The organism is Inquilinus sp. KBS0705 (genome assembly GCA_005938025.2).
Taxonomy (GTDB): Bacteria; Bacteroidota; Bacteroidia; order Sphingobacteriales; family Sphingobacteriaceae; genus Mucilaginibacter.
The window spans coordinates 1-57,671 of record VCCI02000005.1 but is presented as its reverse complement, the minus strand read 5'-3'; the positions used below and the strand labels follow the sequence as shown (position 1 = coordinate 57,671).

The following is a 57,671-nucleotide window of genomic DNA, read 5'->3' as shown; positions in this document are numbered from 1 at the left end:
TTTACGCCAACCATCACAACAAGAGAGATGAGAGCAAAGGTGGACGACCAAACATTTGAATACCTGCTTTATTGCAACAAAATATGCGGTGGAGCCCATTATAACATGAAAAAAGTTGTGCGCGTTGTTACCGAAGCCGAATACCAGGCATGGTTATCACAGCAAAAACCTTATCTGACAGATCAACTTAAAAAGGATTTGAAATTTGCCGCTCAGAAAGGTACTACACAACAAAACAGGTTAGCGTTAAACAATTAATACAAAAAGATTAGCGAGTATGTCAACATTAGCAGTTCACGATCACGGAGTTTCACATCACGAAGAAGATCACGGACATCATAAAGCAACCTTCCTGAATACATACGTATTTAGCATGGATCATAAAATGATTGCCAAGCAATTCCTGGTAACAGGTATTACAATGGCTTTCATCGCGATGATATTATCAATATTATTCAGAATACAATTAGCCTACCCTGATAAAGCATTCCCTTTAATGGAAACTTTATTAGGTCGTTTTGCACCTGGTGGTCGTTTAGATTCAAACTTCTACCTGTCGTTGGTTACTATACATGGTACCATCATGGTGTTCTTTGTATTAACAGCCGGCTTAAGCGGCACTTTTGCTAACCTTTTAATTCCACTACAAGTGGGTGCTCGTGATATGGCTTCGCCATTCATGAACATGCTTTCGTACTGGTTCTTCTTAACAGCCAGTGTTATTATGCTATCGTCGTTCCTGGTACAGAAAGGCCCTGCAAGCGGTGGTTGGACAATTTATCCACCACTATCGGCTTTGCCTAAAGCTATGCCAGGCTCGGGTATGGGTATGACGCTTTGGCTTATAAGCATGGTATTCTTTATCGCTTCATCATTAATGGGTGGTATTAACTATGTAAGTACTGTATTAAACATGCGTACCAAAGGTATGGACCTTTGGAAAATGCCTTTAACAGTTTGGGCTTTGTTCCTTACTGCTGTATTAGGTGTATTAGCATTCCCAGTATTGGTAGCAGGTGTGGTTTTATTAATATTCGACCGTAGCTTCGGTACCAGCTTTTATCTTTCAGAAATTGTTTTAAATGGTTCGCAGGTACAACCTTACGAAGGTGGTAGCCCAATATTGTTCCAGCACTTATTCTGGTTCCTGGGCCACCCTGAGGTATATATCGTTATTATGCCTGCAATGGGTATATCATCCGAGGTAATGTCGGTAAACTCGCGCAAACCAATTTTTGGTTACCATGCGATGGTTTACTCGCTTATCGGTATCACCGTATTATCATTTATAGTATGGGGCCACCACATGTTTGTAACCGGTATGAACCCATTCCTTGGAGGAGTGTTCATGATTACCACATTGATCATCGCTGTACCGTCGGCAGTAAAAACATTTAACTGGCTGGCTACCTTGTGGCGTGGTAATATCCGTTTCACATCGGCTATGTTATTTGCTATTGGTATGGTATCATTCTTTATATCAGGTGGTTTAACCGGTATATTCCTTGGTAATGCGGCGCTTGATATCAACTTGCACGATACTTATTTTGTGGTAGCTCACTTCCACTTGGTGATGGGTTCGGCAGCAATATTCGGTATGCTTGCCGGTGTTTATCACTGGTTCCCTAAAATGTATGGCCGTTTAATGAACGAAAAATTAGGCTACCTGCACTTTTGGTTAACGTTTATAGGTGCTTACCTGGTGTTCTTCCCGATGCACTTTATGGGCTTAGATGGTGTGCCTCGTCGTTACTATGCATTCACCGAGTTTGAATCAATGAAACGCTGGTTATCGGTAAATACATTTATTACATGGGCAGCAATTATGTCGGCATTGGCACAAGTTGCTTTCCTTATAAACTTTGTATACTCGATATTTTGGGGTAAAAAGACAACTCAAAATCCTTGGCAAGCTAATACTCTTGAATGGACAGCACCTGTTGAGCATTTCCACGGCAACTGGGTAGGAGAGATACCTACAGTTTACCGTTGGCCATATGATTACAGTAAGCCGGGAGCAGAGGATGATTATATCCCACAAACAGTTCCTTTGTCGCAAACAATGAGTTCGAACCTTCCGCACGATTTTGAAGATAATCCGACAGGTTTAGAGGCACATAATAAATGGACCAGTACTCAAAAGGCTAACGAAGAAGTAAAATAATTTAACAATACTGATCTGATCTTTTAGGGTAGCTGTTAAGTATAGCGTTTAAAGCATTCAAGTCGTAGTTAAGGGCTTAATACTTTGAACTCAATACTACAAAACAGGTACCCTAATTTTTTAGAATAAATAGATGAGCATAAACGCACCCGGTAAAAGTTTTCTAAAAATAAACCTGATAACCATTATACTGCTATTTGTATTGATATTAGCAGGCGGTGTGGTGCGAAGTACCGGTTCGGGAATGGGCTGCCCTGATTGGCCTAAATGCTTTGGCAGATATATACCACCCACCAGCATTGCCGAATTACCTGTAAACTATAAGCAGGTTTATGCGGATAAGCGCCTGGCTAAGAATCAAAAATTTGCCAAAATGCTTGATGTTTTTGGATATAGCCAACTGGCAGTGCGTATACGTAACGACCGATCGATATTAATACCAGAGGAATTCAATGGCGCACGTACCTGGACAGAGTATATTAACCGGCTGATTGGCGTAATATCAGGCATTTTTTTACTGCTTACAGCGATTTACTCGTTTAGTTACCGTAAAACAAACAAGCCCATCATTTTTTTAAGCGTGCTGAATTTAATCTTGGTAGGCTTTCAAGGATGGTTAGGCTCAATAGTGGTATCAACCAATTTAGTGGCCTGGATAGTTACTGTACACATGTTATTAGCGCTGGCAATTTTAGCTATCAGTATTGCTACCTATCATATGGCAAAGGTACAAGAGCGGCATGTAATAAAAGTAAAACCATTGGTAGCTATAGTTACCCTGCTTGTTTTAGCATTAAGCGTTTTACAAATAACATTTGGTACCGAAGTGCGGGAAAAAATTGACGAAGTAGCCACCCATTTAGAAGGCAGCTACCGCGAAACATGGATAAGTAAAGCAGGTGATATATTTTCGCAACATAGGGATATGGCTGTAATTGTGCTGGTATTAAATGTTGTATTATATGCATTGATACGTAAGGGTTTTAGTCGTCATTCGGTACAGCAACAAATAATGAGCTTTTCGTTTTTAATGATCATGCTGCAAATAGTTACAGGTATACTATTATCGCATTTTGCTTTGCCTCCATATGCGCAGGCAAGCCACATTGTTTTGGCCAGCCTGGTATTTGGTGCGCAGTTTTACTTGTTATTGAATTTGTTTAAATCGGTTAACGTGCAGGGGGGCAGCAAATGAAGTGGAGCGATTTTTCTAAGCTAATTAAGTTGCGCCTAACCTTTCTGGTAGTTTTTTCAGCGTCTATATGTTTTTTAATAGGTAGTAAGGCTAACGGTGTAATTGTTTGGACTGATTGGGTAAAGCTGATTATTGGCGGTTTCCTGGTTACATCAGCAGCTAACGGCTTTAACGAGATAATTGAAAAGGACCTGGATAAGCTGATGAAGCGTACCATGGATAGGCCGATCCCATCAGGACATATGACGACAGGACAGGCTTTAGTGCTAAGCTTGTTTATGGGTATGGCAGGCACATATCTGTTAGGCAGCCTAAATATTTTAACGGGGCTATTATCGGTATTTTCGATATTACTATATGCATTTGCATATACACCGCTAAAGCGCAAATCGCCAATAGCGGTATTTGTAGGTGCTATACCCGGTGCTTTGCCGCCACTTATAGGTTATGTGGCAGCACACGAAAAAATTGACGAAATAGCCTTGATACTTTTCGGTATACAATTTATTTGGCAGTTTGTACACTTTTGGGCTATTGCCTGGGTGCTGGATGATGATTATAAGCTTGCAGGTTTCAGGCTATTGCCAACCGGCGAAAGAGACCGCGTAAGTGCAATTATTACCCTTATATTTGCTATTGTTATGATACCGGTGAGCCTTTTGCCAACCTTTTATGGTTATGGGGGGTATTATGTAGGTGGGGTATCATTAGTAATGAGCCTTGTGTTTTTATACCAGGCATTTAATTTATTACGCACGCTGCAAATTAAAGAAGCGCGTAAATTAATGTTTGGCTCGTTTTATTATTTGCCAATAGTGCAACTAATGTTTTTGTTTGATTTTATAGGAAAGGTGAAATGATGGCGCAGATACAACAACAAGAAGATAAGCTTAACCTTGCCCCCAAAAAATTCAACATGTGGATATTCATTTTCACATCGTTTATGTTTTTTGCGGCATTAACAAGTGGCTTTATAGTATATGCAGGCGGTAAAGGGCATGGCATGGGTATTAAACTGCCAGATGCATTTATGTATAGTACCGCTGCAATAATACTTAGTAGTATAACTATGTACATGGCTTCAAATGCAGCTAAAGGTTTACAGTTTGCAAAACAAAGGCTTTATTTATGGCTTACTATATTATTAGGCATCGTGTTTTTCATAGTACAAATGTATGCCTGGTACGTACTGGTAAACAAAATGGGTGTCTATTTTACTAACCCAAATGCTTCCCAGTCGTTTATATACGTGTTTACAGGAATGCACCTGTTGCACATTTTAGCCGGTTTATTCCTGTTAGCCAATACCCTATGGGGTAGCTATAAGAACATACCACAGGTTAAAAATTTATTTAGAATGCAGATGTCCTCTATTTTTTGGCATTTTGTCGATATTATATGGATTTATCTGTATGTTTTTTTACTTTTGAACCAATATTAAACAAACCACATTTAAGTACACAATGAGTACACAAGTATCACCAATTGATGAAGTAAAATCAACGCCATGGTCTGGAGGCAAATCGCCGTTTAATGTTGAGTATGGTAAAATGATGATGTGGTTTTTCCTCCTTTCGGATGCATTCACATTTTCATCATTACTTATCTCTTATGGCGCTTTACGTTTCAGCTCAAGCAGCTGGCCCGCGCCTGACAAAGTTTTCCAATCAATACCCGGCATAGTAGATAGCGGACAGCCGCTTGTGTTTGTGGGTTTAATGACGTTTATCCTGATCTTAAGTTCGGTTACGATGGTGTTAGCCGTAGAAGCAGGACATAGAATGGCCAAAAAAGAAGTTATTGGCTGGATGATAGCTACAGTTATAGGTGGCTTTATGTTTTTAGGCTGCCAGGCATTAGAGTGGAACCACTTGCACCATGAAGGTTTTTGGTGGGGACATATACCCGATGCCGAAGAACTAAAGCATTTGTTTACCGGCGGTAACGAAGGTACATATGGCACCTACGCCCAGCAGTTTGCAAACTTGTTTTTTACTATAACCGGTTTCCATGGTTTCCACGTATTTAGCGGTGTTATCATCAATATCATTATCACTGTTAATGTATTGTTAGGTACTTACGAAAAACGCGGAAGCTATTTAATGATCGAAAAAGTAGGCCTTTACTGGCACTTTGTAGATCTGGTTTGGGTATTCGTGTTTACCTTCTTTTATTTAGTTTAACAATTTAACTGATTATATATGTCATCAGAACCAACAGAAGTTCATCATGAAGATCATGGTGAAGGAATGAGCAAGAAAAGAATAGTTAAAGTTGCTTTAATACTATCGGCTATAACAGCGGTTGAGTTTTTTATAGCACTAATACTGGTTCCTAAAAATATTATACCTATACACTATGCTAACCCGGTTTATATTGTATTAACCCTGTTAAAAGCATTTTATATAGTTGCATTTTTTATGCACCTTAAATTCGAGAGAATAGGTTTGGCCCTGGCTATCATAGTACCTATACTATTTATTATTGGGTTGATATTAGTATTATCAAACGAAAGCCATTACTGGGTAGACCTGCGGGTATAATGCAAAAAGGTTACATCCTGAAAAAGATTATAATCCTGGTATTGATATTAGCACTACCGGGATTTTTATATTATTTGCTAACCGCAAAAGGGAAAAACAGGTATAAGCCACTGCCTTTTTACGGGCCTAAAGAGGTTGCAAAAACCGGGCATAAGTTTCATGGTACTTATATACCCGATACTATATACCATAAACTGAGCGACTTTAATTTGGTTGACCAGGATGGCAGACAGGTATCATTTAAAAACTTTGATAAAAAGATATTTGTAGCAAGCTTTTTTTACACGGGCTGCCCAACTGTTTGTAGTGAAGTAAATAAAAATATCAGCGATATAGATAGCGTATACGCTAAAAATAAGATGCTGTATTTTTTATCAATAACGGTTGACCCTGAACATGACAGGCCCTCTGTATTAAAAAAGTACGCTGCTCAATTTAAGCCAAATAGCAACTGGCTTTTTTTAACAGGCGATACATCATCGGTTTATAACCTGGCACGCAAAGGGTTTTTGGTTGATGCGCTTAAACAGAATAGCGACAGTTTTATCTATAGCGATAAGCTGATACTTGTAGATGCCGAGAAACGTATAAGAGGGTATTATTCCGGAACATCTGTAACAGATATGACCCGCCTTAACGACGAAATAAAAGTATTAATTGCCGAAGAGTTACGAAAAGTAGATAAAGCCTTATATTAAAAACAACCATATGAACGATAAATTTATATTCCGCTTTGTTGCCGCCGTATCAATTTTTGTGTTTGCTGTAGTTGTTATCTTAAATCGTAAAATAATACCTGCTCCTGCCGAGCTGCCGTCATTTACTCACTACTTACCTTTGTTAAACGCAGTTATTAATGGGGTGTGTAGTATGTTGCTTTTAACATCGTTATATTTTATAAAGCAAGGCGAGATTGCCATACATAAGCGTATAAACATTACAGCATTTTGCCTGTCGTCATTGTTTTTGGTATCATACATACTGTTCCACTACCTGGCACCCGAAACCCGTTATGGCGATACCGACGGCGATGGCATATTATCTATAAGCGAGAAGATAGATGCAGGCACTGTTAGATACATTTATTACTTTATTTTAATTACCCACATTATATTGGCGGCGGGTGTTTTACCGTTAATATTATTGAGTTTTTACCGCGGTTTACAAATGCAGGTAGAGAAGCATAAAAAATTGGTAAGGTGGTCGTTCCCTATATGGTTATATGTAACAGTTACCGGAGTTATCGTATATTTGATGATATCGCCCTATTACCATTTTTAATAAAAATTCGAGCTATGAAAAAGGGATTTAAATTTTTGTTTTTTGTTATTGCTTTTGGTTTAATGCTATGTAGTGTTTTGCCGGTTAAAGCGCAATGTGCAATGTGTACTGCCACAGTAGAGTCGAACTCAAAAAGCGGTAACAAGGCAACTAACGGCTTAAATAATGGTATTTTGTTTTTATTAGCAGCACCCTATATAGCAGTTGCGGCAGTTGGATATGTTTGGTATAAAAAATATCGCCGTAAAAATGTTGAGATAAACATGCGTGGTGGCGAAAAGCTTAATTTAAACTAAGCCAACCGGCTTAGCCATGTAAACTGTTATACTTCTTTTTTAATGATACAACCGCAAACGCTTGACTTTTTAAAAGAGCTTGTTGAAAATAACAACAGGGAATGGTTTCAGGCTAACAAACAAAAACATGATAAGGCACGCGAGAATGTAATTGAACTGGCTGCAGATATCATTATAAAACTACACAAGGTAGACCCAGCCGTTAGCCCCGACCTTGACCCGAAAAAATGCGTGATGCGCATATATCGCGATATCCGTTTCAGTAAAAATAAAACTCCGTACAAAAATAACTTTGGCATAAGTATACCTACTATGGGTCCGAAGCTTGGCGGTGCCGAATACTATTTTCAAATACAACCCGGGAAATCATTCATTGCCGGAGGTTACTGGATGCCCGAAGCCGAACAACTCAAAAAAATACGGCAAGAGATTGATTACAATGCCGACGAGTTAAAAAAGGTAATTGATGAACCATCGTTTATAAAACTGTTTGGTGAATTTAGAAAGCAAGATCAGCTTAAAACCCTGCCACGAGATTACAGCGCCGATAATGAAAACATCGACCTGCTGAAGCTTAAAAGCTTTATTGCGTGGCACGAGCTAAAGGATAAAGAATTATTTAGTAAAAATGTAGCGCAGGATATCGTAACCCTTTGCAGCAGGATATATCCTATAAATGTTTTTCTGCGCAACGCCCTGGCCTAACCCTTAAACCCTAATAGCATGAAATTAAAGTATTATTTACTTCCGGCACTGCTTATGTTGGCATTGCACTCCTGCGTGGTATTGTCACCAAAAAAGTATAAGGCTTTAGTAGCCGAACGCGACTCGCTATCAACCCGAACTGGCACACTTGAAGCCCAGGTAGCCAAGCTAATGTCAGATACCGCGCAAATACGCCAGGAATTGGCGCAGCTAAAAACTAACTACAATACTTTAAATAATAATTTAAACGCAAGTTCATCAAAGGTTAGTCAGTTATCTGATGATCTGCAAAAGCGCGAGGCTCGATTAAAAGAAGTAGAAGAAATTTTGCGAAAGCGTGATGAGGCAACCAACGCCCTTAAAGAGAAGTTGCAAAAAGCCTTATTAGGATTCCAGCAAAGCGGATTATCAGTTGACATTAAAAATGGTAAAGTATATGTATCACTAACCGATAAATTGCTGTTCCCGTCGGGTAGTATTGTGATAGATGAAAAGGGTAAACAGGCGCTTAAGCAACTGGCGGTAGTATTAAATAAAGAGCCGGATATTAATATTGCTGTTGAGGGCCATACTGATAATAAAAAGGTAATTAACTTGGGGCAAATAAAAGATAACTGGGATCTGAGCGTACTTAGGGCAACATCAGTAACCAGATATTTAACCGAGATAGAAATGATAGATCCCAAGCGGTTAACAGCAACAGGCAAAAGCGAGTTCCAGCCGATTGATACTACGGGGACGCCCGAAGCGCTTTCAAAAAACCGCAGAATAGAGATTGTGTTAAGCCCAAAACTTGACGAGTTGTATAACCTAATATCTAAATAAAAGCATGCTGATCCTCCCCTAAAAAGGAGGATCTTTTTTAAGTATAATTATTAATTGTCTTAAATACGTTTAAGCTTTTTATATTCGTAATTATAAACCAATTAATAAGGCTCAAATAAGCTATGGCTGCCGATACTAAACATACCTATTTACAAATTCATCCTACTGATAATGTGCTGGTGGCTTTAACCGACTTGCCTGCTGGCTACGCCATAAACTTTAATGGTGACACCTTTAATTTGGCTACCAACGTAGAGGCTAAGCATAAATTTACTATTGCAGCATATCCGCAAGGCACATCTATATACATGTATGGGGTTTTGGTTGGCCGCGCCAGCGAAGATATTGCCAAAGGAGCGGCTATTACCGTAAATAACGTGAAGCACGCTTCTGAGGATTTTAAATTAGGTGATCGTAAAACAGCCTGGCATGCCCCTTCTATAGCCGAGGAATATAAATACAGAACCTTTTTAGGTTATCATCGTGCTGATGGCTCGGTAGGTACCGGAAACTATTGGCTGGTAATACCATTGGTTTTTTGCGAAAACCGCAATATTAACGTGCTTAAAGAGGCACTATCAGCAAAGTTGGGCTTTGCCGAACCACGTGGTTACGAAACAGAGGTAGATAATTTGGTGGAAATGTACCATGCCGGTAAATCGGTTGAAGAAATACTAAATGCCGACCTGCAATTATCGCCCGCAGCCAATGCCCCCAAAAAATTGTTTCCCAATATCGACGGTATAAAATTTATTAATCATGATATGGGCTGCGGTGGTACCCGCACCGATGCTAACGCCCTTTGCGGCTTATTGGCAGGCTATATTACCCATCCAAATGTAGCAGGCGCTACAGTTTTGAGTTTGGGTTGCCAAAATGCGCAGGCAGGCATATTACAAACAGAAATAGCTAAACGCGACCCAAAATTTAGTAAGCCATTAGTAATGCTGGAGCAGCAAAAAGTAGGCACCGAAACCAAGCTTTTGCACGAGGCATTAAAACAAACATTTGCAGGGTTAATAGAAGCTAATAAACAGGAACGCAAGCCTGCGCCATTATCAAAATTGTGTGTTGGTTTAGAATGTGGAGGATCTGATGGGTTTTCGGGAATATCTGCAAACCCCGCGTTAGGTTATTTATCGGATATTTTGGTTAGTCTTGGCGGGAGTGTTATCCTGTCGGAGTTTCCGGAGTTATGTGGTGTGGAGCAGGAATTGAGTGATCGCTGTGTGGACGAAGAGCAGGCTATGAAATTTATGAACCTGATGCGTACCTATAATGCACGCGCCGAACAGTCAGGTTCAGGCTTTTACGCTAATCCATCACCGGGCAATATAAAAGACGGTTTGATAACCGATGCTATAAAATCTGCAGGGGCCGCAAAAAAAGGTGGTACATCGCCCGTAACCGAAGTTTTAGATTATCCTGAAAAGGTTACTAAACCCGGCCTTAACTTATTATGCACACCAGGCAGCGATGTAGAAAGCACAACGGCCGAGGTTGGCTCAGGCGCGAACGTGGTACTGTTTACAACGGGCTTGGGCACACCTACAGGTAACCCCATAGCACCGGTAATTAAGGTAGCCACCAATACCAAGTTGTATAACAAAATGCCCGATATTATAGATATTAACTGCGGTACCATTATAGAAGGCGAGCAAACCATAGAGCAATCGGCGATGGCGATGCTTGATTATGTGATTGATGTGGCAAGTGGGGTTAAACAACCCAAAGCTGCATTATCAGGTCATGATGATTTTATTCCCTGGAAAAGAGGGGTTTCTTTATAAATACTTATGTTCAGTTTAAAAAATAAGCATGCGGTAATAACCGGCGGAGGTAGCGGTATAGGCAAAGCCATATCAGTACTGTTTGCTCAACAAGGGGCAACTGTTCATATCATAGAATTAAATGCCACTGCGGCTCAGGATACCGCTAACGAGATAAAAAGTAACGGCGGCGAAGCCTTTGGCCACACTGCCGATGTAAGCGACCAGCAGAAGGTGCTGGATGTATTTAAAGCTGTTGGTAAGGTTGATATACTGGTTAATAACGCGGGTATAGCACACGTAGGTAACCTTGAAAACACCGCTGAGGCCGATCTTGATAGAATCTACAAAGTAAATGTGAAAGGGGCTTACAACGCCTTATATGCAGCCCTCCCATTAATGAAGGCTAACGGAAGTGGGGTGATACTAAATATGGCATCCATAGCAGCCCTTGTGGGTATAACAGATAGGTTTGCATACTCGATGAGTAAAGGGGCAATAATGGCTATGAGCATGTCAGTTGCACGCGATTACCTGGCCGATAACATTCGCTGCAACACTATATCGCCGGCAAGGGTGCACACGCCGTTTGTTGACGGCTTTATTGCAAAGAACTATGCCGGTCGGGAAGAAGAAATATTCGAAAAGTTATCAAAAAGTCAGCCTATTGGCCGTATGGGTAAGCCCGAAGAAGTGGCCGCGCTGGCCCTTTACCTGTGCTCGGACGAAGCCGGCTTTGTTACCGGTTGTGATTACCCAATGGATGGCGGCTTCATAAAACTTAATAACTAACATGAAACTAATTAGATACGGCGCTGCCGGTAAAGAGAAAACAGGTGTAATCATTAACGATGTAAAGTACGACACATCTGCTTTTGGAGAAGATTATAACGAAGCTTTTTTTGAGAACGACGGTTTAAACAGGTTGCAGGAATTTGTTGATGCAAATAAAGATTCTCTTACAGAGATATCTTCCTCAGAACGCTTAGGAAGCCCTGTAGCACGCCCATCAAAGATAGTTTGTATAGGCTTAAACTACCGCGACCATGCCGAAGAAACGGGTGCGCCAATGCCGCCGGAACCGGTTATCTTCATGAAATCGACCACTGCTTTAGTTGGCCCTTTTGATGATATTGTTATACCCCGCGATTCAGTAAAAACAGATTGGGAGGTAGAACTGGCTATTGTGATAGGTAAAAAGGCATCGTATATAGAGGAAGACGAAGCACTGGATTATATTGCCGGTTATTGCTTACACAATGATGTATCGGAGCGTGAGTTTCAGATAGAGCGTAACGGCACATGGGATAAAGGTAAAGGATGCGATACGTTTGCACCAATGGGCCCTTTTGTAGCAACAAAAGATGAGGTGGCCGATGTGCATAACCTGCGCCTTTGGTTAACCGTAAATGGAAAAACCATGCAAAATGGCAGTACAGCCAACTTGATATTTAACATACCGTTTTTGGTGGCTTACACCAGTAAGTTCATGACTCTATTGCCTGGTGATATTATATCAACCGGTACGCCGGCGGGTGTAGGCTTAGGTATGAAGCCACCTGTATATTTAAACCCCGGCGATGTGATAGAATTAGGTATTGATGGTTTAGGACAAGCCCGCCAGGTACTTAAAGCTTATGCTAAAAATTGATAGTCACCAGCATTTTTGGGTATATAACCCGGTAAGGGATGCCTGGATAACGGACGATATGAGCGTTATCCAAAGAGATTTTTTACCCGGTGATCTTTCGCCTGTTTATAACGAGCATGAAATAAGCGGATGTGTTGCGGTTCAAGCCGATCAATCAGAAGCAGAGAATGGTTTTTTGATTAGTCAGGCTAACAGCAATAATTTTATAAAAGGTATTGTGGGCTGGGTTAACCTTAAAGCAGATAACATCGAAGATCGGTTACAGTATTATAGCACTATTAATATTGTAAAAGGTTTCCGGCATGTGTTACAAGCCGAACCGGACGACAGGTATATGCTGGACCGGAAATTTATGCAAGGCATTGGTTTGCTAGATGCTTACGGCTTTACTTATGATATATTGGTAAAACCTAACCACTTGCGTTACGTTAAAGATTTTGTAGTTGCATTTCCCAACCAGTGTTTTGTGATAGACCATATAGCTAAGCCTTACATCAAGGATAAGGTAATTGATGGCTGGCGTGAAGAGATAAGCGCCATAGCGGCATATCCCAATGTAAGCTGCAAAATATCGGGCATGGTAACAGAGGCCAACTGGACAAACTGGACAGTTGATGATTTTACCCCCTACTTAGATACCGTATTTAATGCCTTTGGCGCAAGCCGTGTAATGTTTGGCTCCGATTGGCCGGTTTGTAATGTAGCGGGTGAATATAAAGGCGTTTTGAACGTAGCCGGAAGTTATGTCGATAAACTCAGCGTGAATGAGCAGGAACTATTTTGGGCCAAAAATGCTATTGAATTTTACGGATTATCAGTTTGACCAATATGTGGCTTGTTACTAAACGGCCACTCTTTGTTCACTTTTGCTTTAATAAAATATACAATAATGCCTAAGGTAATCGTAACCAGCCCCCCAATAAACATTTTTACTCCGGTAGCTACTAATATACCCGCCCAAATAACAATGGCTAAATAAACAGGCAACGGAAACAACGGCATTTTATATGGGAATTTAGTCTCGCCTCTCTTCTTCCTCAATATTAATAAGCCCACTGCCTGCGATATAAACTGTATCAATATCCGCATAGCCAAAATAGCGCTGATCACATCACTTAACTTAAACAACAAGCTAAATACAAATGCTATGGCCCCTAATACCAACAAGGAGATGTGGGGGAAATTACCCTTAGGATGCAGTTTTGCGAATACTTTAAAAAAAGCGCCATCTGTAGCAGCAGCATATGGTATACGGCTATAACCTAACGTAGCCGAAAATACAGATGAGAAAGCTACCAATAACACCATACAGGTAACCACTTTAGCGGCTGTAGGCCCGGCCAGCTCTTTCATAAAATCGCTTATCACAAAAGGACTGTCTTTAGCTACATGCCAGGGTATAACACTAACCACGCTCACATTCATCATTAAATATAAAAGGGCAATACCTGCAATTGATAAAAACATACTTTTTGGTATGTTTTTATCTGGATTAACAATCTCGCCGCCTAAATGGCATACATTATAGTAGCCCAGATAACTATAAATACTTTTAACGCTGGCAAAGCCAATAGCGGTAACAAAGGCATAGTTAACCGTAAGCCCATCATTAATGTGCCTTATGGGCTGCAGGAAGTTGCCATGTGCAATACCGCCGCCTATTATCCATAGCATAGTAGCCATTACACATACCCAAAGCACTATGCTTATTTTACCTATCGATTCTATTTTGCGGTAAAGCAATATTACTATTAGTATCACAACACCACCGCTCAGCATTTTAGCCACCCAAAGTGATATGGGCATCAAGTACGAAAAGTAAGCGGCAAAGCCTATGGCTGCTGATGCGATGACCAATGGTGCCTGAATCATGGTTTGCCATACAAACAAAAAGCTCATTAATTTACCAAAGCCGGTTTTGCCGTAGGTTTCTTTTAAAAAGTTGTATGATCCTCCTGCCATAGGGAAAGCTGCACCAAGTTCGCTCCAAACCATCGCATCAATAAAGGATAGTGTTGCGCCAGCCAGCCAAGCATATAAAAACCAGGGGCCATTCATCATTCCTATAACCATAGGCAAGGTAATAAAGGGGCCTATGCCCACCATATCTATCATATTGATAGCGGTTGCCTGTGCCAGGCTAAGGCGCCTGATGAGTGATGTTTCAGCCATTAATAGTTAGTGCGCTGTTTAAGGCGCTTTGTACAAAAATAATCTTAATACTTAAGGCGCGAAACTTGTTAGGTCAGGCTTTTGTAATCAGTTGAAAATAGATATCGTTGGATGCATAATGATAAAAGCCGCTTGTGGGCGGCTTTTATACTATGATTTTGTTAAGCAAGGCTTATTTTTCGTAGATGCCTTTTTCTTTTACCAGTTTAATCATGGCATCTACATTGGTTGGAGTGCCGGATGTTAAGTTTTCGGCGCCATTAGCAGTAATAATAATGGTGTCCTCTATACGCAAGTGCAATTTCATCTCTTTATCTTCAATAATAGGTTCTACGTTAAACACCACACCAGGTACAAAAGGCTTATCGCGCGGGCCAACATCATGAACTGCCATGCCTACATAATGACCAATACCTCCGGGATACATTTTTTCGAAGCCATGCTTTACATATACCTTTTTAGCAATATCAGACATTTCCTGGATAGTAATGCCCGGCTTCATAGCGGCTATAACCTGTTCAGATACTTCTTTAATACAGTTATAGTATTTTAACTGTATGTCAGTAAACTTGCCCTCTACCGGCCATGTGCGGGTAATATCGGTAGAATAATAATTTACTTCGGGGGCGTAGTCCATCATCATTACATCGCCTGCTTTTATAGTATGGTTGTTAGCATTGTAATGCCAGCTTAATCCCCGCTCGGCCGATGCCGCTATCGGGAAATATGATGGGCCCATTGCTCCTTCGTTTTGATAAACAAAATCGCATGCTGCTGCAACCTGGTATTCATAAATGCCAGGGCGGGTTACCCGCATGGCCTCATCAAAGCCGCGGGCACCTATTTTACCACATTCGCGTATAACGGCAATTTCTTTTTCATCCTTTATCCATCGCATTTCATCAAGCATAGGGGTGAGGTCTTTAACCGTTACCATTGGGTAGCGTTCTTTTACTTTATTTAAAAAGTTTATTTCTTTTGATATTCTCCCGTCCCATGGGTCGCTTAGGCGGGTGTTTCTTAACGCCACGCATCTATCCCGGCTCATTTCTGATGTTTCGTCAGGCGAAGTAACCAAGTAAAATGTTTGGCCGCGGGCTACTAAGCCTGCCAATTGGGTGGTCAGCATTGTTTTTGGTAGAACGCTGGTCATTTTATACATTTTGGCAGCATCATCGCCGGGCTTTATCAGAGCTTCGTCTTTAATATCAGCAAAGCGGCCTTCGGGTACTAAAAGGGTAGAGGTTTTTGTCTTACCGTTTATTATCAATATAGCACTGGGGAACTCAACACCGGTTAAGTAGTAAAAATTATTATCCTGCCTGAATTTAATATAGGCTTCAGGTAATTCGGCGCCTTGTAAAATGGCAACACCATCGCCAATTTGCTCCATAACTTTTGCCCTGCGGGCGGCAAAATCATCAGCTGTAAAATACTTAAACATGTTTTGTGCCGAGGCGGTGCTTGCAAACAGCGCCAACACTAAAGAGATCTTAATAAGCTTCATATTGTATAAGTGTTTGGTTGTGTTGTAAATATATTTAATAAATACACAGTTACCAATACTCATGAGTGGTGCATCAAATATGTTACGAGCGGAGAAGTTTATTATAAAAACTGCTATTTATCAGCCATTTGTATAGCCATATCATGGTCCAAAAAAAGATTGTCCTGGCTGTTAGACCCGTTGTTATACACCTTGCCGTTCAGCATGCTTTGGCCGGTAATACCGGGATTATTGCCATGCCCTAACGGCCAGCTGCCAACAGTGCCTTTAATGCTGATATCTGCCATTAACGCAGCTTTTAAGCTAAAGTCGGTGCAGTTATTGGTGCTTAGGTGATATTTAACCCCATCGTATTTTTGGGTAAGTGCTAATATCTTTTCAAATTTTCTTTTCGATATAAATTTACCTGCAACTTCATCCCATTTGTAATTGGCATCATCTCTAAAGGTTGAACCAGCCGATGGGAATAACGGCGTGCCTGCAAATGGGTGGCCTTTTTTGGGATAAAAACCAAAAGACAACGATACATAGCTGGAATCGTTATTATACTTTATCAATGTAATGTAGGTATGGCCCGAGTTAGCAAATAAAAATACTTTACGCTTGCCGGGTATAGGTTGTTTTACATGTATAAGCATAGCATAAGCAACTGCTTTTTTACCATCAGTAAATGTTTGTAAAATATGCTGATAGTTTATTGGCGGGCTTTTATGCAGTTGTTGCCCCTGGGGGTTGGGCATTATTGCACGGGCTTCAAGTAAGGTATCATCTTTTGTGGTAAAGCTTAAATAGCCCGGATTAAAATTGGCTGTATCTGTAAATAAAGAGTCGGCCTGCCTGCTGGCATATTCGTTAACAACTTCGGCATTAGCATTACGTTCAAGCGTTTTAAAAAAGCACTTCATTGCTAACGGATATAGTTTTAAACGGGCAAAAGCATTAGCCAGATTGTAAAACAATGTTTTGTGCGCTGTATTTGCGCTTTGACCATCGTTAACATCTAACTCTCTTAAGTAAGCCATTAGCTTTTTACGCTCCTGCGGTTTGCTTATAGTGGCTTGTATATTTTGCTGGGAATTTAACGCTTTTACATCAATTGGGGTAACATGTACCGGTGGGTTATTTGTAGCTTCAGCGATAGTTGGCAAAAATTTGCCCGTGGTATCGGTAACATAGGAAGTATTATTAGCTGAGGGCTGCGACTGCGCAAACATTGCAGTGTTGAACAGCAACACAACTATAGCAGCCAGTACTACCCGAAACTGAATATATTGATGACTTATAGCCACAGTAATACTAATTATGAATAAGGATTTACTGCATTAAATGTAGCAAAAATCTGCATTAGCTTTATGTAAGCTTGACATAACTTAACATATATGGTAGTATAATGACACTTCAGATAATTACTGTAACCTGCAAAGTAATAACGGTGTCTTAAAGCGATGTGCCTAAAAATTTCGCCCCGCTATATAGTAGCCTTTTTACTACTGGTTATGGTAATGTTAGAACTGCACGAAATGGTGCACATTATTACCGGCCGAATTATTTGCGGCGATTGGGGCAAACGCGATTTCAATGTTTGGGGATTGTGTGATGGTTGCGAAATAAAACATCCATATGCCTGGTTGGCCACATTGGCAGGGCCGTTGTTTTCTTTTGCGATGATGTGGTTGGGTATGTTTTTAATGAATACGGCTGACTTAAAAAGAAGGCGGGCAGGATTTGCACTGATATTTGCCAATATACCATTTGGGCGTATTACCCAGGCTATGATGAGTAGCGGTGATGAAATGGTTGTTACACGGCATTTGCTAAAGGGTATTTTATCACATAATCAGCAGATACTACTATGCTCATTAATTTTATTGATATTGGGCTTGCCGCCAGTTATAAAGACATGGCACGATTTAGCCAATAAAAATAAATGGTTGTATATCATTGCGTTTTTAACCATTCCGTTGGTTTTTATAATGCTGTATGTACTTACGGCATTGAATACATTACTCAATAAAGGATTTTTAAATAATGCATGGATAATGGGGACACCATTACTCATAACACTGCATACTTGTTTGGCACTTGCGCTGTTGATAGGGATGCGTAAAAGCTTATTACTTGCGCACAGCAAAAATTAAGCAGGATGCCATTTATTCGTATCGGCAGCAAGCATTTTACTAAAGTTACTGCGTGGCCCAATGTTTAAATATGGATAAGTGACCTTACTTAAATATAATCCCTGCGGATAGGCGGGCTTAATTACCTGCGGTAATTGGGGATTTATAAGGTGGGCTTCAAACTCATCGATGCTTAGCTTGCCAGTTCCAATATCTATTAGTTTACCAACTATTATCCTCACCATTTTCCCCAAAAAGCGGTTAGCCGAAATATGAAATCTCAGTTTATCGCCCCTGGCATCGGTAAATATACGGGCAGCATTTATATTACATAAAGTATGCTCATTCCTACCGGGCATCTTGCAGAAGGCATAATAATCATTGTACTTTAATAATAGAGCCGCCGCCTTGTTCATGCTGGCTATGTCCCAATTATCAATCAGGTATAACGAGCTTAACTGGCTTAAAAAAGGATCTTTATAGGTATGTATAAAATAATCGTACGCTCGTTCGGTGGCATCAAACCTGGCGTGCTGTAGGCCATCCATTGGTATGATATCAAAAACGGCTATGTCATCAGGTAATAAATTATTCAAGCGGAATAGCAGGTCAAAATCCCAGGCTGTATCAGTATCTAAATGAAAGAAAAATTGACTGGCATGAACCTGGGCATCAGTACGGCCGCAGCCTGTAATGTATACGGGTTTTTTAAAGATGTTGCTTAGTCGTTCTTCTAAAACCTGCTGTACGCTAATACCATCAGGATGTTTTTGCCATCCCCTGTAATTTGTGCCCAAATAACCTAAATGGAAAAAGTAGCGCAATTGAAACTATTTATTATTTTAAATTAGATTTAAGCATAACACGCCCCTTTTTAGTTAAAGAGCATGCCGGTGAGCGTGCTGTTTCTTCACCCTTTGCAATATCAATAAGGTTAAATGCCTTTAACTTTTGCAAGTCATCTTTACTTATGTTAATTGCCATTCCCTTTTCGGCTATTACTTTAAGGGCAGCAACTACGTCTTCATGTTTCATAATGCAAAATTAGGTATTATTTAAACAATAAATATTGCATTTGGCCGCGTTGCCACTTAAAGAATTTATACACTCCGAATTAAATTAATGTGAAATTTAAACTTCTTAGCCGGGTGGCTGCGCTTTATTTATTAATTTCGATTTTCATTTTACTTTGGTATCTCATATTGATGTTGCGCTATAAGCAAGTCATTCCCAAGGTTACTTTAATAGTCGACGCGTTAATTTACGTTCGCAATATTTGTTAAAGTGTATGTCGCGCCCCTAATTCATTAATTATAATAATCAAAAACCACACACCATGAGTACATTTACAGTAAAAGACGGAACCGAAATTTATTACAAGGACTGGGGAACAGGACAACCATTATTTTTTCATCATGGCTGGCCGTTATCTGGCGATGATTGGGATGCACAGATGATGTTTTTCCTGGCACAGGGATACAGGGTAATAGCGCACGACAGGCGTGGGCACGGCAGATCGAGCCAAACTGCAGTTGGGCACGAAATGGATACCTATGCCGCTGATGTTGCCGAGCTTACCGCTGCACTTGATTTAAAAGATGCTATACACATTGGCCACTCAACCGGCGGTGGAGAGGTTATCAGGTATGTTGCCAAATATGGTAAAGGCCGGGTAGCCAAGGCGGTACTTATTAGCGCGGTTACACCTATAATGGTGAAGACTGAAAGCAACCCGGACGGTGTACCTATGTCTGTATTTGATGAGATACGTGAGGGCACTGCAACGCAAAGGCCGCAGTACTTCTATGATTTCCCAACGCCTTTTTATGGGTTTAACCGCGAAGGGGCAAAAGTATCACAAGGGATCAAGGACAATTGGTGGCGCCAGGGGATGATGGGTGGCATTAAAGCACATTACGATTGTATTAAGGCTTTTTCGGAAACTGACTTTACCGAGGACCTTAAAAGCGTTGATATACCTGTATTGGTTTTACATGGCGAGGACGACCAAATTGTTCCTTTTCAGCTTACGGGTGTAAAAGCTGCTAAGTTGTTAAAGAATGGAAAGTTAATTTCTTATCCAGGCTTCCCACATGGTATGCCAACTACCGAGGCGGCAACTATCAATAAAGATCTTTTGGAGTTTATAAAATCTTAATTATTAACTGCTAAATTTTATTGAATATGATAAAGCCTTGAAATTATTTTCAAGGCTTTATTTTTTATTCCTAATCGTAGCATTTGCTTGCTACCTCTTTTTATTAAATATGGAAAATATGACTACACCAGTAATAGCAATGCTAAGCGCTTTTTTTAATACGCCGATGCGATTATGTTTCCACTCCATAGTCAAACCGCGCTCCTTTATCACATTTGGAAACCGCCGCGATTTTACATCATCTACCAGCCCTTCAAAAACATTGATACGGTCGGCCAATATAAGCGGTATCCAGTGCCTGTAACGGTCCTCGCTATGCTTAAAGGCATAGCGGCGAATCATCCCGCTAATGCCAGACGGCGGTACTGATGTTCCGAATACTCGTGTTATTTGAGGGCGTTCGGTAGACATTAATATCTCTACCGTCTCGGGTTGCTGCTCTGCTTTTTCATAATTAATTCTGTTATGATCGTCACCCGTGTAAATTTTCATCGGGTAGGTTGGTTCGTTCTCCGGGTCGGCATCCATGCCCCAGCCGGGAATTGTTTTATAATCTTTATTAGTTGTATCCATGACCTTAGTGTTTTGCTGATGGTATCAGCACTGTTTTAATACAATTATCAAGCTTAGATGAAAAGAGGCGATAAGCATCAGCTACTTCCTCTAAAGGGATCCGGTGCGTGATAAGGCCCTTTGGGTTTAAACGCCCCGACATTACATGGTCAATAAGCTTTGGCAGTAATCGCTTAACCGAAGCTTGATTAGCCCTAACAGTGATACCTTTATTTAGTATATTACCAATAGGGGCCAAGTTAAATGGAGGGCCGTAAACGCCAACAACCGAAACAATGCCACCCTTTTTTACTGAATTTATGGCCCATTGGAATGCAGTAGCTGCCCCGGCCTGTAGCAAAGCTACCCTTCCACTAAAAGTTTGCAAGGTATTGCCTTCTGCTTCGCAACCTACGCAATCAATACAAACATCCGCGCCATACCAATCAGTAGCCTTCTTTAAAAATAGCACAGGGTCGGCCATTTCCTTAAAGTTGTATGCCTCGCAGTGCGCATAATTCTTCGCGAACTCCAGCCGATAGTCTATATGATCTATGATAATAACCCTTGATGGTCCAAAAAACCAGGCACAACGTGCCGCCATTATACCTATAGGGCCTGCGCCGAATACTACTACCGTATCGCCTTCTTTAATGCCGCCCATTTCTGCCGCCTGGTAACCGGTTGGTACAACATCTGTAAGTAAAACCGCATCATCAGGATCCATCTCAGGCGGTATTACAGTTGGGCCTACATCAGCATATGGCACCCTAACGTATTCTGCCTGGCCTCCGTCAAATCCTCCTGCAGTATGCGAATAGCCAAATATACCCCCAACCGCTGTTGCCATAGGGTTAGATTCGTGGCAATTGCCATATAGGCCCTGCTTACAAAAATTGCACTTGCCGCAAGCGATATTGAACGGAACCAACACCTGGTCGCCGACTTTTAGCTTTTGAACCAATGGGCCAACTTCTTCTACAACACCTGTAAATTCGTGGCCAAATGTTGACCCCACACGCGTATCTGGCACCATACCATGATACAAATGGAGATCGGACCCGCAAATGCAGGTGCGGGTAACCCTTACGATCGCGTCTTCCGGATGAATAATTTCCGGCATCGGTCGTTGTTCAGTGCGGACCCGATAGGGCCCCCGGTAATTCATTGCTAACATATTTTATATTTATTAGTAATTGATTTGTATTAATTAAGATCATTTATGCCACTATTAATAAGATATCATAGGCAAGTATGTGCCTGCGTTATTCTATTATCATTAATTTATAATACATTTATCCATTAGTTGACTTACACTCAATTCGGTGTCATTATTATTATTTGAGTTACCAACGTTGTTCATTGCACTGCGTAAAGCGTTTGCATAGGGCTCATACAAAACGCGGTCGTTTAAGTTAACCAACCCATGGTCCCATAAGCCCGAATGGTGCCAGCAAGTAAGATCATCCCAATCAGGCCGGTCAATAATAGGGTAAAGGCAAACACCCCATAAAGGCAAACCAGATTTTAAAACAATGTCACATTCTTCGGCAATTGACGACATCCAATCGGGCCGGTGCTCGCCCGGGTGGCTGGTTTCAGTGATCACAAAGGGCCTGTTGTACCGGTTGTATGCCTCGGTTAAAATTTCGCTCAACGGGCGCCATCTTGGGTCATCGTCTTCATTTACCCAAGGTAAAAAGCCATTGTTATTAATAACCCACCGGTTATTGTAGTAAAAATTAAAGCCCAATATATCCAGGTATTCGGGTTTGCCGCCAAGTTCGGGGCATATGTTGCCGCATAACATCTCTAATGTTTGGTACTGAAGCTCATTTTGAAAATAGGCTTCCTGCACGCCTTCAATGCTTACAGGCAATTCAGGCACCATATCAACCAACGGTTCTGTAGTTAAAATCCTGACGCTTGGGTCTATAGCCCGCATTGCTGAAACAGACGCTATAAAGGCTTTCATCAGGTGATATTTAACCTCCCAGCCATTGTTATTTTGATAGGGTACAGTACATCCTGCTTCGCCGCCAAGCCACGAAAGAAAACTTACCTCGTTTATTGGTGTAATGATCAACTCTGTGTTTACAGATATTGAGCGATATAGCTTAACAAATGCTATGCAAATGCTTACCAGCCTTGGTGTAAAATCATCATCTAAAGGCGATAGGCCATCAGGGAAGCCGAAATGACAAATATCCCATACCTGCTGTATTTTATTCGTTATCCCGCACCTTATCATCTTCTCTACAACAGACCAATTATATTGGTAAGGGGTAAATTCAACAAAGCTCCACCTGATGCCTTCGCGTACAGTTGATATTTTAAAGTTGTTTAGCAACTTATAATCGGCATCTATTTGATTCAGATGATCGGTTAAAGTAGCTAGGTCAACCCGTTGCCTGTTAACGTTAAGCTTGTCTGAGCATTCATACCCGGCCATCCAAAACGATTGAAACGGGTTATGCCATTGGTTAGCTTGTATACTCATTTTATTGCGCTATTGACGACATGGCACGGTTAGCTATCGTGTTAGTCATTAAGTTAAGCATACGGCTGCAGGTGTTATCCCACGAGTTTTGCGACAGGAAGTCGTCTACATTTAATAGCCAGCTTTCTTTTTCTATATTATTTAGTTGTTCTTCTATTGCTGTAACAAACTCGTCGGCACTGCCGGCTATTTTTACAAGTTTGTTTTTTCCATAGGGGTTTACCACATCGCGTATGGCGGTAGATATTACCGGCACGCCTGCAGCTAAATATTCGGGTGTTTTTGTAGGGCTGATAAATTTGGTTGACTCATTTAAAAGGAAGGGAATTAATGCAATATCCCACTCGGCCAAATACGCCGGCAGTTCCTGGTAATTTTTTGGCCCCGGGTATTTGATGTTTTTATTTGTAGGGAGCTGCGCCGGGTCTATTTTTACAACAGGGCCCAACAATACTATTTGCCAATTCGGCCTTGCATCGGCAATGCCTTTTATTAATTCAATATCCAGGCGCTCGTCAATAACACCATAAAAGCCGAGTGTAAGCGTGTCATTTTTGCCTGCTGATTTTAAGCGAGCTCTGATAGCTCTTGCTGATTGAAAATGCTTTTTTTCGATACTGCTGGGAAACGGATGTATATTGGCGTGCTGATCTTTTTTTGCTTCATACAGCGACTGCCCGCCTGTAAAAACTATATCTGCTTTCTTTAAAAGCTCTTTTTCAAGGTCTTTTAGCGATTGCGGCGCAAACTTAAAGGCGCTCAATTCGTCCATGCAATCATAAACTATTAATTCAGGTTGGTACTTGCGCGAAAATTCAAGCGCCATGGGAGTATAATACCAAAAGGTACAATTAGCAAGCGGTTTCCCCATCATAAAACTATCCAGTAAACTTTTTAGCTCAACGGTTATGGCGTTGGTGGGGGTAGCCTTTGGCAAATGCGGCACTATTACCAGCAAGTCTTCGCGTTCATGGCAGGCATAATAGGCATCGCCATCAGTATCTAAAACAGGCTCTTCAATAAAGGTTATGTTAAAGTGTTTCGATAACCGGGTCATTAAATGCTGGGGGCGCTGGAATACAAAATCCCACCGGAGGTGAGAAAAGCAAATGATATTTGCCGGAAGCTGTTTGTAAAAACTGGAGGTTTTATTGTATTGATTTTTGGAATTTATTAGTGCTTGCATACTCCTGATTTGTTTATATACATAATACAAATTTTTAAATAATTGTTTTATTAAGATAATAAATTACTCTTTACGAAAAACCTAATCATATTAAACAGGTTAGTTAAACTAACTGCTTATTCAATAAATACTTCATGAACAGGAATAAATTTATGTTTGCTACCGGGATTGAAAACAGTTACCCGGTTATAATTTTGCCGGATGGTACCCGTAAGCGTGTAGATGAAATGGAGAAGTGCGGCCATTACAAGCTTTGGAGAGACGACTTTGATTTGGTAACAGAAACCGGAATAGATACCCTGAGGTACGGACCTGCATTTTATAAAGTGCATGAAGGGCCGGGCAAGTATGATTGGGCATTTGTTGATGAAACATTTGCCTACATGAAAAAGAAGGGAATTGTACCCATTGTAGATCTTTGCCACTTTGGCCTTCCCGACTGGCTTGGCGATTTTCAAAATCCTGAGTTTCCGTACTTTTTTGCGGAGTATGCCAGGGCTTTTGCCTTAAGATTTAAATACCTTAGGTTTTACACGCCTGTAAACGAAATTTTTATAGCTGCGGCTTTTTCGGGGCAGTATGGGTGGTGGAATGAATGCAAATCAGACGATAGATCATTTGTAACGGCATTAAAAAACCTATGTAAGGCCAATGTGTTAGCCATGCAGGCTATCCTTGAAATACAGCCTGATGCTGTTTTTATACAAAGCGAATCATCTGAATATTTCCACCCGGAGACCCCAGATTGCGACCCGCTGGCCTCTTTCCTGAATCAAAAGAGATTTTTATCCCTCGACCTGACTTATGGTTATCCGATAAGCATTGTTATGTACGAGTATTTATTGGCTAACGGAATGTCAAAGGAAGAATACCGCTGGTTTGAAAATAACTTAATAAAGGGCAGTTGCGTTATGGGCAACGATTATTATATAACCAACGAACATATGGTGCACGAAGATGGCAGCACATCTGCCGCAGGCGAAATATTTGGTTATTATGTAATTACCCAACAATATTACAACAGGTATAAATTGCCTGTTATGCATACCGAAACAAATATTGCCGAGCCAAACGCGGTTAGATGGCTGCAAACACAATGGGCCAATGTGCGCCGTTTAAAGCGCGACGGCATACCTATATATGGGTTTACATGGTATAGCTTAACCGACCAGGTAGATTGGGATTCGGCACTGCGCAATGACGCAGGTAACGTAAACTCACTTGGTTTGTATGACCTTGACAGAAAAATACGACCGGTTGGGCAGGCGTACAAAAATCTGATACAGCAGTGGAAAGCCGCTATAGAAAACGAAAGTTATGTGCTTTATTTAAAGCCGCCTTATTATAACGGGTAACTATTTGAAGATGGATTAGGGCTTTTTGCTTTAAATGTTTCTTCTATACCATTATTACTTAGGTAAAAGTCGCCAATGTGAGTAACGGTATACCTAACATTATTATCAGGTATACGGGCGACGTTTTCTTCTATTGTTTTATCCGGTCCTATTTTCATTAACGATTGCACGGATAAGCTACCGTATTTATATACGCTTTTCATGATGCTCTTTTAATGATTACAAATGCTAAAATGAATTGTTTGAATTATGATTTACATAATTGTCAATAATGAAATTTAATTAATTAAAAATTAAAACCATCAAGAATTTTTATCGTTATTTAAATACTTAAGCATTATCACCAATTCCATTAATTATAACCGTTTTTTTTATGAAAAAGCTATTTTTTATCGGAGCGTTAACTTTAAGTATTGCCGTTTGCAGTTGCAAAGGAAACGGAAGTACAGGTGCTGATAGTGACGCAAAAGCAGACACTACCAAAGGTTTAAATGATGGAACCGGAGCGCCCGGTTCAGGCACAGGTTCGGCCGGTGCCGGAACGATCGGCGACACCACGCGTACGCAACAGGATACCGTACATGGGGCGCCGCGTCCTTAAAAGTAGCAGTCTATACTATATTACCTAAAAAGCAACACCTAAATAGATTTTTAATGAAGAGTTAATATCCGCCTAACTGCTTGATACCATACATACTTGGCGATTTATAAATAAGAGTAATATTGTCTACTTTTATATTTCTTCATAATAAAGTACTAATGGCAGAAAGAGCGGCAAAGCCCCAAAAAGATTTAGGATCGATCAACAAAAAAAGCGAAAAAGTTGTAGCAAAAGCGGATAAACCCAAATCGTTCCCAATTGTGGGTATTGGAGGGTCTGCCGGATCGTTTTCATCTTTCGAAAAGTTTTTTACGCATTTACCGGCTGATAGCGGGATGGCATTTGTGATAATATTGCATTTAGACCCGCATCACCAGGGCAGAGTAAGCGACCTGATAAAAAATTATACAGCTATGCCGGTTATCGAGGCGGTTGATGGCATAGCTGTAGAACCCGACCATGTATACATTATCCCGCCAAATAAGGATATGGGTATACATAACCGAAAACTTTTGTTGCTAAACCAGGCAAAGCCAAACGGGTTTAGGCAACCTATAGATTATTTTTTACAAAGCCTTGCCGATGACCAGTGGAATAAAGCGGTAGCGATAATTTTTTCGGGTATGGGCTCTGATGGAGAAACCGGTATACGAATGATAAAGGAAAAGCTGGGTATGGCTATGGCGCAAGATCCTGCCAGCGCTAAGTATAACAGCATGCCGGTTGCGGCAATTAGCACCAACCTGGTAGATTACGTTTTGTTACCGGAAGAGATGCCTTTAAAAATTATCCAGTACTTAAACCACCCGGTTATGGCAGAAGAAGCATCGGAACAGGTGCGTACGGCTATACAAAACGCAAATTCTATTCAAAAAATACTGATGCTATTGCGTTCGCAAACCGGGCACGATTTTTCACTTTATAAAAAAAGTACAATTACCCGCAGGATAGACAGGCGCATAGCTTTTCATCAGATACCTGATTACAGCGCTTATGTTAATTTTTTAAGAGAGAACCCTCGCGAAACAGGCATTCTTTTTAATGAATTGCTTATAGGCGTTACCAAGTTTTTTAGGGATGCACCGGCTTTTGATTCGATAAAGGAGAAGATTTGTAAACTGATAAACAAAAAAACCGGAAACGGACCCTTTCGCATTTGGGTAGCGGGATGCTCTACCGGTGAGGAAGCTTACTCAATAGCTATGCTATTAATTGAGTGCCTGGAGGAAATGAATAAAAGCGAATGGCCCAAATTACAGTTGTTTGCAACAGACTTAGACCCTGATGCTATTGAGCATGCACGCAATGGCGTATATTTCGACAATATAGTTGCCGATGTATCTGTAGAACGGTTAAATAAATTTTTTATTAAGAAAGACAATACCTTCCAGGTAAAAAAGGAACTGCGCGAGATGATCGTATTTGCGCAACATAACCTTATAAAAGATGCCCCTTTTACAAGGCTGGACCTGCTTTGTTGCCGTAACGTGATGATATACCTTACCGCGGAGCTCCAAAAAAAGATCATCCCTATCTTCCATTATTCTTTAAATGTAGGGGGGATAATGTTTATGGGGCCTGCAGAGACTATAGGTGGTTTTACAGAGATGTTTTTATCCGCTGACCCGAAATGGAAAATTTACGAGCGCAAAGAAGGGAATGCGGTTGTAGGTAAAATGATAGATTTCCCTTTTCATGTGGCTAAACAATATCCATTAAACACCATGAAAATAGACGACGTCGAAAAACAGATCAAAAAGCGATCTGTGGCAGATACCTTCAGCCGTATTATATTAGAAAACTTTGCGCCTCCATCAGTACTGGTGAACGAGAAAGGAGATATCCTTTACAGCAATGGTAAAACCGGCAAGTTTTTGGAGTTGCCCAGCGGCGAAGCAGTAATGAATATTTACAAAATGGCGCGCGAAGAATTGCGTTATGTTGTAGGTAACATTATTCACCAGGCCCGTAACCAAAAAGGGGAAGTATTAATAAACGACATTAAGTTGAAGGATGGCAACCAGGTAAGGCTGGTTAATTTAAAGGCAGTGCTTTTAGAAGAAACCGGCTTGCAGGGGCTTGTACTTATAATTTTTGAGGACAAAGGATACCAGAAAAAAACCGGTGGCAGGCAAAAGGTTTTAGATAATAAATCTAAAGCAGCTGTTGATGAACTGGAAAAAGAACTGGTGTATACTAAAATGCAGTTGAATAGCACCATACAACAGATGGAGACATCGCTGGAAGAGCTAAAATCGACCAACGAAGAGTTGCAAAGCACCAACGAAGAATTGCAAAGCACTAACGAGGAATCGTTAACTACTAAAGAGGAGATGCAGTCGTTAAACGAGGAGTTGATGACTATGAACATGCAGTACCAATCTAAGGCAGAAGAGCTTACCCGTATAAATAACGACATGAAAAACCTGCTCGATTCTACCGAGATAGGTACGATATTTTTGGATAACGAGTTGGATATTTTGCGTTATACGCCGCAAGTACGTAAATTATTTAATCTTATCCCTACTGATGTAGGGCGGCCTATAACCCATGTGGTATCTAACTTTGATAACTCGCGTATAGAAAACGAGATAAGAGAAGTGATAGAGACGCTTGCCAACAAAGAAATAGAAGTAAAAACCAAAACCGACGAATGGTACAAGGTTAGGATTATGCCTTACCGCACACTTGATAACTTTATTTCGGGCGCGGTATTAACGTTTACATTAATAACAGCATACAAACAAATGGAGCATACGTTATTGGGCATGCGGCAGGCAATTGATATGTTGTCTTGGGTTTATCCAGGGCCTGTAGCGCGGATAGACGAGAATTATACAGTGATTTCTGTAAATGAAGCCTTTAGTCAGATATTTAAAAGTAAACAAGAAGTATTTGGCAAGCCTTTTTTACCTTATATGGAACAATTTTTTAAAACAGAAGCAATTATAAAATTGTTAGATAGTGTTAAAGGCGATGGCATCGTAAAAAGCGATGAGGTTTTGTTAAATATGGGTGGCCATACAGGCTCATGTAAAATAAATGTACTGCCTTTAAAAGACCAAATTGCCGGCAGTACACTAATTGTCACATTTTCACTGAAAACGAAAGGGCTTGAAAGCTAACCAGGACGATATAAATGATCCTTTTGAAAATGGTTTAAGGATCAAGGCAGAAAAAATGCTTACTGATATCGGTCAGCGCAAGCTGATGACAAGCGATCAGGACATACAAGCACTTTTTCAGGAATTGCAGGTGCACCAGATAGAGCTGGAAATGCAGAATGATGAACTGAAGACCGCCAACGAAGGGTTGGAGCTACAGCAGATCAAATTTTCGAGCATTTATAATTTGGCGCCCCTGGGTTATTTTATTTTAAATAACTATGGTGTTATTGAAGAAGTGAACAACGCTGGTGCGTTTTTAATAGAAGGTGGCAAAGCCGGATTGTTGGGTAAACGCATGATGCAATTTGTATCTCACGAGTATAGCGAAACGTTTTACCGCTTTTTTAAAGACATGCAAGGCTCTCAGGCTAAACAGAGCTGCCAGCTTAAAATGATATCAAGGGCAAACACGGAATTTTACGCCCAGGTTGAGGGTACCGCTATATCGCCCCTTACCGGCGGCGGGGCCGAATACTACATAGCCATTATAGATATTACCGAGCGTATTGAAGCGGTTAAGACCCTTGCCGAAACAAAAGAGCGGCTCGAACTATCGCTGGAGGCATCATCTGCCGGTGCCTGGGAGCTTGATCTGGACAACATGCATTTTTACCTTGATGAGTTCAATTATCATATGTGTGCTATCCCCGAAGGCGGTTTTGACGGCCGTTACCACACCTTTTTAGACCTTATACACCCTGATGACAGGCAGTTAGTAGACGAGCAATTCCGTAAATCTATCAATCACGAAAAAGAGATAGATGTGGTTTGCCGCCTGATGAATGAAAAAGGAGGTGGATGTTATGCCAGTATTAGGGGGCATATGATCAGTGAACCGGGGCAAACCAAAAGGTTGGTTGGTATTATGATAGATATCAGCGAAAAAAGGCGTATAGAAGAAGAAACGGTTGCTTTAAAGCGCGACCAGCAAAGAATAATAACGCTTGCAACCCTAAATGCCGAGGAAAACGAACGACGACGCATTAGCGATGCTTTGCATGATAGCGTGAGCCAATTGTTATATGGCATAAAGATGAAACTTAGCGCGCTCAATTTGGGCCGTACTAAGGCAAGTATCGATATCGGCGAGCTGATAGACCAGGCGATACGCGAAACGCGTAACATATCATTTGAGCTGGCACCATCTATATTACTTGATTTTGGCTTGCCTGCAACGGTTGATGAGTTGGTTAAAAGGCTATCATCGCCAAATATGCGCATACATGCAAAAGTTACCGGCTTTGAAACAAGGGATGACATGCTGCTGGAAACAACCATTTTCAGGATAATACAGGAACTGATAAACAACTGTATGAAACATGCAAATGCAAGCCTGATCAGGCTTGATGTTAAAAAAAATCAGCACATCGAAATACGGATACAGGATAACGGTGAAGGGTTTAATTACCAGGAGCAGGAAAACTCGGCAAGCGGCTCAGGCCTGCGCAGTATAAAAAACCGCATCAGTTTATATAATGGCGAACTCACCGTTGATTCTGAACAGGGTAAGGGCACCACAATAAAAATAGTACTCGACCATAAACCTAAATCATAGTTTAATAGTACGATGGAAGTAAAGAATATTATAGTTGTGGGTGCCTCTGCAGGTGGTATAAAGGCTGTTAGCGAGTTAATAAACAAGCTGCCTGCCGATTTACCTATAGCGGTATTTATAGTCATTCATATGTCTAAATACTCGCAGGCATCAGTTATTGTGAAAACCTTAGGGAAGCTAACATCGTATAAATGCCTTATTGCAGAAGATGGTGCCGCTGTACAGGCGGCGCATATTTACCTGGCCCCGGCAGATAGGCATTTGTTAATAAAAACAGGTAAGGCACACCTGATATATGGGCCGCACGAAAACCGTTGGAGGCCATCAATAGATGTGCTGTTCCGTTCGGCTGCTGCTGCTTATGGTTCCAGCGTTATAGGTGTTATACTTAGCGGGCTGTTAGATGACGGAACTTCGGGGATGTCGGCCATTAAACGCAGTGGCGGGATATGCATAGTTCAGGAACCATCAGAGGCGGAGTATAACGACATGCCTTTAAACGTAATACATAATGTAGCGGTAGACCACCAGGTGTTGGTGCAGGATATGGGATATATTATAGCAGATATAGTATCTAAGCCCCAGGCACATCAACCTATTCCGGATGATGTTAAAATTGAGGCGGATATTACCGAGCGGCTGGTAAGTAATATTAACGATTTAAAACAGCTGGGCCACCATAGCGATTTTACCTGCCCTGATTGTGGCGGCAGTTTATGGGAAATAGGCAGTAATGGCCATAAACGATATAGATGCCATACGGGTCATGTTTACACAGCCGCCGCTTTATTGCAAAAACAAGGCGAGGAGATGGAAGAATCTATATGGATATCCATCAGGATGCTGGAAGAGCGCCGCAACCTATTAATGAACATGTCGGCAACAAGTAAAGGAAGCCCGGGCTTAATAAGCGATTATGAAAGGCGGTCTGATGAATTAAGCGTGCATATCGAGCGGCTTAAATCATTGCTGATATCCATAGTTAAAACAGGCCCTGTTGACGAGGGTTATTTATAAGTATTAAACCATAAAGCTACTAATAAGTCTATATACCATTGCCGATACGATCTAATACTAATTTAAAAAAAACTGTTATGATAAATATCGTATTGGCAGAAGACCATAATATTGTAAGGAACGGCATCATCTCGTTATTAGAGAAAGAGCCGGATATTTGTGTAGCCGGTTCTGCAACCAACGGAGACCAGGTTTTGGCATTACTTGCAACCGGTTGCCCTGCCGATGTAATACTGGCCGATATGAATATGCCCATTATGGGCGGCCTTGAACTTACCGAACGTATCAAAGAACAGTATCCGGATTGTAAGGTTATTATATTAAGCGCTCTCGATCACGAAAAATATGTGATCAAGGCTTTTCAAGCAGGCGCGAACGGGTATTTATTAAAAAGTGTAAGTGCCGATGAGTTGGTTTTTGCTGTTAAGCATACCGTAGTAAACGAACTTTACATCTGTTCAGAACTCACCTCTAAATTTTTAAAACGCCTGCTTACCATCCCCGACCCCGCGGCTCTTGAACAAATAGTAGATATCGAATTTTCCCCAAAAGAAATTGAGGTATTAGGGCTTATCACCGAAGGCTATACTAACCAGGAGATAGCAGATAAAATGTTTACCAGCAAACGTACTATCGAAAGCCAGCGGCAAGCCCTTATTGATAAAACCGGTTCGCGTAATACGGCCGCATTGGTGCGTTTTGCCATGAGTAATGGTATTGTTAGTTAATTTAAATATATTTTTTTTAAATTAATTATAGTTATAATTAAAAATAGCGTATTAAAACATTCTTTATAGTTGTACAAATACGCAACTGTATAAAATCAGGGTAGGTAATTTTGTTTAAACATTACCGCCATGAAGATCCCCGTAACTCCTGCCTTATTGAAATTGGTTATTTCACAAGGCTTTAAATATTGCTATTCAAAAACAACCTGCGTTGATACCGCCGAAACAGATGTATGTATAATACTTACTCCGGTTAAACAAGCACCCAAAGTTCGCAGGCTCCCAAAGGCATACGATACCTTTTTTAATATACTTAAAGAGCCCATGCAAATGGCGGCAGGTGTTGACCGTACCCTAATATTTTTTGAGATTGATAAAAATTTGTTGACCACTATATGACTAATAAAAAGAAAGTTTTAATAATAGACGATGACGAAGCCGTACTTGATGTAATGAAAGAAGCCTTGCTATACGAAGGCTTTGAAGTAAAAACCTCTGATGAAGCAGAAGACATTACCAGCCTGATTGATAACTATTCCCCTGATCTGCTATTGATAGATTATATTTTAAAAGGTATCAATGGCGGGGAAATATGCCATCAGGTAAAGGTGAACCCTAAAACCGACAAGCTGCCGGTGATTATCGTATCGGCCTATCCAAGGGTGTTAACATCATTGGGGTACTATGGCTGCGATAAATTTATACCCAAACCGTTTGATTTAAGTAACCTGGTTGGAAGTATTAACACCGTACTTAATGCCAATGAAGCAAATGCTATACCCGAGCATTATTTTTAACAATACTATATATAATTACTATGTTTCAAAACCAGGGGGTTAATAAAGTTATACTTGTTGGCCATGCTTATGGCTGGCCGCAATGGAAAATTACAGGAAAAGAAAAACATTTGTGTTGCCAATTGATAACTACAGAAATGTTTAACCGTAAAGGTGTGATGGAAGAACACACCGAGTACCATTTTTTAAGGATTCCCGAAACGCTTTTAGGCGATCTGCCTGCCGAACTGGAACATGCAGGAGAACTATTTATTGAAGGGAAATTAACTACATGTGGTAGTATAGATGCAGACGGGATCAAGCGTTACGATACAACTATTTTAGTTAGCAAAATTTACTCGATGGCCAAGTCGACCAGGAGCGTTTCAATTGCTACTTAACTATAAATGAGCGTAGGTTTACTATTAGATAAGCTGAAAGAAATGGCCCTTATCCATGTTTGGGATTGGGAAAATTTTAGTAAGCGCCCTCTTTGGGCAAGGTTACTTATTCCGGTTGCGTTAGCACTTCTTATAAGCTGGATGATTATTGGCCCGCTTGATTTTTTTGGGTCGTACGCGCCGTTCCTTCCGTATTTTGGTATCATATTTTTTAGCGCCTGTTATGGTGGCAGCCGCTCGGCATTGGTGGCAAGCTTAGCATCCGCCATTTGCGCGGTATGCTTTATTTACCCAAGGCATACTGCTAACGGCGCAGGCGCATTTGGTTTGCTAATAGCTTTTTTTTTGGCAGAAGCTTTGCTTATAACCGCGTTGTTTGCGGTGATAGAATTGATACAGGAGCGCTATAAAGTTGACCAGGAAAAATACAAGGGGATAATTGAGAAAAATGCCGAAGGGTTTTTAATGACCGACGAAAGCGGCACCATTAATTACGTTTGTTCGTCAGTCACAAAAATATTGGGATATGGCGAAACGGAACTTTTAGGTACCCCGCTACAGTCGCTCATACACCCTGATGAACTTAAATCTTTTAACGTCCAGTTTTTAAAAGTATTGGCAAAAGGCAGCCACTCTATGGCTTTTTTACAGCGGCTAAGCACCAAACAAGGCGAGTGGAAATGGATTGAAGGCTGCGTAAATAACATGTTAAAGGATACAAATATTAAGCGAATTGTTTTTAACTACCGTAACGTAACCGAAAGGATAAACCAAACCAAACAGCAGGAAGACTTTGTACACATGGCGGCACACGAATTAAAAACACCTATTACCGCAATGCGTGGTTATTTGCAGCTTATGCAAATGAATCATTACAAAGAGCACCGTGATGCTGATAGTAGTATGCTGTCTCGCATGCACAGGCAAACAGACCGCTTATTGAACCTGATAGACGAGATGCTGAATGTGACCAGGATTAGGGCGGGAGAACTGCAGTATCATTTTGGCAACTTTGATATGCAGGAGTGTATACAGGATGTGGTTGATGCGTTGCAAGCAACCACCAATAAGCACAAGTTAATATTACATATGGGGCGCCTACCTATAATTTACGGCGATAGGGACCGCATTGGCCAGGTATTAACCAATTTGATAAGTAATGCCATTAAGTATGCCCCGGCCGAACCCGAAATTGTAATTACCGCGTTAACAGATGGCGATTGGTTAAAGGTTAAGGTAAAAGACCACGGTATAGGCATACCTAAGGAGCAGCAAAAAAAAATATTCGAGCGCTTTTACCGGTCCGAGTCCTTACCTAAAAACACCTACCAGGGTTTAGGCTTGGGCCTGTATATAGCCATGGATATTATTAAAACACACGGAGGCAAAATTGGTGTGGAAAGTGAAGTAGGAGCAGGTTCCGAATTTTGGTTCTCGTTACCATTAAAGGCATCATAAGTGAATAAATTATAAAGTTAAATGGCAATGCTTATTTAAGCATTGCCATTTTTGTATTATTATCTTAGTGTTTTTTCTTGTCTTCCGAGTCGGTAACATGGTATTTGTCTTTACCCGGGCCTATGCTTTTTACACTGTCTTTTGGCGCGGCTTCCGTCCTGCCTGTTTTCCTGTCCCCGTTACTTCTTAATGTAGTGTCGGGCTTATCATTAACACCCATTGCACCCTGGGGGTTGCCTTTGCATGCAATTACCAGGGTACTTGCTATTATTGCTGCTGCGGCTAATGCTTTTTTCATGATTTGGATAAATTACTAATTTAAATTGTTGGCGAACCACCGGTAACCTGTATAGTTGCCCCGTTTATATAGCTGGCTTCGTCTGATGCTAATAATACATAGGCGGGGGCAAGCTCGGCAGGTTGTGCGGGGCGTTTTAATGGCACATTTTGCCCAAAAGATGTTACTTCTTCATTAGTCATGGTGGATGGTATAAGCGGTGTCCAAACCGGGCCCGGTGCAACACAATTTACCCGTATACCCTTCTCGCCCCAAAGCTGCGCCATGCCCGAGGTAAAATTCTGGATAGCCCCTTTTGTTGCAGCGTAGGGGATTAAAGTGGGCCTGGGCTTGTAGGCGTTTACTGAGGTGGTATTTATAACACAACTACCGGCCTTAAGGTGCTCCTCGGCCATTTTGCACAGGTAAAACATAGGGTAAATATTTGTTTTAAAAGTGCGGTCCCACTCTTCTGTAGATATTTCCTGTAATGATTCGCGCGACATCTGGAAAGCGGCGTTATTTACAAGAATATCTATACCGCCTAACTCACTAACAGCGGTATCAATTATTTTTCGGCAGTGCGTTTCTTCCCTAATGTCGCCATCAACCAATATTGCTTTTCTGCCATCAGCTTCAATATATTTTGCGGTTTCTTTGGCATCGTCATGTTCATTTAAATAGGCAATTAAAACATCGGCCCCTTCGCGTGCAAACGCTATGGCAACTGCCCGCCCAATGCCCGAGTCGCCGCCTGTTATAATGGCTCTCTTCCCGGTAAGTTTGCCGCATCCCCGGTAAGAGTTTTCGCCATGATCTGCCTTTGGGGTCATTTCTTTTTCGGTGCCCGGTATTTCCTGCTGTTGCTCCGAAAGCTCCTCATTAGTGTATTTTTCTCTTGGATCAATATTATCTGACATATTCTTTGTTTTAATGGTTACCTGTTAATTAGCCAGCATCAGAATCGTCTTCCAGATCCGACTCGGTAAAAATTTCAATATCGCCAGACTCAAGCTTAACCGAAACCTTGTCGCCTTCTACTTTTTCTACAAAACCGTTTCCCGAAGGGGTAATTACTTTTTGCCCTTTTACGTATGCTGTACCGTTATTCATTTTATTTAGTATTTATGGATGATTACTCTTTTGTCCCTCAAAAGCGGCCGGGATAGCACCATTATTTTTCCCTTCTTCTGTTTCAAGCGCCATGCGGCCATCCGGCCCCTTTACAAAGGTTTTTACACCGTCGGCAATATCCTGCTGCGATAAGGTGTCTTTAGATGGTTCGGCTCCTATATGGTGCTCAAATGGTGTTTCTGCTGCATTATCTTGCTGTTTCTCTATTTGATCTTCCTGTCGGGCACCGGCAATAATTTCTTCGCCCCCGGCTTGGTCTGGCCGGTAAACTGTTTTATTGTTTTCAGGTGCATTTTGTTGGCCAGGGGCCATATTGTTTTCTGTTGCCATTGTATTGTATTTTAGTTTGAGTAAAAAAGCCACCAGCACATTATAAAAATTGCTAAAAAAAGCATTGCTATACCGGTAACCCACATCCAAATAGGTGTTTGTTTATTTAGCCAGGTCATACTTATTAAATGAATATTTAGTGGTGGTGCAGAACTGAATATTACAATTATTTAAGTACCGGGATGTATAACCACTTATTTAGGATAACCCATAATAGTTCAAAATGTTTAATCAATAATTAATTAAATTAATTTAAAACATAACAATTTGTGCCGTGTTGTAGAAATTATAACACCCCATATCCGCTCCGGGTCAGCATTTTCAAGCTGTCATACCTATCCGATCTTTTGAAGAAGCAACAAAAGTTAAATCATAATCAGGAGGTAAATATGTTTTATCATGACAAAAAACTACAGTACGAGGTACGTGTAGAGAAGCCAAACCCGGCCTATGCCAAATTATTGCAGCAGGCTATAGGCGGTATTGAAGGAGAGATACGGGTTTGCTTGCAATACCTTTTTCAGGCTTGGGGCAACCGCGGACCGGTTAAATACCGCGATATGCTTTTAGATACCGGTACGGAAGAGATTTCGCATATCGAAATGCTTAGCACCGCTGTTGCATTAAACCTGGAAGGTGCCACAAACGACCTTAAGGATAAGATAGCAGGAGAGAACCCAATTGTGGGCAGTATTATGGGTGGTATGGACCCAAGGCATATCTTATCATCAGGATTGGCTGCTATGGCTGTAGATAGCAATGGGGTACCATTCAACGGATCGTGGGTGGTAGGTAGCGGTAACCTTGCTGCCGATATGTATGCCAACGTTATGGCCGAATCTACAGGCAGGGTATTAGCCACACGGCTTTGGGAACTTACCGACGACCCGGGAATGAAAGATATGCTGGCCTTTTTGATAGCGAGGGATACCATGCATCAAAACCAATGGCTGGCAGTTATTGAAGACCTTGGTGGTGTAAATGCTAACCTGCCTATCCCTAACACTTTCCCGATGAGCGACCAGGTAAGGGAGTTTGAATATGCTTTTGTAAGTACAAATATTGAGCGGCCCGAAGCACCGGACGCACGTTGGGCAAGCGGACCATCTATTGATGGCAAAGGCGAGTTTAGCTTTGTATATGCACAACCTTATGGCCAGGTGCCTGTACTTGGCCCGCCTGATGTAAAAGGGTATGCGCAAGAGCAGCAAATGCTGGGTAGCGAAGGTAAGGGTATACTTGAAAATATTAAAGATACCATACTGCCATAATTTAAATAGCAACTGTTTTTCATTTTTAGGTTCAACTTGTTATGTGGTGCCTGCTCGCTGCAGGCACCATGTAGCAAAATATAAACATAGCCCACATGAAACCCTATATTTCTCTGAAAGCGCATGGCATATTAGATTATGCCGGTGGATTACTGATAACAGCATCGCCCTGGATATTTGGCTTTGCTAAGTTAGGCGGCGCGCCATTATACCTGCCGCTATGCATTGGTAGTATGCAATTGGTTATGGCCATATTCAGCAACCATCCATTAGGTTTATTTAAAGTTTTCCCAATGCAGTTGCATTTAGTTATAGACATGTTTGCCGGTATTATACTTATAGCGGCGCCATGGGTATACGGCTTTTACCACTTCGTGTTTTTGCCGCATTTGCTACTTGGGATGCTCTCCCTTTTCGCGGGCCTATTTACGCAACACTCACCTCTTTATAAATTGGAATTATTTGATGAAAGAGGTAACAGATAAATTAAACGATAACAAAAAACAAACACTATGAAAAAGAGTATTTTAATGGCAGCCATTTGCGCAAGCCTTACATTATTTGCCGCCTGTGGCGGTAGTAGCAAACAAGGAACAACTGACAGCAGCAGCACAACGGGCCAGGATACTTCCGGCACTGGCACAGGTACTGCTACCGGTGTAGGTACTGGCTCGGCAACAGGTGGAGACTCGGGTGCAGCAACAGGAGCACCATCACAATCCGGTGCAGCAGCAGGCGATACCAGTGCCAACAAGCAAGACTCGGCTGCAAAAGGCACAACTCCGCAATAATAAAGTACATAACAGCATTGGTTTCTCATCAATGCTGTTATGTATTCCAATTCTTATAAAATCACAAATTAAAATATGAAAAAGGTTATTTTAACATTACTTAGCGGCTTATTTAGCCTGGGTATGTACGCGCAAACTACAACGCCCGATACTGCTGTTGCAAACTTTGTGGTAAATGCAACAAAAGGGGGGATGATGGAGGTAATGACCGGAAAGCTTGCAACGCAAAAAGGCAAAAGTACCGACGTGAAAAATTTTGGCGCGCGGATGGTTACAGATCATTCAAAGGCAAATGCCGAACTAAAGTCTATCGTATCAGCTAAAAAGTGGAACATACCGCCACCATCGGCTACGGTTGTTAAGCCCGATGCAATGTTAACTACAAGCACCGGTAGCGAGTTTGATACGGGTTACGTAAACATGATGGTTAAAGACCACAAAAAAACAATTATGCTATTTGAGCGTGCGGCTTCAACATCTCCCAACCCGCAAATAAAGGCTTTTGCCATGAAGACATTGCCTATACTACAGCAACATTACACAGCAATACAGCAAATTGCTGATAAATTAAATATCGCTTACGACAAATAGGCGAATAGGCGTTAAAAGGACAGCCGGGCTGATCTTATTGTTATGATCAAATATAATTAAAGCTCGGCCGGTTCCTTTAATTCTTGCGGCACTATCAGTTTACTTTCAGATACCTCGCACCATTCCCGATCGTGCTGGATAGATCGCGCTACAAAAATAGACGCGAACTGCACCACGGCAACAGCAAGCAGCACATAGCGCAGGGCAGTATCTTCGCTTATAAAGCGGGCAATTAATATAAATAGCATACACCCAAACATTCGCCCGGTATAAAGGCCTATTTCGTGGCTAAATATGTATGCAAACTGGTTGCGCTGCTCTTTTGAAGCAACACATTCAATCACGCCAAGCTGAATTGGATAATAGGCGAGGTCGAGCAGCGGGCGCGAAAATACCATACAACCAACAAATATGATGGCCCCTGCAGCGTTGTATAATATCATATTTACAGCCGCGCCAACAACAAACAAACCTAAGCCGGCTATGAATATTGCGTTACGATGCCTGGCAGAGGTTTTACGCCCAAGTATATACAACATAGCAGCTGATAGCAAAGCGCCTGCCGACTGGATGGAACCTACTGACCCTTCGTTCCCCACGAGTTTCATAATAAGCATAACCGGCGCTGCAATAACAAAGCCCTGGGCTACTCCTTTAAGGGCAGCCATGCCCAGCAATTTATTCCAAAGGCGGTGGAATTTAAAATAGATAAAGCGGGCACTTGGCGGGTTTTGAAACCTACCTCGAATAGCAATAACCGAGGCCACTAAAGTAAGTAGTATTACCAGTGCAGTAAGCACGCGATAAGCACCGTTAATATTACCGCCAAGCCAGCCAAACTTTTGTGTAGCCGCTATAAAATACCCGGATAATAAAGGCATGATGATAGATGCCATTGTAAAAAAGAAGGATTCGAGGCCGTAGTAATAATTGCGGTTAAAATTGCGGGTGCTTGTTAAGGCAAGTGATACCCTATTGGCCCAAAAAAAACCATAGGATAACCCCATTATAAAGCCTATGAGTGTAATGCCGGCCATTTCGAGCTGAGGTAACAACATCATAACGGCCATATCAAGTCCGCTAATGATCATGCCGGCAGCATACAGCCTTGCTATGGGTATTTTGCGTAATAAGTAACCGTTTAAAACAAATGTAACCGGGATGCCTGTGCCTTGGGCCAGTTGGTAAACCATAACAAGGCTTACATCATCAGACTTCCTGATGATGTAAGCCCCGATAAATAATTCAATAACCGGTATGGCAAAAGCATAGGCCATATTGGTTAAAAGCAGCATGCGCATAGGCCTTGGCTGCCCGCAAAAAAATTGATATTCTTCTTTAATCCCCGGCATTAAATAAGTTGTAAATGGGGCCGTATCTTTAGTTCGACAACATCGCATCTTAAAGGTTGTTCAAGGGCATAAACAACAGCCGATGCAATGTCTTCAGCGGTTAGCATTTCCAGGCTCTCTTGTTTTTGTGCCTGTTCACTGGCGTTAGCGGGTTGCATATCAGTTCCCACAGCTCCGGGCTCTATCAGTGTTACTTTTATTCCTAATTCGTTCACTTCTTTACGCAGGCTTTCCGAAAAACCCTGTATACCGGCCTTGGTTGCAACATAAACTGAACTGCCTGTCTCGCGCACATCTGCACTCATAGATCCTACCTGAACAATATGGCCGCGGCCATTTGGCGTCATGCGGTCCAGCGCGTAACGGGAACAGGCCATATAGCCAAGCAAATTTGTTTTAACCACACGTTCCCAATCCTCGTAGTTACCATCGCTTATACCCTGGTATGCCAACGCCGCATTGTTTACCAACACATCTAACTTACCCAACGTTTCGTCTGCTTTATTAAAAATTTGCTGTATACCTTCTTCGGTGGCAAGGTCGGCTGTTATGCCGTCAAATTTGCCCTGGGGCTGTGCCTGCTCAATGCTTTTTAGGGTTTCGTCTAAATGCTCAGGGCTATTTCCTGCTATTAGCACATCGGCACCTTTTTGTGCCAATAGAATAGCCGTAGCCCTGCCTATACCGGTTGTTCCGCCGGTTATTATAATGCTCATGCCTTTTAACTCAGTTAAGGCATTTTTATCAAAATTTGATGTGCTCATATTGGTGTTTTTTAATGTTTACACTGTTAGTGCCACAAAAATGGCCCCTGTTTCCTCTTTGTTCCTTGCTGTGTCAAAAGCCTCATTGATATCATCAAGTGAAAAATTGTGCGTAATAAGTTTACGGGCATTCAGCTTGCCTTTAGCAACCAGGTCTAAGCACATCTTCATTTCGGGATAAATGTCCCAATAGGAATAACTGGCGCTGAGGATGAGTTTAATTTCAGATTTTTGCATTTGGGCCCAATCCAATTCAATTGCTTTTTGGTCCTTTTCGAAACCACCAACTACCACCACTTTGCCACCAATGCGGGTAAACGAAACCGCCTGGGGCAATGTCATGGGCATAGCCGAGCCGCCTGCACATTCAAACACAATATCGGCACCGCGACCGCCGGTAAATTCCATAACCCGCTGATGCCCGTCTTCCGAATCGATGTTTACCACTTCATCAGCACCTAACTCTTTTGCCACCTTAAGTGCCGAATCCACCTTATCTGTAATAAGTACATCGGCCCCGCATATCTTGGCTAATTGCAGCTGACCCAACCCAATGCAACCGGCACCTATTATCACAACTTTATCATTTATTTTTATGCCGCTTAATTGTATGGCATGCATACATACCGAAAATGTATCAAGCAGGGTGGCTTCTTCAAAACTTACATTATCGGGTAGCTTATAAAACTTTTCACATGGGCCGGCTACATATTGTGCAAATGCTTGCGAAATGGTTTTCATACGCACCGGGTATAGGTTGGGGCAAATATTATAGCGCTGTATGTTGCACCATTCGCAGGTTTCATCGCCAAGCAATGTTTCAATAACAACCCTGTCGCCGGGTTTTACATTTTTAACCTCCGGCCCAACTTCTATCACCTCGCCCGAAAGCTCGTGCCCCATTATTTTACAAGTCAGTTCGGCTTCGGCTATTTTCCAGTGCCTAAGGTCGGTGCCGCATATGCCGGCTACTTTTACCCTTGCAACCACCCAATCTGGCTTTGCAATTTTGGGGGTATCAGCTTCGCCAATCTCAAATGTACCTTCCTGCGTTTTCAACGCTGCTTTCATTTTCTCTTCCATTTTCATCCACTATTTTATTTGTTGTCCATTTAATAATGATGGTTTGATCGCCATGGATTGTGTACTCAGTTTTGTTTTCTCCGGGCAAATTTTTGTCAATATGTTTCTGATCTTGCTGGTTGCCTGCCATAATGGTTAGCTTTGGCAAGGTTGCATTATCATCTGTTTTTATAACACACAACCTGCATGTGAACTCTTTGTTACCCAGTATACTTAAGGTTAAAGTATCTCCGCTTATCTCTTTACGCCCGGTAGGGTAGTCAATGTAAACCATAAACGGCTGGCCGGGTATGCGGATGTAATGCCTTGGTACTATACCAAAGCACAAGCCTGCGCCATAAACTTCCTGGCCCACGTTGCCGGCTTTTTCCCAGCCATCGTGTATATCTTCTAATGCTACCCAAAGCTTAGGGTCTATTTCGCCGGTTTTCACCTCTTCAGACAGCATGTCTTTTGGCAGCATTGGCGGGTAATAATAAACCGACCTGTTGATCATGTATTTAACATACTCTGCCAGTAATAACCGGGCGCTATCTAATAGCGGGGTGCCCTGGGCCATAACCAGTAAGTCGTGTATAGAAGCGAAACTCTCCTGCTCTTCATATACGGCTAAGTATGGCGCATCATTAAGCGGAAACAGCCCGAAAAACAGCGGGAAGTTTTTGCCATACCCATAGTTACATTCCCAAATGGCTACATTTTTAAACAGGTTGGCAATATATAAGTGGCAAAGTTTGAGGTAAATTTCATCCCCTGTTTCTTTATAAAGCCTTAACATGGCTTTAGTAGAAAAGGCTGTGTTGTTGGCCTGGTAAAAAATATCAAAGCCAAATTGTATAATAGATTTTGCCGCGGTTTCGGCTTCTTCAAAAAACCGTTTGTCGCCGGTTAGGTCCCAGGCTTGCAGCATTACCTGCGCGTAAACGCCGGCCACATCTTTTTCGCCGCCCATACCTGGTTTTGTTTCTTCTTTAAGCGTCTCCAGCGTTACCATATCGTAAAAAACAGGCCACGTATAGTTAAAGTGATGCGCTACCTTTATGGCATATTCTACAGATGGAAGGAAAAGCTCTTTTGCCTTTTCGTCGCCTTTAAGCGCCATGCGGGCAAGGTTAAGTAAAGGATGATGCAAATACCAGGCATCCATTACATTGGGTACCTTTTGCTCTTCAGATTCGTCCAGTTGATCTTCGGCAGATGGAAGCCAGCGCTTTATTGTTTTTAATTCATCATTGTAAAATGTGGGTATATTCTCATGTATCTGGTTGGCAAATTCTAATTCGGTACCACTCCACGCTGTGTAATCCTGTACAGGCAATAAAACGGCCAGTTGTACCATTATTTCCGGCGGGGTATCGTAATCGCACACATAGGCGTTTAAATAACTGCAGCCTTTATGCTGGCTCCAGCAACCTTTGTTTTTTTCGAGATCCTGTATAGAGTATTTGATGATCGTGTCGTAATCTTGGTATTTTGTATCTGGTTTTGGAATAAGCGTATAAATGGAAGCCAGATGATCAAGAAAGCCGCTTGCAATTTCAAACTGATCAGCTGGTGTAGATGTGTTAAACGATATATAAGCATCAGAGATGGTAACCTCTTTACCAGCTTGCAAAGGTTTATCTTTTGTTGGGGGTAAAGAAAACCCGAATTCGGGCCATTGCCCACCAGCCGTCTCCGCAACCGATGTTTCTGTTGCTGTACAATATTCATTAATAGAGGTAAGGTTTTGAAAGTAAAGAAACGAACCCGCGCCGGGATCTTTTATACCTGCATAAACCAATCCGGTACGGATGCCTATTTGTTTAACGTATAACTCACCCTCCGTATCGCCGGTCTTATCATCCTTATCAACAATTAACACGTCTTTTGGCCAAAACGGTATAGAAAGTGTACTCCTTGGAGTAAATTTAACAAGATAGTGCAGTATAGAACCCTGGCTGGACGGGAAATCAATATCTACATTATAGGCTCCAGTATTCCCGGTTAAATTGATATGTATACCGTTATCGCGTTCTTTTACTTTGTCCAGCGTCATACCACCCGGCGAAAAAGCCGTACGAAAGCCAACGCAGCATTTATTGCCCCAGTCGCTTATTATCCATAACGAGTCATCTAATAGTAGAACTTCAAAATTAACAGCACCAGCCTGATAGCTGTAAATAGCACTGCCATTATAGCGCGCAATTTTTTCGGCCGCATTTAGCGCCCATATGGTTACTTCTTTTTGCATTGATTTAAGGTTTATAGTTAATGCATCATTTACATGCTTGCTTGCAATTAACATATCTGAATATTGGCAAATACGTTGAGCGTATCGGTTAATATTATGATAACAATACTTGTTAACAGCTGTTTTAATTTATAGGAAATAAAATTGCGTTTAATAGCAGGTATAAAGCGATTGTCCCGAATTTTCACCAACCAGAAAGGGAGAGGCGGGCTAAAACGCCGCTGGTTGATTGCAGTATAGCACTGGAAAATCAAGATATAGCGGGTATAAGCACAGGAAAGCCACGCTGTTAACGTAACTTCCCTGTATTTGCGATTTATTTTTTGGATCTGTTTGTGATCAAAGTAATAACAGCAGTTGCCACGAGAAGGCCTGTAAATGCGCTTTTTATAAAGCCCTGTCGATTATACTTCCATTCTGCAGACCAGCCGCGTTCTTTAAACAGGTCCGGTATTTTGCCATGTGTCAGATCATCAACAACGCCCTCTACCGAATTGACGCGGTCAGCCAGGATAAGCCCCATCCAGTGTGCGGTGGTTGCTTCACTGTACTTATAAGCCCAGCGCCTGATTGCCCCGCTTAACCCCGCGGGTGGCGTTGAAGTACCAAACACCCTGGTGATACCCGGTCGTTCTATCGAATGCAGCACCTCCATGTTAACGCGTTGCTGGGGAGGCTTTTCATAATTGATCCTTTCATAATCGGCCCCGTTCCAGTGTTTCATTGGGTAAGTGGGGTCGTTTTCAGGATCAGCATCCATACCCCAACCAGGAATGTGGTCTTTGGGTTCGTTTGCTATCTTCCTGTCTATGCCGGAGATTTGAACCGGTTCTTTCTTTGTATTTTCCATAAGAATGAAGTTTAGGCCATTGCGGCTCTTGGTGGAATTAAAAGTGGTTTGATACAGTTATCTCTCTTGGCAGAGAAAATATGGTAGGCATCAGATATTTCCTCCAGCGGCAAGCGGTGCGTAATGATGCCTTTAGGATTTAAGCGCCCGGCCATCACATGGTCGATCAGCTTTGGCAGTAACCTTTTCACCGACGCCTGGTTTGTCCGCAGGGTGATCCCCTTGTTCATGATACTACCCATAGGTACCATATTAAACGGTGGGCCATAAACACCTATGACCGAAACTATACCGCCTTTTTTTACAGAATTTACCGCCCAGTGCAATGCGGTGGCCGCGCCTGCCTGTAACAGCAGTTTTTTTCCTGTAATAGTTTGCATGGCACTGCCTGACGCATCACAACCCACCGCATCAATACAGACATCGGCTCCGAACCAATCTGTTTGTTTTTTTATGAACAAGACAGGGTCGTCCATGTACTTGAAATTGTAAGCTTCGCAGTAAGCGTAGTTTTTAACAAACTCCAGCCGGTAATCCAGATGGTCTATTACAATAACCCGCCCGGCCCCAAACAGCCAGGCACACCTTGCTGCCATAATACCCACAGGCCCGGCACCAAAGACCACAACGGTATCACCTTTCCGAATACCGCCCATTTCGGCGGCCTGGTAGCCCGTTGGCACAACGTCTGTTAGTAAAACGGCATCTTCGATGTCCATTCCCTCGGGGATAACCGTTGGGCTTACATCCGCAAACGGTACCCGAACATACTCGGCCTGGCCTCCATCGTAACCGCCCGCAATATGCGCATAACCAAAAAAGCCCCCCACAGCTGTTGCTTCCGGATTGGCCTCATGGCAGTTGCCATACAATTCCTGCTTGCAGAACGGGCAAGTGCCGCAAGCGATGTTGAACGGGACCAGTACGCGGTCCCCAACCTTAAGCTTTTGCACACCCGAACCAACTTCTTCTACTACGCCGGTAAATTCATGGCCAAAGGTCATGCCCACCCGGGTATCCGGCACCATGCCATGATAGAGGTGCAGGTCCGATCCGCAGATCAACGAACGCGTGACACGCACAATGGCATCATAAGGATGTTCAATTTGTGGGACAGGCTTATCCCGGTCGGCCCTTATACGAAAAGGGCCTCGATAATTCATTGCTAACATAATTACCTCCTCTTTTAAAACTAAAACATTCTTAAAAGTTGTATGTTTTAATTAATTATAAATTAATTATCGTATAGATTAATTTACGAAGAGATAATTCTAGGTATTTATTTAACAGTATAACCCTTAGTGGCAAGAAATAAAGCGGTTGTTTACATATGATAAATACCTAATATTATTGAGGTGTTAATTGATATTGTATTTTATTTAGCAGATTGTTTATATCAAATGGCTTCGCTACAAAATCATCAGGGGCTCCTTCCATACCGCTCAGGCCTGACAGGTTATGGGTACCCGACATCAGTATAACAGGCAATAAGTGCGTAAACTCCCTTGTTTTGATGCTTTTACATATCTCGCGACCATCCATGCCTGCAAGCATTACATCCATTACTACTAAGTCGGGCTCAAATCTTTTAATTTCATCAAAAATACTTTCTCCATTATTCAAAGTATGAGTTTGATAACCACTATCTGTTAATAAAAAAGTTAAAATTTCTAAAATATCTGTATCGTCGTCTACTACGAGGATTCTTTTTCCCATCATGAAATTAAAGTGCTCTGCTTACTGCTATTGTTTTTGTTTGTAGTTGCCGGAATGGTAAAGCAAATACTGGTACCTTTCCCTATCTCGCTGTTTATTTGAATTTTGCCCCCGTGCTGATTTACAAAATCGTGAACCATCAACAATCCCAACCCACTACCTTGCTCGTTGTTAGTACCCAATGTTGAAGTATGGCTAGCGTCGACAAACAACCTATCGCGTACGTCGGCGCTCATTCCTATACCCGAATCTTCGATATAAATACAGGCCATTTGTTTATCAATTTTTGCATCTATAATTACCGAACCATTTTCTGGTGTGTATTTAATGGCGTTGGTAGCCAAATTTTGGACAATCGATCTTAGCATGAGTGCATCAGCCATCACCTCTATCTCTTCCGGCACGCAGTTCTGCAAGTTGATTTTCTTTTGTTGGGCATTGGGTCTTAGTAATTCGAGTGAATCCTCAATCCCCGAGGTTAGTTTGATGCGTTGTGGATTGAAACTACTTCTTTGGGTTTGTTTTTTTGCCCAATCGATCACCTCGTTCAACTGGTTAAGCAGCTTGTTTGAGGTGCGGTGGATGATTTGGGAAAGCTGTTTGACCTGGCTGGGCGTAAGGCTTTCCGTATTTTCACTTAGTTTACCAGAAGAAGCCAATAAGGCAGTAAGTGGGTTCCGCAGATCGTGAGACATCACTGAAAGAAATTTATCTTTAGATAAATTGAGGGCTTTCAATTCGTTGTTTAAATTCTCTAAAGCAAGGGTTCGCTCTATTACCCGCTGCTCCAATTCCTGATTAAGTTGCAATAAATCATTATTGATAGCCTGCAGCTTTTCCTCCTGGTGGCTCAGCAATTGATTTTTTTTATAAAGATCGGCGAATACTGCTACTTTCGACCTTAATATCTCAGCATTGAACGGCTTTCTTATAAAATCAACTGCACCCGCCTGGTATCCTTTAAACATCGCAGCCTCCTCATAATCGTGCGCAGTAATAAAAATGATCGGGATGTTCTTAAGTTTATCACGCTGATAAATCAATTCTGCCGTTTCATACCCATCCATTATAGGCATTTTTACATCAAGCAGTATCAACGAGAAGTCTTCTTCTTTTAAAAGTATCCGTAGAGCCTCCCTGCCCGAGTTAGCCCTGAAAAAGCTGTAGTTTGCTCTTTGCAGGGCCACTTCCATTGATAATAAGTTGTTATCGTTATCGTCTACAAGTAATATTTTTACTGACATTTTATCAATTTATTTGATGAGCCATACGCGCATTAACGATAAAAGCTGGTCCGTTTTAACGGGTTTAGTGATGTAATCTGATGCTCCCGAAGAAATGCATTTTTGCCTGTCACCAAGCATTGCCTTCGCCGTAACGGCTATAATAGGAAGGTTTTTGTGCCTCGGTTCTTTTCTGATTATTTGTATGGTTTCATATCCGTCCATCTCAGGCATCATAATATCCATTAGCACAATATCTATCTTCTTATCATTGTTTAAGATCTCAAGGGCCTCTCTGCCGCTTTCAGCAGTTATCACTTCAATCTTCGACCGCTCGAAAACAGCCGTTAATGCGAATAAATTGCGCACATCATCATCAACTACCAGCACTTTTTTATTATCCAACACATCATTATTCACCCGGATCCCATCCATCATTTTCAGCTTGCTTTCACTGATGAACTTTTTATCGATATGCATAAGTATCAATATTTCCTCAAGCAAGTAAACATGTGATGTTGGTGTTTTGGTGATGACTTTATGGTTAAGTCGCTTTAGTTGTAGCTGTTCATCCTGCGTAAAATCACGTGCAGAATGCAATATGATCGTTGTTTGCTGTTGCTTAACAAGGTTTATCTTGTTCAGCAACTCCAATCCATTGGCATCCGGTAAAACAAAATCAAGGATAATACAGTCAAACTGTTCTTTTTTTAACAAGGACAATGCCTTTTTAGCAGATGATGCACCTAAGACTTCTATTTTGTCTATCGATATCAGTTCCGATAAACGCTGTAATTCGGCCTCATTGTCTTCAATAATCAACACCCGCTTTTTCGCATGATGATGAAACTGAAGAATACCACTTATCAGCTCATCAAGAGAGGCATTAGATAAAGGTTTTAAGCTGAAAGTTTTAGCACCATATTTAAGGGCCAGTACTTTATTATCTTCCCCGGAAATTACGTGTACCGGGATATGCCTTAAGTTGATATCGCTCTTAAGTAGTTTAAGTATTTTCCAACCGTTTGATTCAGGCATGTTAACGTCCAGGGTAATCGCAATGGGATTGTATTTCAGAATACTGTCGAAGATTTCAAGATAGCTGATGGCAACAACAACCTTCAGGTTTAAATCATGCGCTTTGTCAATCAGTATCTTGGTGAATCGCAGGTCATCTTCAATAACTAGCACTACCTTATCTTCGGCTGTAATATTGTGCCTATCATCGTCCATCACCAATTCAGCAGAATCAACCATGCTGATTCGCGGATGCGCTGCAGGTATACGCTCTTTTGCTTTAACAGGAAGAGATTTTTCTTCGCTGTACTTTAATGGTAAATACAAAGTAAAGGTACTGCCTTTCCCAAGTTCGCTGCCTACTGTAATGGTTCCTCCTAAAAGTTCGGCAAAACCCTTACTAATTGATAACCCCAGCCCTGTACCGCCGTATTTACGGCTGGTAGAGCCCTCGGCTTGTTGGAAGGCTTCAAATATAATACCTTGTGTATTTTTAGATATTCCGATACCCGAATCCTCAATCGAAAACGCAATTACCGATTCGGTTGTACTTAGCGGATTTTCTGCACCGGGGCCCGGTTTAAAAATATGAAGCTTAACCCGGCCTTTTTCTGTGAATTTAAATGCATTTGAAAGCAAGTTCTTTAAAATTTGGTTCAGGCGCTGCATATCGGTTTCCATAAGTTCCGGCAGCCCGTCCTGCACCTCTATCTCGAACTTAAGGCTTTTAGCTTCTGAGATCGGTTTAAAGGTTGACTCCGCAAACGACGTGATTTCTTTAAAGCTTACCGGCATTACATCAGCAGCGATAACTCCCGACTCGATCTTCGACAGATCCAGGATGTCGTTGATCAGCTGGATAAGGTCATCCCCACAACTGTGGATGGTTTTGGCGAACATGCGCTGTTTCTCGGTAAGGTTTCCTTCGGGGTTCTCAAATAACTGTTGTGCCAAAATAAGCAAGCTGTTAAGCGGGGTACGCAATTCGTGCGACATGTTGGCCAAAAACTCCGACTTGTATTTGGAGGTTAAAGTTAACTGCTCCGCTTTTTCCTCTAACGAACGACCCTTATCGTGTAGCTCATCGTTCGCCCTTCTTAATTCTTCCTGTTGTGCAGAAAGTTCACCAGCCAGGGACTGCGATTGCGTTAGCAGTTCTTCTGTACGTGTGTTAGTTTCGATATTATTGAGTACGATACCTATACTTTCGGTAAGCTGATCCAAAAAGTCGATATGCGTATCGCTAAAGTTGTCAAATGAAGCTAATTCAATAACCGCTTTTACATTATTCTCGAATAAAACAGGTAAAATTACCAGGTCAATTGGCGCGGCGCTACCAATGCCTGAGCTGATCTGTAAATATTCATTAGGTACATTAGTAAGCCTGATGCGCTCCTTATCGGTAGCGCACTGTCCGATCAGGCCCTCACTTAGTGAAAACTCCTGATCAATCAGCTTCCTGCTTTTTTGCGCGTAACCGGCAAACAGCTTCAGTTTAACTTCATCTGCACCTTCGCGCTGTTCTAAAATATAAAATGCGCCATAACGGGCGTTAACGAGTTCAGCAAGCTCAGATAAAACCTTATTTGCCACAGCATTCCTGTCACGCTGTCCCTGAAGCATTTGTGCGAATTTAGCTAAGTTGGATTTTAACCAATCCTGCTCGTGATTCCGCAATGTAGTGCCTTTTAGATTGGCGATCATTTGGTTGATGGTATCCTTTAAAGCTTCCAATTCACCTTTTGCATCTACACGGATTGTACGGGTTAAGTCGCCCTTGGTTACCGCTGATGCCACCTCTGAGATAGAACGCACCTGCACCGTTAAATTTTGTGCCAGTTGATTTACGTTCTCTGTCAAGTCTTTCCAGGTGCCCGATGCGCCCGGCACACTTGCCTGGCCACCTAAACGGCCCTGCACACCCACCTCACGGGCAACCGTCGTTACCTCATCCGCAAATACCGCAAGGGTATCTATCATCTCGTTAATGGTATCTGTTAGCTGGGCCACCTCGCCTAATGCATTAATAGACAGGCGTTGTTTTAAATTGCCTTTTGCAATACCTGTTGCCACCTTAGCAATACCCCGGATTTGCCCGGTTAAGTTTGATGCCATCTGGTTTACCGAGTCGGTCAAATCCTTCCACGTACCACCAACACCCTTAACATGCGCCTGGCCGCCCAACTTGCCTTCTGTACCTACCTCACGTGCCACACGGGTTACCTCAGACGCAAATGAGTTGAGCTGATCAACCATCGTATTGATGGTGTTCTTCAGGTCCATAATCTCCCCTTTTACGTCGATGATCACCGTTTTTGACAAGTCCCCGCTGGCCACTGCTTTGGTCACCTCTGCAATATTACGCACCTGAGAGGTAAGGTTACTGGACATTTGATTTACAGAGTCCGTTAAATCCTTCCAGGTGCCTGCAACGCCGGGCACGAATGCCTGCCCACCTAAATTACCATCAGTACCTACCTCACGAGCCACACGAGTTACCTCGGACGCGAAACCACGAAGCTGATCAACCATGGTATTAATAGTTTCTTTCAACTGCAAAATTTCGCCGCGCACGTCAACCGTGATCTTTTTGGAAAGATCGCCATTTGCAATGGCGATAGATACGTCGGCAATATTACGCAACTGCGCCGTAAGGTTACCGGCCATCTTATTTACCGAATCTGTTAAATCTTTCCAGGTGCCGTCTACACCCGGTACGTTAGCCTGTCCGCCCAGTTGTCCTTCAGAGCCTACTTCGCGCGCTACACGTGTCACTTCAGATGCAAACGCACGCAACTGGTCTACCATTGTATTAATAGTATCCTTCAACTCCAAAAGCTCACCTTTAGCATTTACTGTGATTTTTCGGGAAAGGTCACCCTTAGCAACTGCGGTGGTTACCTCGGCTATATTACGTACCTGCGACGTAAGGTTATCCGCCATTTTGTTTACCGAGTCTGTCAGATCCTTCCAGGTACCACCAACACCCGGCACGTTGGCTTGCCCGCCTAACTGGCCCTCGGAACCTACCTCACGTGCCACACGGGTTACTTCAGATCCAAAGGAGTTTAATTGATCCACCATTGTATTAATAGTGATTTTAAGCTCAAGCATTTCTCCCTGTACGTCAACCGTGATTTTTTTAGACAAATCTCCTTTTGCAACCGCGGTGGTTACCTCGGCGATATTACGCACCTGACCGGTTAAGTTACCCGCCATCTGGTTTACCGAGTCTGTTAAATCTTTCCAAGTTCCACCTACACCGGGTACGTTTGCCTGGCCACCTAACTGGCCTTCGGAACCTACCTCACGTGCCACCCGGGTTACCTCGAATGAAAAAGAGTTAAGCTGGTCAACCATTGTATTGATGGTGTTTTTTAACTCCAATAGTTCTCCCTTGGCATCCACCGTTATCTTCCGGGATAGATCCCCTTTTGCAACGGCCGTAGTTACCCACGCTATATTTCGCACCTGGTCGGTCAGGTTACTACCCATCTGGTTTACCGAATCTGTTAGGTCCTTCCATACACCACCCACGCCTTTTACACGCGCCTGGCCTCCAAGTTTACCTTCGGTTCCTACCTCAAGTGCTACACGCGTTACCTCCGAAGCGAAGGAGTTAAGCTGATCCACCATGGTGTTGATCGTTTTTTTCAGCTCAAGCATTTCTCCCTTTACATCCACCGTTATTTTTTTCGATAAATCGCCATTAGCTACTGCTGTGGTTACACCGGCTATATTACGTACCTGCGAGGTTAAATTGCCGGCCATGCGGTTTACCGAATCTGTTAGATCTTTCCAGGTTCCGGCAACACCCGGTACTTTAGCCTGGCCACCAAGCTTACCTTCGGTACCTACTTCGAGTGCCACCCGCGTTACTTCTGAGGAGAACGAATTCAGCTGATCAACCATTGTATTGATGGTGTTCTTCAATTCTAATATCTCGCCCTTCGCTTCTACCGTTATCTTCCGCGAAAGATCTCCTTTGGCTACAGCCGTTGTTACCGCAGCTACGTTACGTACCTGGGCTGTTAAGTTTCCTGCCATTTGGTTCACCGAATCAGTCAGCTCAGCCCAAACACCCGCTACTCCCTTTATTTTCGCCTGCTCCCCTAATTTACCTTCCGAACCTACCTGGCGGGCAACGCGAGTTACCTCCATCGAAAACAACTGAAGCTTGGAGAGCATTTGATTGGATTCTTTTGCGATACGCAAAAACTCCCCTTTTAATGGGTGCCCGCTTATCTCTAAAGGAATGTGCTTAGAAAGATCGCCGTTGGCTACTGAGTTTATCATCCCGGCAATTTCCAATGTTGGAGAAGTCAGGTCGGAAATAAGGTTATTTAAGGACTTGACACCACCGGCCCATTCACCTTTAGCATCAGGTAATTCTATACGTTTTGAAAGATTTCCTTTTTTTCCAATAATTATTTCGGCCGAAGATATTTCAGCGATCAAGCGCTGGTTCATCTCTATAATATCATTCAGTACTTCACAAATTCGCCCGTTGATGCCAGCTTGCGTAACAGGCATTCTTACATTCAGATTGCCATTTTTAACAAGAGAAAGAATACTAAGTAGCTCTTTTACGTCAAGGTTATCACCAACATTATGATGACCATTAAGTATTGGCGCTTCATTTTTTGTGGTAGGGTTAAGTACATCTTGTTCCATAGGTCAAAGGTTAAAATTGTTTTCGATAAGGTAAACCAATAAGTAATATTTAGGCATTTTTTATTAACAATGCCTATAAAATAGGTTATAAATATACTTTATATGATAATTTATTTCAAATAAAATTGCTCCTTTAGAAAATAGGAGTTGCATAAACAAGAGTAGTTTCAATATGTTTGAAATTTTTTTAAAAATTTAAGTGAATTCAAGATAAGAATTTCAAAGTGATGGGATGTGTTGCTTAGCGACATATCGATGCCGTTATCGAAATATAAGGACGATTGCACGTACCCCAAAACCATACCTTGACTTCCTGCAATCAACTAGTTTGTGCAGCACCAACAAGTATCAGAGTGCCCTGACGGCAGCACATTTATATTAAACTACTTTGCTCTATGGCTTGGCTCAACAGGTCAGTGTTGATGATTAGGATAGCCATTGGTTTCATGCATGGCAGCGGCACACTGATCTACGGACAGATGAATATCGCCGGCGACAGCGCCAACTACCTAATTTGATACGCACGTTGGCCGCCTCCCCAAGCCCGTATGGATAAAGCGGTATTAGCGTAGAAAGCGATAGAGATTTACTTCATTTTTATCTATTTTTACGACTTTGTTTACCGAAACGATTTACATTCGCCAATTGAAATTTAACATAGCCCATGAAGCTATCATCACAAATTTTACTCGGATTCCTTATTGCCATCTCGATAGATCTGATCGATTCCTACGTAAATTATATGCTTACATTGAAAGTGAAGACCAACATGGACTTCGTGAATAGTTCAGAAACAATCATCCGAAATTTAAGCACGCTTAATAAGGAAATTATTAACATGGAAAGTGCGCTTCGCGGCTATTTATTAACGGACGACGATCAGTTTCTTGTAGCTTACAACAATGGTCTGCACACAATACCCTTGCTAGTCAAACAAGAGGAAAGATTAATCCGGCCAGTTTCTTCTCAACGACTTAAACTAGATTCCATTGTTAAATTGCATGGGGCCTGGCTTAATTATGCAAACCGGTTAATTAACGCAAAAAGAAATTCGACTACAACTGCTTCGACCCAATACTATAAGGCATTGTTTGATGAACAGTTCAGAAAGGGAGTTGGAAGAAGCTATAATGAGATGATCGCCAAAATTTTCCGTTCATTTGGCCAATATGAATATAACGTTCGGGAAGAACGTCAAAAAAAACTAGCAGCTTCAATAAAAAGAACTGAAACATCATCACTTTTTTTCAGCCTTTTGTTAATCATACTTGGCGCAAGTTTAGCGATCTACATAGTTAAAAAAATATCTTTTCGTATTTCATCAATGGTCAAACTTGCGGAAAATATATCGCAGGGTAAATTTACGACCGTTATTGACGACAAAAAAGATGAACTGAGCAGTTTATCTCACTCGTTGAACACCATGTCGGAAACCCTTAGCCGGAATATAACAGAACTTGAAAAGAAGAATAATGAACTTGACCAATTTGCGTATGTTGTTTCTCATGATTTAAAGGCCCCTATCAGGGGAATTAACAATGTAGTGCAATGGATTAATGAGGACCTCACCCAGGAGGTTTCTTTTAAAATGAGGAAATATCTTGACATTATTCCTGAACGCCTTGGGCGCATGGAAAATCTGATTGACGGCTTATTAGAGTATGCCCGGGTCAGCCGCGAAAAGCAGACTAAAGAGGAAGTGGATGTCGCTAAAATGATAAATGAGATCGCGGAAGAAATTGTGCCAATGAAATTCAGGTTAACTGTTAAAAACCTTCCTAAATTATGGACAGAGAGACTACTTTTACAGCAAGTCTTTAGTAATTTAATCAACAACGCGGTAAAGTACCAAATTGATGGAAATGGAAAAATAAATATTTCCTGTATAGAAAATGAATTTAACTATGAATTTACGGTGAGTGATAATGGCCCGGGAATTGAGCAAGCGTATCATCAGAAGATATTTGTAATTTTCCAAACCCTGCGTGATAAACATGACAAGGAAAGTACCGGTATCGGCCTGGCAATCGTGAAAAAAATCATAGACGAGAAAAATTGTACCATTAGGGTTAAATCCTCTGCGGGGGAAGGAGCAGATTTTATATTTACATGGCCAAAAAACTGATATGAAAAAAAATGTAATACTTTTAATTGAGGACGATGATTTAGACGTTATCAGCGTAGAGCGTTCCTTGAGTAAGTTAAATATTGCTTGTGAACTATATACCGCATACAATGGCCTGGAGGCATTGTTATTACTTCAGGGCAAAGCCGGCGCGCCACCATTGGCGCCGCTTCCGGACCTGATATTATTAGATATCAATATGCCGAGAATGAATGGAATAGAATTCTTAAGAATTCTGCGCGCAGATGATCGCTTAAAACATATAAAAGTCTTTGTGATGACGACATCCGGTGAAGAACGCGACAGAGAAACTATGCAGGAACTAGGCATATCTGGGTACCTAATAAAACCGCTGAACTTTAATGATAACAGCAAAAAGACTGATTCTATGGATGCTTTTGTACAATTTCATATCGGAAAGATTTTCAGGGAGCAAACAAACACGTTATAGTTTAATAAGTTAATTAGCACTAAAAGGATTTTTATAGTCGCGTTCGAGGGTGGTCACGAAATGATCAAGAGTAATTCTCGTGCTGATTCTTTTCCAGTTCTTTTACTTCG

Annotated in this window: 55 protein-coding genes and 1 pseudogene (1 of these 56 running past the window's edge); 34 read left to right on the top strand and 22 right to left on the bottom strand. The window is 41.7% G+C overall.

The window, feature by feature from the left end; translation table 11 throughout:
• The 16 genes from FFF34_018455 to FFF34_018380 all read left to right on the top strand — a co-directional run.
• Positions 1-258, top strand: partial view of a cytochrome c oxidase subunit II gene (locus tag FFF34_018455; GenBank protein TSD62935.1) — the final stretch only. Its footprint begins 936 nt before the window's first position; only the last 258 of its 1,194 coding nucleotides appear in the window; the start codon falls outside the window, past its left edge; the stop codon is at positions 256-258.
• Positions 259-373: 115 nt separating this feature from the next.
• Positions 374-2,164 carry a cytochrome c oxidase subunit I gene (locus FFF34_018450; protein TSD62934.1) on the top strand — a complete coding sequence of 597 codons (1,791 nt, stop codon included), beginning with the start codon at positions 374-376 and terminating at the stop codon, positions 2,162-2,164.
• A gap of 133 nt (positions 2,165-2,297) precedes the next feature.
• Positions 2,298-3,359, top strand: coding sequence for a heme A synthase (locus tag FFF34_018445; GenBank protein ID TSD62933.1), 1,062 nt, complete (start codon positions 2,298-2,300; stop codon positions 3,357-3,359).
• A complete protein-coding gene (cyoE, locus tag FFF34_018440) occupies positions 3,356-4,219 on the top strand; it encodes a protoheme IX farnesyltransferase (protein ID TSD62932.1) in 864 nt (287 codons plus the stop codon). Before FFF34_018445 ends, cyoE begins: the two co-directional genes overlap by 4 nt.
• Positions 4,219-4,800, top strand: a complete 582-nt coding sequence (locus FFF34_018435; protein TSD63039.1) for a heme-copper oxidase subunit III — start codon at positions 4,219-4,221, stop codon at positions 4,798-4,800. Before cyoE ends, FFF34_018435 begins: the two co-directional genes overlap by 1 nt.
• Before the next feature lie 22 nt (positions 4,801-4,822).
• A complete protein-coding gene (locus tag FFF34_018430; GenBank protein ID TSD62931.1) occupies positions 4,823-5,542 on the top strand; it encodes a cytochrome oxidase subunit III in 720 nt (239 codons plus the stop codon).
• Positions 5,543-5,560: 18 nt separating this feature from the next.
• Positions 5,561-5,902 carry a caa(3)-type oxidase gene (locus FFF34_018425; GenBank protein ID TSD62930.1) on the top strand — a complete coding sequence of 114 codons (342 nt, stop codon included), beginning with the start codon at positions 5,561-5,563 and terminating at the stop codon, positions 5,900-5,902.
• Entirely contained in the window at positions 5,902-6,600 is a 699-nt protein-coding gene (locus FFF34_018420) for an SCO family protein (protein ID TSD62929.1), read from the top strand. Before FFF34_018425 ends, FFF34_018420 begins: the two co-directional genes overlap by 1 nt.
• 10 nt (positions 6,601-6,610) lie before the next feature.
• The gene (locus FFF34_018415; GenBank protein TSD62928.1) at positions 6,611-7,183 is read left to right on the top strand and encodes a DUF420 domain-containing protein; all 573 of its coding nucleotides are present in this window, start codon (positions 6,611-6,613) and stop codon (positions 7,181-7,183) included.
• Between the two features lie 14 nt (positions 7,184-7,197).
• A complete protein-coding gene (locus FFF34_018410; GenBank protein ID TSD62927.1) occupies positions 7,198-7,479 on the top strand; it encodes a hypothetical protein in 282 nt (93 codons plus the stop codon).
• A 42-nt stretch (positions 7,480-7,521) separates the two neighbouring features.
• A complete protein-coding gene (locus FFF34_018405; GenBank protein ID TSD62926.1) occupies positions 7,522-8,184 on the top strand; it encodes a DUF2461 domain-containing protein in 663 nt (220 codons plus the stop codon).
• Positions 8,185-8,202: 18 nt separating this feature from the next.
• Positions 8,203-9,009: an OmpA family protein gene (locus tag FFF34_018400; GenBank protein TSD62925.1), complete on the top strand. Its 807-nt coding sequence runs from the start codon at positions 8,203-8,205 to the stop codon at positions 9,007-9,009.
• A 122-nt stretch (positions 9,010-9,131) separates the two neighbouring features.
• A complete protein-coding gene (locus FFF34_018395) occupies positions 9,132-10,799 on the top strand; it encodes an altronate dehydratase (GenBank protein TSD62924.1) in 1,668 nt (555 codons plus the stop codon).
• Between the two features lie 6 nt (positions 10,800-10,805).
• Entirely contained in the window at positions 10,806-11,570 is a 765-nt protein-coding gene (locus FFF34_018390) for an SDR family oxidoreductase (protein ID TSD62923.1), read from the top strand.
• A 1-nt stretch (position 11,571) separates the two neighbouring features.
• Positions 11,572-12,429: a fumarylacetoacetate hydrolase family protein gene (locus FFF34_018385; GenBank protein TSD62922.1), complete on the top strand. Its 858-nt coding sequence runs from the start codon at positions 11,572-11,574 to the stop codon at positions 12,427-12,429.
• Positions 12,416-13,252 (top strand): amidohydrolase family protein, encoded by an 837-nt coding sequence (locus FFF34_018380; GenBank protein ID TSD62921.1) that lies wholly within the window; start codon positions 12,416-12,418, stop codon positions 13,250-13,252. The genes FFF34_018385 and FFF34_018380 overlap by 14 nt, the downstream gene beginning before the upstream one ends.
• Here the strand turns inward: FFF34_018380 and FFF34_018375 are convergent.
• The 3 genes from FFF34_018375 to FFF34_018365 all read right to left on the bottom strand — a co-directional run bounded on the left by FFF34_018375 (position 13,234) and on the right by FFF34_018365 (position 17,397).
• The gene (locus tag FFF34_018375) at positions 13,234-14,601 is read right to left on the bottom strand and encodes an amino acid permease (protein TSD62920.1); all 1,368 of its coding nucleotides are present in this window, start codon (positions 14,599-14,601) and stop codon (positions 13,234-13,236) included. The genes FFF34_018380 and FFF34_018375 overlap by 19 nt on opposite strands.
• Before the next feature lie 172 nt (positions 14,602-14,773).
• Positions 14,774-16,171: an aminopeptidase P family protein gene (locus FFF34_018370; protein ID TSD62919.1), complete on the bottom strand. Its 1,398-nt coding sequence runs from the start codon at positions 16,169-16,171 to the stop codon at positions 14,774-14,776.
• Between the two features lie 50 nt (positions 16,172-16,221).
• On the bottom strand, positions 16,222-17,397 hold the full coding sequence (locus tag FFF34_018365; GenBank protein TSD62918.1) for a hypothetical protein: 1,176 nt from the start codon (positions 17,395-17,397) through the stop codon (positions 16,222-16,224).
• Positions 17,398-17,553: 156 nt separating this feature from the next.
• On the opposite strand from FFF34_018365, the gene FFF34_018360 reads away from it, so the two are divergent.
• A complete protein-coding gene (locus FFF34_018360) occupies positions 17,554-18,246 on the top strand; it encodes a hypothetical protein (protein TSD62917.1) in 693 nt (230 codons plus the stop codon).
• Here FFF34_018360 and FFF34_018355 read toward each other — a convergent pair.
• Positions 18,243-19,049 carry a tRNA pseudouridine synthase A gene (locus tag FFF34_018355; GenBank protein TSD62916.1) on the bottom strand — a complete coding sequence of 269 codons (807 nt, stop codon included), beginning with the start codon at positions 19,047-19,049 and terminating at the stop codon, positions 18,243-18,245. The two genes, FFF34_018360 and FFF34_018355, sit on opposite strands and share 4 nt — an antisense overlap.
• A 13-nt stretch (positions 19,050-19,062) precedes the next feature.
• Positions 19,063-19,260, bottom strand: a complete 198-nt coding sequence (locus FFF34_018350; GenBank protein ID TSD62915.1) for a hypothetical protein — start codon at positions 19,258-19,260, stop codon at positions 19,063-19,065.
• Positions 19,261-19,561: 301 nt separating this feature from the next.
• On the opposite strand from FFF34_018350, the gene FFF34_018345 reads away from it, so the two are divergent.
• Positions 19,562-20,383 carry an alpha/beta hydrolase gene (locus FFF34_018345; GenBank protein TSD62914.1) on the top strand — a complete coding sequence of 274 codons (822 nt, stop codon included), beginning with the start codon at positions 19,562-19,564 and terminating at the stop codon, positions 20,381-20,383.
• A gap of 90 nt (positions 20,384-20,473) precedes the next feature.
• Here the strand turns inward: FFF34_018345 and FFF34_018340 are convergent, their stop codons facing one another.
• The 4 genes and pseudogenes from FFF34_018340 to FFF34_018325 all read right to left on the bottom strand — a co-directional run bounded on the left by FFF34_018340 (position 20,474) and on the right by FFF34_018325 (position 24,621).
• Complete coding sequence (locus FFF34_018340; GenBank protein ID TSD62913.1) at positions 20,474-20,956, bottom strand: hypothetical protein; 483 nt, start codon at positions 20,954-20,956, stop codon at positions 20,474-20,476.
• Positions 20,957-20,960: 4 nt separating this feature from the next.
• Positions 20,961-22,112 (bottom strand): glutathione-dependent formaldehyde dehydrogenase, encoded by a 1,152-nt coding sequence (locus FFF34_018335; protein ID TSD62912.1) that lies wholly within the window; start codon positions 22,110-22,112, stop codon positions 20,961-20,963.
• A 195-nt stretch (positions 22,113-22,307) separates the two neighbouring features.
• Positions 22,308-23,435: pseudogene (locus FFF34_018330) on the bottom strand (amine oxidase).
• A 1-nt stretch (position 23,436) separates the two neighbouring features.
• Positions 23,437-24,621 (bottom strand): glycosyltransferase family 1 protein, encoded by a 1,185-nt coding sequence (locus tag FFF34_018325; GenBank protein ID TSD62911.1) that lies wholly within the window; start codon positions 24,619-24,621, stop codon positions 23,437-23,439.
• A gap of 134 nt (positions 24,622-24,755) precedes the next feature.
• Here FFF34_018325 and FFF34_018320 point away from each other — a divergent pair, with 134 nt between their 5' ends.
• Positions 24,756-25,976 (top strand): glycoside hydrolase family 1 protein, encoded by a 1,221-nt coding sequence (locus FFF34_018320; GenBank protein TSD62910.1) that lies wholly within the window; start codon positions 24,756-24,758, stop codon positions 25,974-25,976.
• Here FFF34_018320 and FFF34_018315 read toward each other — a convergent pair.
• Entirely contained in the window at positions 25,964-26,179 is a 216-nt protein-coding gene (locus FFF34_018315) for a hypothetical protein (protein ID TSD62909.1), read from the bottom strand. The two genes, FFF34_018320 and FFF34_018315, sit on opposite strands and share 13 nt — an antisense overlap.
• Positions 26,180-26,349: 170 nt before the next feature.
• On the opposite strand from FFF34_018315, the gene FFF34_018310 reads away from it, so the two are divergent.
• From FFF34_018310 to FFF34_018270, 9 genes are all read left to right on the top strand, one after another.
• Positions 26,350-26,577, top strand: a complete 228-nt coding sequence (locus FFF34_018310) for a hypothetical protein (protein ID TSD62908.1) — start codon at positions 26,350-26,352, stop codon at positions 26,575-26,577.
• Positions 26,578-26,735: 158 nt separating this feature from the next.
• The gene (locus FFF34_018305; protein ID TSD62907.1) at positions 26,736-29,702 is read left to right on the top strand and encodes a PAS domain-containing protein; all 2,967 of its coding nucleotides are present in this window, start codon (positions 26,736-26,738) and stop codon (positions 29,700-29,702) included.
• Positions 29,692-31,299: a PAS domain S-box protein gene (locus FFF34_018300; protein TSD62906.1), complete on the top strand. Its 1,608-nt coding sequence runs from the start codon at positions 29,692-29,694 to the stop codon at positions 31,297-31,299. Before FFF34_018305 ends, FFF34_018300 begins: the two co-directional genes overlap by 11 nt.
• A gap of 12 nt (positions 31,300-31,311) precedes the next feature.
• Entirely contained in the window at positions 31,312-32,316 is a 1,005-nt protein-coding gene (locus FFF34_018295) for a chemotaxis protein CheB (protein ID TSD62905.1), read from the top strand.
• A 77-nt stretch (positions 32,317-32,393) separates the two neighbouring features.
• The gene (locus FFF34_018290) at positions 32,394-33,044 is read left to right on the top strand and encodes a response regulator transcription factor (protein TSD62904.1); all 651 of its coding nucleotides are present in this window, start codon (positions 32,394-32,396) and stop codon (positions 33,042-33,044) included.
• 129 nt (positions 33,045-33,173) lie between these two features.
• On the top strand, positions 33,174-33,443 hold the full coding sequence (locus tag FFF34_018285; GenBank protein TSD62903.1) for a hypothetical protein: 270 nt from the start codon (positions 33,174-33,176) through the stop codon (positions 33,441-33,443).
• Entirely contained in the window at positions 33,440-33,841 is a 402-nt protein-coding gene (locus tag FFF34_018280; GenBank protein TSD62902.1) for a response regulator, read from the top strand. The genes FFF34_018285 and FFF34_018280 overlap by 4 nt, the downstream gene beginning before the upstream one ends.
• A gap of 20 nt (positions 33,842-33,861) precedes the next feature.
• Complete coding sequence (locus tag FFF34_018275) at positions 33,862-34,221, top strand: single-stranded DNA-binding protein (GenBank protein TSD62901.1); 360 nt, start codon at positions 33,862-33,864, stop codon at positions 34,219-34,221.
• A gap of 6 nt (positions 34,222-34,227) precedes the next feature.
• Complete coding sequence (locus tag FFF34_018270) at positions 34,228-35,679, top strand: PAS domain S-box protein (protein ID TSD62900.1); 1,452 nt, start codon at positions 34,228-34,230, stop codon at positions 35,677-35,679.
• A gap of 64 nt (positions 35,680-35,743) precedes the next feature.
• Here the strand turns inward: FFF34_018270 and FFF34_018265 are convergent, their stop codons facing one another.
• The 3 genes from FFF34_018265 to FFF34_018255 all read right to left on the bottom strand — a co-directional run bounded on the left by FFF34_018265 (position 35,744) and on the right by FFF34_018255 (position 37,420).
• Positions 35,744-35,977 carry a hypothetical protein gene (locus tag FFF34_018265; GenBank protein ID TSD62899.1) on the bottom strand — a complete coding sequence of 78 codons (234 nt, stop codon included), beginning with the start codon at positions 35,975-35,977 and terminating at the stop codon, positions 35,744-35,746.
• A gap of 20 nt (positions 35,978-35,997) precedes the next feature.
• Complete coding sequence (locus FFF34_018260; protein ID TSD62898.1) at positions 35,998-36,876, bottom strand: glucose 1-dehydrogenase; 879 nt, start codon at positions 36,874-36,876, stop codon at positions 35,998-36,000.
• 205 nt (positions 36,877-37,081) lie between these two features.
• A complete protein-coding gene (locus FFF34_018255; GenBank protein ID TSD62897.1) occupies positions 37,082-37,420 on the bottom strand; it encodes a hypothetical protein in 339 nt (112 codons plus the stop codon).
• A 389-nt stretch (positions 37,421-37,809) separates the two neighbouring features.
• Here FFF34_018255 and FFF34_018250 point away from each other — a divergent pair, with 389 nt between their 5' ends.
• The 4 genes from FFF34_018250 to FFF34_018235 all read left to right on the top strand — a co-directional run bounded on the left by FFF34_018250 (position 37,810) and on the right by FFF34_018235 (position 40,073).
• Positions 37,810-38,691 carry a catalase gene (locus tag FFF34_018250; GenBank protein ID TSD63038.1) on the top strand — a complete coding sequence of 294 codons (882 nt, stop codon included), beginning with the start codon at positions 37,810-37,812 and terminating at the stop codon, positions 38,689-38,691.
• A gap of 95 nt (positions 38,692-38,786) precedes the next feature.
• A complete protein-coding gene (locus FFF34_018245; GenBank protein TSD62896.1) occupies positions 38,787-39,176 on the top strand; it encodes a hypothetical protein in 390 nt (129 codons plus the stop codon).
• 27 nt (positions 39,177-39,203) lie between these two features.
• Positions 39,204-39,482, top strand: a complete 279-nt coding sequence (locus tag FFF34_018240; GenBank protein TSD62895.1) for a hypothetical protein — start codon at positions 39,204-39,206, stop codon at positions 39,480-39,482.
• 75 nt (positions 39,483-39,557) lie between these two features.
• A complete protein-coding gene (locus FFF34_018235; GenBank protein ID TSD62894.1) occupies positions 39,558-40,073 on the top strand; it encodes a DUF4142 domain-containing protein in 516 nt (171 codons plus the stop codon).
• Positions 40,074-40,129: 56 nt separating this feature from the next.
• On the opposite strand, the gene FFF34_018230 is transcribed toward FFF34_018235, so the two are convergent.
• The 9 genes from FFF34_018230 to FFF34_018190 all read right to left on the bottom strand — a co-directional run bounded on the left by FFF34_018230 (position 40,130) and on the right by FFF34_018190 (position 54,985).
• Complete coding sequence (locus FFF34_018230; GenBank protein ID TSD62893.1) at positions 40,130-41,425, bottom strand: MFS transporter; 1,296 nt, start codon at positions 41,423-41,425, stop codon at positions 40,130-40,132.
• On the bottom strand, positions 41,425-42,189 hold the full coding sequence (locus FFF34_018225) for an SDR family oxidoreductase (GenBank protein TSD62892.1): 765 nt from the start codon (positions 42,187-42,189) through the stop codon (positions 41,425-41,427). Before FFF34_018225 ends, FFF34_018230 begins: the two co-directional genes overlap by 1 nt.
• Positions 42,190-42,207: 18 nt before the next feature.
• Positions 42,208-43,272 (bottom strand): zinc-binding dehydrogenase, encoded by a 1,065-nt coding sequence (locus tag FFF34_018220; GenBank protein TSD62891.1) that lies wholly within the window; start codon positions 43,270-43,272, stop codon positions 42,208-42,210.
• The gene (locus FFF34_018215) at positions 43,223-45,505 is read right to left on the bottom strand and encodes a hypothetical protein (GenBank protein TSD62890.1); all 2,283 of its coding nucleotides are present in this window, start codon (positions 45,503-45,505) and stop codon (positions 43,223-43,225) included. Before FFF34_018215 ends, FFF34_018220 begins: the two co-directional genes overlap by 50 nt.
• Before the next feature lie 316 nt (positions 45,506-45,821).
• Entirely contained in the window at positions 45,822-46,355 is a 534-nt protein-coding gene (locus tag FFF34_018210) for a hypothetical protein (GenBank protein TSD62889.1), read from the bottom strand.
• An 11-nt stretch (positions 46,356-46,366) separates the two neighbouring features.
• Positions 46,367-47,527, bottom strand: a complete 1,161-nt coding sequence (locus tag FFF34_018205; GenBank protein TSD62888.1) for a glutathione-dependent formaldehyde dehydrogenase — start codon at positions 47,525-47,527, stop codon at positions 46,367-46,369.
• A gap of 175 nt (positions 47,528-47,702) precedes the next feature.
• Positions 47,703-48,074, bottom strand: coding sequence for a response regulator (locus FFF34_018200; GenBank protein ID TSD62887.1), 372 nt, complete (start codon positions 48,072-48,074; stop codon positions 47,703-47,705).
• Positions 48,071-49,315, bottom strand: a complete 1,245-nt coding sequence (locus tag FFF34_018195; protein ID TSD62886.1) for a hybrid sensor histidine kinase/response regulator — start codon at positions 49,313-49,315, stop codon at positions 48,071-48,073. The genes FFF34_018200 and FFF34_018195 overlap by 4 nt, the downstream gene beginning before the upstream one ends.
• Positions 49,316-49,324: 9 nt before the next feature.
• Positions 49,325-54,985, bottom strand: a complete 5,661-nt coding sequence (locus FFF34_018190; GenBank protein TSD62885.1) for a response regulator — start codon at positions 54,983-54,985, stop codon at positions 49,325-49,327.
• Between the two features lie 664 nt (positions 54,986-55,649).
• On the opposite strand from FFF34_018190, the gene FFF34_018185 reads away from it, so the two are divergent.
• Both FFF34_018185 and FFF34_018180 read left to right on the top strand, forming a co-directional pair.
• Positions 55,650-57,110 (top strand): HAMP domain-containing protein, encoded by a 1,461-nt coding sequence (locus FFF34_018185; protein TSD62884.1) that lies wholly within the window; start codon positions 55,650-55,652, stop codon positions 57,108-57,110.
• A 1-nt stretch (position 57,111) separates the two neighbouring features.
• Positions 57,112-57,561 (top strand): response regulator, encoded by a 450-nt coding sequence (locus FFF34_018180; protein TSD62883.1) that lies wholly within the window; start codon positions 57,112-57,114, stop codon positions 57,559-57,561.
• Positions 57,562-57,671 lie beyond the last annotated feature (110 nt).

Bases quoted from the DNA above. Each gene is read 5' to 3' on its own strand.
- FFF34_018450 (TSD62934.1), top strand. From the start codon at position 374: ATGGATCATAAAATGATTGCCAAGCAATTCCTGGTAACAGGTATTACA.
- FFF34_018445 (TSD62933.1), top strand. From the start codon at position 2,298: ATGAGCATAAACGCACCCGGTAAAAGTTTTCTAAAAATAAACCTGATA.
- cyoE (TSD62932.1), top strand. From the start codon at position 3,356: ATGAAGTGGAGCGATTTTTCTAAGCTAATTAAGTTGCGCCTAACCTTT.
- FFF34_018435 (TSD63039.1), top strand. From the start codon at position 4,219: ATGGCGCAGATACAACAACAAGAAGATAAGCTTAACCTTGCCCCCAAA.
- FFF34_018430 (TSD62931.1), top strand. From the start codon at position 4,823: ATGAGTACACAAGTATCACCAATTGATGAAGTAAAATCAACGCCATGG.
- FFF34_018425 (TSD62930.1), top strand. From the start codon at position 5,561: ATGTCATCAGAACCAACAGAAGTTCATCATGAAGATCATGGTGAAGGA.
- FFF34_018420 (TSD62929.1), top strand. From the start codon at position 5,902: ATGCAAAAAGGTTACATCCTGAAAAAGATTATAATCCTGGTATTGATA.
- FFF34_018415 (TSD62928.1), top strand. From the start codon at position 6,611: ATGAACGATAAATTTATATTCCGCTTTGTTGCCGCCGTATCAATTTTT.
- FFF34_018410 (TSD62927.1), top strand. From the start codon at position 7,198: ATGAAAAAGGGATTTAAATTTTTGTTTTTTGTTATTGCTTTTGGTTTA.
- FFF34_018405 (TSD62926.1), top strand. From the start codon at position 7,522: ATGATACAACCGCAAACGCTTGACTTTTTAAAAGAGCTTGTTGAAAAT.
- FFF34_018400 (TSD62925.1), top strand. From the start codon at position 8,203: ATGAAATTAAAGTATTATTTACTTCCGGCACTGCTTATGTTGGCATTG.
- FFF34_018395 (TSD62924.1), top strand. From the start codon at position 9,132: ATGGCTGCCGATACTAAACATACCTATTTACAAATTCATCCTACTGAT.
- FFF34_018390 (TSD62923.1), top strand. From the start codon at position 10,806: ATGTTCAGTTTAAAAAATAAGCATGCGGTAATAACCGGCGGAGGTAGC.
- FFF34_018385 (TSD62922.1), top strand. From the start codon at position 11,572: ATGAAACTAATTAGATACGGCGCTGCCGGTAAAGAGAAAACAGGTGTA.
- FFF34_018380 (TSD62921.1), top strand. From the start codon at position 12,416: ATGCTAAAAATTGATAGTCACCAGCATTTTTGGGTATATAACCCGGTA.
- FFF34_018375 (TSD62920.1), bottom strand. From the start codon at position 14,601: ATGGCTGAAACATCACTCATCAGGCGCCTTAGCCTGGCACAGGCAACC.
- FFF34_018370 (TSD62919.1), bottom strand. From the start codon at position 16,171: ATGAGTATTGGTAACTGTGTATTTATTAAATATATTTACAACACAACC.
- FFF34_018360 (TSD62917.1), top strand. From the start codon at position 17,554: ATGTGCCTAAAAATTTCGCCCCGCTATATAGTAGCCTTTTTACTACTG.
- FFF34_018350 (TSD62915.1), bottom strand. From the start codon at position 19,260: ATGAAACATGAAGACGTAGTTGCTGCCCTTAAAGTAATAGCCGAAAAG.
- FFF34_018345 (TSD62914.1), top strand. From the start codon at position 19,562: ATGAGTACATTTACAGTAAAAGACGGAACCGAAATTTATTACAAGGAC.
- FFF34_018340 (TSD62913.1), bottom strand. From the start codon at position 20,956: ATGGATACAACTAATAAAGATTATAAAACAATTCCCGGCTGGGGCATG.
- FFF34_018335 (TSD62912.1), bottom strand. From the start codon at position 22,112: ATGTTAGCAATGAATTACCGGGGGCCCTATCGGGTCCGCACTGAACAA.
- FFF34_018325 (TSD62911.1), bottom strand. From the start codon at position 24,621: ATGCAAGCACTAATAAATTCCAAAAATCAATACAATAAAACCTCCAGT.
- FFF34_018320 (TSD62910.1), top strand. From the start codon at position 24,756: ATGAACAGGAATAAATTTATGTTTGCTACCGGGATTGAAAACAGTTAC.
- FFF34_018315 (TSD62909.1), bottom strand. From the start codon at position 26,179: ATGAAAAGCGTATATAAATACGGTAGCTTATCCGTGCAATCGTTAATG.
- FFF34_018310 (TSD62908.1), top strand. From the start codon at position 26,350: ATGAAAAAGCTATTTTTTATCGGAGCGTTAACTTTAAGTATTGCCGTT.
- FFF34_018305 (TSD62907.1), top strand. From the start codon at position 26,736: ATGGCAGAAAGAGCGGCAAAGCCCCAAAAAGATTTAGGATCGATCAAC.
- FFF34_018295 (TSD62905.1), top strand. From the start codon at position 31,312: ATGGAAGTAAAGAATATTATAGTTGTGGGTGCCTCTGCAGGTGGTATA.
- FFF34_018290 (TSD62904.1), top strand. From the start codon at position 32,394: ATGATAAATATCGTATTGGCAGAAGACCATAATATTGTAAGGAACGGC.
- FFF34_018285 (TSD62903.1), top strand. From the start codon at position 33,174: ATGAAGATCCCCGTAACTCCTGCCTTATTGAAATTGGTTATTTCACAA.
- FFF34_018280 (TSD62902.1), top strand. From the start codon at position 33,440: ATGACTAATAAAAAGAAAGTTTTAATAATAGACGATGACGAAGCCGTA.
- FFF34_018275 (TSD62901.1), top strand. From the start codon at position 33,862: ATGTTTCAAAACCAGGGGGTTAATAAAGTTATACTTGTTGGCCATGCT.
- FFF34_018270 (TSD62900.1), top strand. From the start codon at position 34,228: ATGAGCGTAGGTTTACTATTAGATAAGCTGAAAGAAATGGCCCTTATC.
- FFF34_018265 (TSD62899.1), bottom strand. From the start codon at position 35,977: ATGAAAAAAGCATTAGCCGCAGCAGCAATAATAGCAAGTACCCTGGTA.
- FFF34_018260 (TSD62898.1), bottom strand. From the start codon at position 36,876: ATGTCAGATAATATTGATCCAAGAGAAAAATACACTAATGAGGAGCTT.
- FFF34_018255 (TSD62897.1), bottom strand. From the start codon at position 37,420: ATGGCAACAGAAAACAATATGGCCCCTGGCCAACAAAATGCACCTGAA.
- FFF34_018250 (TSD63038.1), top strand. From the start codon at position 37,810: ATGTTTTATCATGACAAAAAACTACAGTACGAGGTACGTGTAGAGAAG.
- FFF34_018245 (TSD62896.1), top strand. From the start codon at position 38,787: ATGAAACCCTATATTTCTCTGAAAGCGCATGGCATATTAGATTATGCC.
- FFF34_018240 (TSD62895.1), top strand. From the start codon at position 39,204: ATGAAAAAGAGTATTTTAATGGCAGCCATTTGCGCAAGCCTTACATTA.
- FFF34_018235 (TSD62894.1), top strand. From the start codon at position 39,558: ATGAAAAAGGTTATTTTAACATTACTTAGCGGCTTATTTAGCCTGGGT.
- FFF34_018230 (TSD62893.1), bottom strand. From the start codon at position 41,425: ATGCCGGGGATTAAAGAAGAATATCAATTTTTTTGCGGGCAGCCAAGG.
- FFF34_018225 (TSD62892.1), bottom strand. From the start codon at position 42,189: ATGAGCACATCAAATTTTGATAAAAATGCCTTAACTGAGTTAAAAGGC.
- FFF34_018220 (TSD62891.1), bottom strand. From the start codon at position 43,272: ATGGAAGAGAAAATGAAAGCAGCGTTGAAAACGCAGGAAGGTACATTT.
- FFF34_018215 (TSD62890.1), bottom strand. From the start codon at position 45,505: ATGCAAAAAGAAGTAACCATATGGGCGCTAAATGCGGCCGAAAAAATT.
- FFF34_018210 (TSD62889.1), bottom strand. From the start codon at position 46,355: ATGGAAAATACAAAGAAAGAACCGGTTCAAATCTCCGGCATAGACAGG.
- FFF34_018205 (TSD62888.1), bottom strand. From the start codon at position 47,527: ATGTTAGCAATGAATTATCGAGGCCCTTTTCGTATAAGGGCCGACCGG.
- FFF34_018200 (TSD62887.1), bottom strand. From the start codon at position 48,074: ATGATGGGAAAAAGAATCCTCGTAGTAGACGACGATACAGATATTTTA.
- FFF34_018195 (TSD62886.1), bottom strand. From the start codon at position 49,315: ATGTCAGTAAAAATATTACTTGTAGACGATAACGATAACAACTTATTA.
- FFF34_018190 (TSD62885.1), bottom strand. From the start codon at position 54,985: ATGGAACAAGATGTACTTAACCCTACCACAAAAAATGAAGCGCCAATA.
- FFF34_018185 (TSD62884.1), top strand. From the start codon at position 55,650: ATGAAGCTATCATCACAAATTTTACTCGGATTCCTTATTGCCATCTCG.
- FFF34_018180 (TSD62883.1), top strand. From the start codon at position 57,112: ATGAAAAAAAATGTAATACTTTTAATTGAGGACGATGATTTAGACGTT.